Here is a 57,671-nt window from a genome sequence, read left to right as displayed (position 1 = left end):
CCGTGGGCGGCAAGTAATCAATGGCACGTCCATAAAATTTGGCCCCAAAATGGATCATACGGATTTTGAACCTGTTTATAGCTTGAAAGGCTCCATTCATCAAACTAAATTCCGCAAATATATGCGCCAGGCACTGGATTCCCTGAATGGTGTTATGGAGGAAACCCTGCCGCTTCAATTAATTGACCAATATCAATTGCCAACCATCCTCGACGCGTTGGAAGGTGTCCACTTCCCAAAAGACGCCGAACATGCCAAGCAGGCAAGAAGACGGTTCGTTTATGAAGAGTTATTGCATTTTCAATTGCGGATCCAGGCACTGCGCAAAACAACTAAAGAAAATGAAAAAGGCATTGCCATACAATATGACCTGCAAAAAGTGCGGGATTTTATTGCAACCATTCCTTTTGAATTAACAAATGCGCAAAAACGGGTAGTCAATGAAATCAGCAAAGACCTGAAACAACCGCATCGCATGAATCGCCTATTGCAAGGGGATGTTGGTTCAGGGAAAACAATTGTCGCAGCAATTGCGCTATATTCGGCTGTTACTGCGGGTTATCAAGGTGCCTTAATGGCGCCGACCGAAATCTTGGCGGAACAACATATGGAATCCTTAAAAAGCTGGTTTGATCCAATCGGTGTAAAAGTCGCATTGCTTTCAGGTTCCACCAAAACAAAAGAACGAAGAATACTGCTCGAAAAATTACATAATGGAGAAATCGATATATTAATCGGCACCCATGCTCTAATCCAACCGGATGTGATATTTAAAAATCTGGGGTTTGTGATTACAGATGAACAGCACCGTTTTGGAGTGGAGCAGCGCCGGATTTTAAGGGACAAAGGAATGAATCCGGATGTGCTGTTTATGACGGCAACGCCGATTCCCAGAACGCTTGCGATTACTGCATTTGGCGAAATGGACGTTTCCATCATTGATGAATTGCCTGCAGGGCGCAAACAGATTGAAACTCATTGGCTGAAAAAAGAACAGTTAAATGCAAGCATAACGAAAATGGAATCCGAGTTGCGGCAAGGCCGACAAGCGTATATTATTTGTCCGCTCATCGAGGAATCGGAAAAACTGGATGTTCAAAATGCCGTGGAAGTATACGAACAGCTAGCGACCATTTTTAATGGGCGCTATAAGGTAGGTTTAATGCATGGACGTCTTCACCCGGATGAAAAAGATGAAATCATGCGTGCATTTACGGAAGGCAAGGTAGATGTATTAGTTTCCACAACCGTCGTGGAAGTAGGGGTGAACGTTCCGAATGCATCCTTTATGGCCATTTATGATGCAGACCGCTTTGGATTGGCCCAGCTCCATCAATTGCGCGGCCGGGTAGGGCGAGGCGTCCATCAGTCGTATTGTGTGCTCCTGGCCGATCCGAAAACGGAAGAAGGCAAGGAACGCATGATGTCCATGACGCAAACAAACGATGGGTTTAAATTGGCTGAAAAAGACCTCGAACTGCGTGGACCCGGTGATTTCTTCGGAAAGAAACAAAGCGGCTTGCCTGATTTTAAAATGGCCGATTTAGTCCATGACTATCGAACGTTGGAAACAGCACGGCAAGATGCAGCAAGACTTATTTACGACGAGCAATTTTGGCAAGCAGAAGACTATCGCCATCTCCGCGAAATGCTGGAAGAGTCCGGCATCCTGACTGGGGAACGGATGGATTAGGAAAACTGGAATAGAGCCATAGAGCCATAGAGCCTGACCATTACGGCTATTCTCTGTTAAATAAAATATTTAACCTTAACCATAATAAATGGAGCGCAACAATTTGATGTTGCGTTCTTTTTTATGTAACTGTATACTGGTATTAGTACCAAGTGCTAAAATACATAAAAGTAGGTGGCGAGGGCTTTGAAGCGAACAAAAAAAGAACGGCAAAGACTGCTTATGGAAACAATCAAAGAAAACCCGTTCGTCACGGATGAACAATTAGCTTCACAATTTGGAGTGAGCGTTCAAACGATCCGGCTAGACCGTATGGAACTCTCAATACCGGAATTGCGGGAACGGATTAAGGACGTTGCTGAAAAAAATTACGAAAATGAAGTCAAATCTTTGCCTTTGGACGAAGTAATTGGTGAAATAATTGATATCGAACTAGATGAAAAAGCACTTTCTATTTTTGATGTAAAAGAAGAACATGTTTTTCAGCGAAACGGGATTGCGAGGGGACACCATCTATTTGCCCAAGCAAACTCGCTGGCTGTTGCTGTGATAAATGATGAATTGGCATTGACCGTAAAATCAAATGTTGTTTTTGTAAAGCCCGTTAAAGTTGGCGATCGTGTGATTACAAAAGCAATTGTACGAGGACAGGACCATGAAAAAAACCGTACATATATAGATGTTCTATCTACTGTAAATAATGAAACCGTATTTAAAGGCGAGTTTGAAATGTATCGTACGAAAGGGAAAGGTGACACCGAATGAAACTAGCAATAGATGCAATGGGCGGCGATAATGCACCAAAAGCAATCGTGGAAGGCGCATTGCTGGCATTGGAAGACTTCCCTAATATCGAGATTCAGTTATATGGAAAACAACAAGAACTGCAGCCTTTCCTTAAGGAACACCCTCGTCTGGAAGTGATTCATTGCGAGGAAGTGGTTGAGGCGGAGGATGACCCTGCCCGAGCGGTTCGACGCAAAAAGGATGCTTCTATGACGAAAATTTTGGAAGCGGTAACGGAAGGCCGTGCAGATGCTTGTCTTTCGGCAGGAAATACCGGAGCCTTCATGGCAGGTGGCTTGTTTAAAGTGGGACGGATCGAAGGAGTTGCTCGTCCAGCTTTAGCTACTACGTTGCCGACAATTGATGGCCAAGGGTTCTTGATGCTCGACTTAGGGGCAAATGCCGATGCAAAAGCAGAAAATCTGCTGCAATACGCCATCATGGGTTATATTTATGCAAAAAAAGTCAGAGGCATCGACAATCCTCGAGTAGGATTATTGAATATCGGTACAGAAGATAAAAAAGGGAATGAATTAACAAAGCAAGCATTCACTTTGTTGAAAGAGTCCGATATCAATTTCATCGGCAATGTGGAAGCGCGTGATCTAATGGACAACGTTGCCGATGTTGTCGTTACGGATGGTTTTACCGGCAATATGGTTTTAAAATCGATTGAAGGTACTGCCGGCGCAATGATGAATTTGCTGAAAGAAGCGTTTTTATCTTCCGCAAAAACAAAAGTGGGCGCATTGCTCATGAAAAGCGAACTGAAAAAACTAAAAGGCAAATTGGATTATTCCGAGTATGGTGGAGCGGCATTATTCGGGTTGAAAGCACCGGTTATCAAAGCGCATGGTTCCTCCAATGCCAGAGCCATTTATAGTGCAATTCGCCAAGCAAACATCATGGTTGAGCATGATGTAACGGATGTAATTGCCAAAACAATTTCGGCAAACCAACAATAGCAATAACAGGGATGTTGTTTGAAAAGGGGATTCTATATGACAAAAATAGCGTTTATCTTTCCAGGCCAAGGTTCACAAGTTGTAGGAATGGGTGAGGAGTTTGTTCAAAATAGCCCAGAAAGCAAGGCATATTACGAACAAGCCGACAAAGTACTGCAATTTGACTTATCGAGACTAATGTTAAACGGGCCTGCAGAAGAATTGACATTAACATATAATGCACAGCCAGCACTGCTGACAACTGGTGTTATGATTGCACAAAAACTGATGGCAGCGGGAATCAAGCCCGATTATACGGCTGGACATTCTTTGGGAGAATACAGTGCATTCGTTGTTTCGGGGGCAATTACTTTCGAGGATGCCGTCTTGACTGTCCATAAACGAGGCTTATTCATGAATGAAGCAGTTCCGGCTGGGGAGGGTGCGATGGCAGCCATTCTTGGATTGGATGCAGAGAGCTTGAAAGCGGTTTGTGACCAGGTAACAAGCCAAGGCGAAATCGTGCAACTTGCGAATTTAAACTGTCCTGGGCAAATTGTAATCTCCGGTACAAAACAAGGAGTTGAATTGGCTTCAGCTACAGCAAAAGAAGCTGGGGCAAAAAGAGCAATTCCTTTAGTGGTAAGCGGTCCTTTCCATTCGGAATTAATGCGCGGTGCATCTGTTCAATTAAAAGAAGTGATTGATGCAATCGAAGTAACAACACCTCATACGCCAATCATTAGCAATGTAGGGGCCGAAGCGTTGGAAGATGCTGCTTCTATTCGACAAGAAATGATTGAACAAGTATACAGCCCAGTATTATGGGAAAAAGACGTTCAAAAGCTTTTGGAACTTGGAGTTACAACCTTCATAGAATGTGGGCCGGGGAAAGTCCTTTCTGGATTAGTGAAAAAAGTAGATCGCTCGGTTAAAACTTACTGCGTGCATGATGAAGCATCACTTAACGAAGTAGTCGAAGCGCTTGGAGGAGAACTGAATGGGTAAATTGAATGGAAAAACGGCCGTTGTAACAGGCGCATCCCGCGGAATCGGGCGAGCAATTGCCCTGCAGCTTGCTGCAGAAGGTGCGAATGTAGTTGTAAACTATAGCGGCAGCGAACAAAAAGCTGCTGAAGTAGTAGAAGAAATTCAAAATCTTGGTGTACAGGCAGTTGCTGTACAAGCAAATATTTCGGAAGCTGAGTCTGTTCAGCAGTTGATGAATGCAGCGCTTGAGCAATTCGGTTCGATTGATATTTTAGTAAATAATGCAGGAATTACACGTGACAACCTTCTTATGCGCATGAAAGAAGAAGAGTGGGACGATGTAATGAACACCAATCTAAAAGGTGTGTTTTTATGCACTAAGGCAGTAACGCGCCAAATGATGAAGCAGCGTGCAGGCCGCATTATTAATATTTCCTCCATTGTCGGAGTAATGGGAAATGCAGGCCAGGCAAACTATGTTGCTGCAAAAGCGGGCGTCATCGGCTTAACAAAAACATCGGCGAAAGAGCTTGCTTCCCGCAATATATTGGTGAACGCCATTGCTCCTGGATTTATTACAACAGAAATGACGGATGCCTTAACGGAAGATTTGAAAAATGCGATGTTGGCCCAAATTCCGCTGGCGAAGCTCGGACAGCCGGAAGACATCGCAAAAGCGGTCGTGTTCCTTGCTTCGGATGATGCAAATTATATAACAGGCCAAACGATTCATATTGATGGCGGCATGTATATGTGATTGATTTCATTGCAAAAAAACTCTATTATATACAATGTTATGTTTTTTTGCTAACTTGTTTTCTTAAAGATCATTTGAGGGGAGGTGACCGATTTGGCTACAGTAATTGAACGTGTTACAAAAGTTGTCGTTGACCGTTTAGGCGTTGACGAAAGCGAAGTGAAAGCAGAAGCTTCATTCCGTGAAGATTTAGGTGCTGATTCATTGGACGTTGTGGAATTAGTAATGGAACTTGAAGATGAGTTTGATATGGAAATTTCAGACGAAGATGCTGAGAAAATCGCTACAGTAGGCGATGCAATCAGTTATATTGAAGGTAAAATTAGCTAATCGAACTTCAAAAAGTTAGCGCCATCCGTATAAACGCGAAAGGCGCATGATCAAGAGGCACAGTTGGGCAAATGGATAAATTGCACAACTATGTGCCTCTTTTCGTATTGCGAACATAGGAATGCCAAAGAAAAGTTGAATTTATCATGCTATACAAGGTAAACTATACGTTAGTTAGAATCTATTAGGAAGGCAGATTGTTCATGACAATTAGAAAAAAAGGGTTTCACTCAAAAATTGGGATATTGCCTGAAAGAGCAAGACAGCAATTTGAATTTTTGCAAGAAGAATTAAATATTTATTTTCGCAACAAAAGCTTGCTTTACCAAGCTTTTACACATTCATCTTATGTGAATGAGCATCGTCGAAAATTATTTACCGACAATGAAAGACTGGAGTTTTTGGGAGACGCCGTACTTGAACTTTCTGTATCTAAATACCTTTTCGAAAGATACCCGCATATGAGTGAGGGAGAACTGACGAAGCTGCGTGCTTCGATTGTGTGTGAACCATCGCTTGTTATTTTTGCCAACGAATTAAATTTCGGCAAATATGTTCTGTTGGGAAAAGGTGAGGAGCTTACGGGTGGCCGGGAACGTCCTGCGCTATTGGCGGATGTTTTTGAATCCTTTATTGGGGCTTTGTATTTAGATTTAGGTTTGGACGTCGTCGTGGAATTTCTGGAAAGAATCGTATTCCCAAAAGTAGAAGTCGGTGCTTTTTCGCATGTGATGGATTTTAAAAGTCAATTGCAAGAAATGGTTCAACAATCAAATAACGGCACGCTTCATTACGAGATTGTGGATGAAAAAGGGCCAGCGCATAATCGCACGTTCATTTCGCGCGTATTGCTAAATGAGCAAGAGTTGGGAATCGGGCGCGGAAAATCAAAGAAAGAGGCTGAGCAGCAAGCAGCGCAAAATGCGATGATCACGTTGAATCAGGCCAGCATTAAGGAGGACTAGCTAATATGTTCCTTAAACGACTTGAAGTAATTGGCTTTAAATCGTTTGCTGATCGTATTGGAATCGACTTTGTTCCGGGTGTAACAGCAGTAGTCGGCCCGAATGGCAGCGGTAAAAGTAATGTAACCGATGCCATCAGGTGGGTACTGGGGGAACAATCCGCAAAAAGTTTACGCGGTTCGAAGATGGAAGATGTTATTTTTGCTGGAAGTGAATCAAGAAAACCGCTTAATTTCGCAGAGGTAACACTTGTCTTAAACAATGAAGATGAAAAAGTACAAATGCCTTATAACGAAATTAGTGTCACAAGACGCGTATATCGCTCAGGCGATAGTGAATATTTGCTGAACAACCAGCAATGTCGCCTGAAAGATATTACGGACTTATTTATGGATTCGGGATTAGGAAAAGAAGCATTCTCGATTATTTCACAAGGCCGCGTAGATGAAATACTGAACAGTAGACCAGATGATCGAAGAACGATCTTTGAAGAAGCAGCCGGTGTACTAAAATATAAAATTCGCAAGAAAAAAGCAGAACATAAATTAGTTGAAACCGATGAGAACCTGCACCGGGTTCTTGATATTTTGCATGAATTGGACAGCCGTCTCGAACCATTGCAAATCCAGGCATCCACTGCCAAGGATTATATCCGGATGACAGACGAATTAAGAGAATCGGATATTGCCCTGACGGTGAATGATTTAATTGTCCATGCGAAAAATTTGCAGCAAATGGAACAACAGCGTGAACAATTAAAAACAGCGGAACAGCAGCATGCGTCAAACCTCGTGAACGTTGAAGGGCATGTTGGGGCCATCCGCGGAAAGCTGAAAGAAATTGATGAGGTTCTGGATAGCGCCCAAGAACAATTGGTAGAGGCAAGTTCCGAGGCAGAACGTTGGGAAGGGCGTAAAGCGCTTCTGAAAGAAAAACGTTCAAATGCCCATAAGCAACTGCAGCAATTGCAGCAATCGTTGCATGAGTTGCAGACTGAAGAACAGGAACTTTTGAGCAGTGAAAATGACAAAAAGTCGCAATTTACCGAAAAGCAAAAGGAAGTTCAAAAGCTAAAACAGGAAATTAAACAGCTTGATTTAACATTGAATTCTTCTGTTTCGGAAATCGAACAGGAAATTGAACATTCCAAAGATGTTTACATCGATTTATTAAATGAAGAAGCAACGGTTAAGAATGAATTAAAGCATATTGATCAACAACTTGCTCAGCAACTGGAAACGGCCGAGCGCATGAATGGCCGTTCTGCAGAAATGGCGAAGAGACTCGAGGAAGTCACGGAACTAAAACTGCAATTGGAAAAAAGCTTGAAAAAGGTTGAATTGCAGCTGAAGGAAAAGCTTGAACAATATGAAATTGTTCAACTACAGTTAAAAAACGCTACCTCTTCCTTTGAAGAAAAACAGCAGATGCTCTATCAAGCTTATCAACATCAGCAACAATTAAAGAGCCGTAGAGAAACATTGGCAGAGCTTGAAGCAGACTTTTCGGGCTTTTTCCAAGGCGTAAAAGAAGTTCTTTTGGCTCGTGAACGAGGAGAACTGTCCGGCATTGAAGGTGCTGTTGCTGAATTAATCCAAGTAGATGGACAGTACTCGAAAGCAATCGAGACAGCTTTGGGTGCAGCTTCCCAGCATATCGTGACAGACAATGAGCAGCACGCACAAAAAGCGATCGGCTGGCTTAAATCCAAACGGGCGGGCCGTGCAACATTCTTACCTAAAACCGTCATGAAGTCACGCAAACTATCGACTTCTCAAATAGCGCCTGCCCTGGATCATCCTGCTTTTGTCAGCCTTGCCTATGAACTTGTTGACTTTGATGAGTCAAATCAAACGATTGTTGAAAATTTGCTTGGAAACGTACTTGTTGCATCAAACTTGGAAGGCGCCAGCCAAATTGCCAGAAACTGCGGGTTTAGATACCGAGTTGTTACATTGGATGGGGATATCGTCAATGCAGGCGGGTCTTTGACTGGTGGTGCTTCCAAACAACAAAGTTCGTTATTCACACGTAAAGCCGAACTTGATCAGCTCACAAGCAATTTGGCGAAGATGGAAAACTCGATTGTGCAGGCTGAAAAATCCGTGGCGACTGAAAAAGAAGCACTTGCTTTATTGCGTGAACAGCTTGAAACGGTAAAGCTTGAAGGGGAAACACTTCGCCAGGAAGAAATTTCACAAAGAGCAAAGTTTCTTGAAGCAGAAATGGAAGAAAAAAGCCTGAAAGCAACAGTCAATGTCACTTTTTCAGAGCAATCTTCTGTAGTCTCAAGAAAAACAACGTTGCTTCAGCAAAAACAAGAAGCGTCGCAAAGGCTCGAGGAAATAAAATCGGAACTGGAAGAAATCAATCAAAAAGTGGAGCATCTAAGTGAACTGAAATTAAAAGGCGAAACAGAAAAGGATGCTTTAAGGGAATCTGCTGCCCAAAAACGATTGGAACTGGCCGTGATGGGGGAGCAGGTAAGCCAGCTTCAAGTTGCTGTAGCCGAGCTTGCTCTTAAGCGTTCGAAAGCAAAGCAAAATATAGAGTCAATCACTTTGGAAATCAATTGGCTTCAAAATGATGATGTAAACGCTCCTTCTGATGAAGAAATTGAAAAAACGGTTCTTGAATGGAACAGCAAAAAAAATTCGCTAACTGCAAAAATACAAGAAAACCGTACGTTGCGCGCCACGCATCAACAAAATTTGTCCCAGCTTGAAGAGCAATTGAAAGAGCTGCAAAGAGTGCATAAAGGATTCTTGGAGAGTTTGCAAGATATTGAAGTGAAGAAAAGCCGTGTTGAATATGAAATCGATCGGCTACAGACAATTCTCGATGAACAATATGAAATGGATTTCGAAGAAGCGCGTGAACATGTAATGGATCTGGAGGATGTTGATTCAGTACGCCGGAAAGTGAAATTGTTGAAGCAGTCGATTGAAGAATTGGGGCCAGTTAATTTAACGGCTATTGAAGAATATGATCGGGTACTTGAGCGCCATACGTTTTTAACTGAACAACGAAATGATCTGCTGGAAGCACAGGAAACATTGCATGAAGCCATTCGTGAAATGGATGAAGAAATGACCCTGCGCTTCAGGGAGTCATTCACGATGATTCAAACGCAGTTCCGACATGTATTCCGTGAGCTGTTTGGTGGCGGACAAGCCGATTTGGTATTGCTTGATCCTGAAAACCTGCTTGAAACAGGCATCGAAATTGTCGCTCAGCCTCCGGGCAAAAAGCTGCAAAGTTTAAGTCTCTTATCCGGTGGAGAAAGAGCATTAACAGCAATCGCTTTATTATTTGCCATTTTAAATTCCCGTCCCGTTCCGTTTGTGATCCTTGATGAAGTGGAAGCGGCACTCGATGAAGCGAACGTTCAACGCTATAGCGAATATTTAAAGAAATTAAAGGATGAAACGCAATTCATTGTCATTACACACCGCAAAGGAACAATGGAAGGTGCCGATGTTCTATACGGCATCACAATGCAAGAATCCGGTGTATCCAAACTCGTTTCCGTAAAACTGGAAAAAGAAGCGGTACTTACTTAGAAAAGCGGAGAACGCCCGATTAGCTCCGACAACAACTGGAGGGGTTGCCAAAAAGGGCGCGCTCTTTGCCCTTATTGGCAGCACCGAAGTTGTCGAGGAGCTGGCGTTCGTAGCTAGACAAGAGAAAAGCGCAAGCGCCCCGTTTAGCCCCGTCAAGCGCTGGAAGGCCCGAATCGAAAGCATCTTTCCAGCTTTCGACCGAGGGACTGAAGCGACTCGAGGGGCTGGGCGCTGGAGCTAGACAAGAGAAAAGCGGAGGCCTACAGGATGTAGGTTAGTCAGCCGTTGACACAGGACGTGTCGATTTTAGGCTGACTTCCTATTTACTGTTTAGCTCCGAAATTCGAGGAGCTGGGCGTCTTGCGTTGGTCGATAAATAATATACTTTCTGATTTGGAGACAAGGAGTGGAAGTGAATGAGCTTTTTTAAGCGACTGAAAGAAAAATTAATAGGAACTGAAGAGGAAAAAGTCGAGCAGCAGCAACTTGAAGCTCATGATACAGAAGAAAAGCTGGAAGAAGCTGAGCTTTTAGAAGAACAGGTTGACACGACTCCTTCAGTCGAAGAACAAAAACCGGAGATTCCCGAAGTAGAAGAGAAACCGGTTGAAGTGCAGGTTGATACAACTGAAGTTTCTTCGGAAGCTGAGGAAGAAACCCTTGCAGAACCTGTTGAAGAGACCGAAGAGGTTGAAGAGAAAAAACCATCCGCATGGTCCATTACGCAAAAGTTTAAAATGGGTCTGGCCAAGACACGAAATTCGTTTACTTCAAAAGTAAATGACTTGGTCGCGCGCTATCGCAAAGTAGATGAGGATTTCTTTGAAGAATTGGAAGAAATACTGCTTCAAGCGGACGTTGGCTTTGAAACGGTCATGGATTTGATGGACAAGCTGCGTTTTGAAGTACAGCGTAAAAACATCAAAGACACTGAAGGAATTCAAGCAATCATTTCCGAGAAACTGGTTGAAATCTATGAAGCCGGTGAAGAAGATATTGCCGAGTTGAACATGCAGCCAAAAGGCGAGCTAACGGTGATTTTATTCGTCGGTGTAAATGGTGTAGGAAAGACAACGACAATCGGTAAATTGGCGCATCGTTTAACCAAAGAAGGTAAATCTGTATTGCTTGCAGCGGGGGATACATTCCGTGCCGGAGCAATTGAACAGCTGCAAGTATGGGGTGACCGTGTTGGCTGTGACGTCATCAAGCAATCAGAAGGCTCTGACCCGGCTGCAGTGATTTACGATGCAATTGCTGCTGCAAAAAAACGGAATGCGGATGTGTTAATCTGTGATACAGCAGGGCGACTGCAAAATAAAGTCAACTTGATGAAAGAGCTTGAAAAAGTACATCGTGTTATTTCGCGTGAAATTCCAAATGCGCCACATGAAGTGCTGCTTGCATTGGATGCGACAACAGGGCAAAATGCTTTGATCCAAGCACAAACGTTTAAAGAAGCGACAAATGTGACGGGAATCGTGTTAACGAAATTGGACGGTACTGCAAAAGGCGGTATTGTATTGGCAATCCGCAATAAACTGCATATTCCCGTTAAATTCGTCGGCCTAGGCGAAAAAATGGATGATCTACAGCCATTTGATGCAGAACGTTATGTTTACGGCCTATTTGCGGAAGGATTGGAAAAAGAGCTGGATAAAATGGAAGACTAACGAAAAACTATTTCTGCAAGGGAAGCATCCTGCGCGGAATAGTTTTTTTATTGGAAACAGCAAGTGGCTTTTACGGTTAAACACCGTTGGGAGATGCTGCAGGAAAAACAGCCGATTAGAACGAGAAGGGATTTAAAGAGGGGGTTGATGCTAACGCAAGAGAAAGTGCTCGATTAGAAGTTATCTAAAGAGGCGTCGTAGCAACAAGAGAAAACCACTTCTAACCCCGTCTTTGGCATCAGCGGAAATTAACAGTAGTTTAATCATTTTTTGTCGGTATAACTATTTCTAAAAAAATAAAAAGAAAGCCTCCAATCACACCATTCAGATCGTTAAACTTGGGCAACTTCTCTTAGATTTTGCACAACAATCTACATCATCGCTAAAACTCCAACACCTCTTTTTACCTAATTTAATGGATAAATATAATTAGAGACTCGAAGTTTAGTATAATTAGCTATAGTCTTTACAAGAGCAAGAAGGAAGGGAAAAAGATGAAACGTCCAAATCTTTGGACCAAAAATTTTATTATTGTATGTGGCATGAATTTTTTTACCCACATCGTGTTTTATAGTTTACTTGCTACAGTCTCCTTATATGTCATTGAGCATTTTGGAAGAAGCCAAAGTGAGGCGGGCTTGGCTGTAGGAATCTACGTATTGTTGGCCGTTGTTGCCCGGCTTTTTGCGGGGAAAATTGTCGATGTGCTAGGAAGCAAGAGAATAATGATCATCTCAGCCATTTTCTTCTTTTTGGCGGTATTGGCACATCAATTGGCGACAACATTTACCCTGTTTATGATTATTAGAGCGATTCACGGATTTTCTTTTGGATTTTTAATGACAGCCGTAAACGCAATCATGGCCGAAGCAATTCCAAACGAGCGCCGCGGGGAGGGAACGGGCTATTATGCAACTGCCATGAATATTGCCATGGCTGCCGGTCCTTTTATCGGTTTGGTTATGCTGCGTGTAACCACGTTTGAAAATTTGATATGGATTTTGGCGATTGCGGCTTTTTGCAATATATTTGGTGTCTTCATCAACCTGCCGGCGACAGCAGACCAAAAGCTTCAGGAGAAAGTGAAATTTACATTTTCCCTAAGTGATATGTTTGAAAAAAGAGCGCTGCCGATAGCTATTTGCATGTTCGTATTGGGAATCGGATATTCAAGCTTATTAACTTATTTAGCTCCTTATACGGAAGAAATTGGTTTTGGGGAAGTTGCTACCTATTTCTTTGTCGTATATGCAGGGGCATTGATTGTTACACGGCCATTTACGGGACGTTTATTTGATCGTCTCGGAGAAAATATGTTGACGTATCCGATGTTGATTTTAATAGTCATCGGTTTTTTCGTTTTAAGCAAGGCAACAAGCGGATGGATGATATTGGTGGCCAGCGCTTTGATCGGGATTGGATTTGGTACGGTACAATCCAATTATCTGGCCATTGCCATTAAAGAAGCCATGCAAAATCGGAAAGCAACGGCTACTTCCACCTTTTTCATTTTACTGGACTTGGCCATTGGGATTGGACCATATTTATTCGGGATACTATTGGGCACTATGAGCTATCGTTCAATGTACAGCATCACGGTCGGTTGGTTTATTTTTGCAATCGCCGTTTACTTTGTGCTGCATGGCCGAAAAGCTAGCCGGCAAAAACAGCTTAATGAAGCCATATTAGGGGAAAGTGGACAAGGAAATTCCCTTGACAGTGGTACTTAAAATAGTTATGATACAGTAGACGAATTATGATTGGAGAGATACTTAATGCTAATTGAAAAAACAACACGCATGAACTTTCTCTTCGATTTTTATCAAGCATTATTAACGGACAAACAAAGAAGTTATATGGAACTTTATTATCTGGATGACCTTTCTCTAGGAGAAATTGCCGAAAGTTACAAAGTTTCACGTCAAGCTGTATACGATAACATTCGGCGTACAGAGGCGATGCTTGAGGAATATGAAGATAAATTACGCTTATTCGAAAAATTTGGCGCACGAAAAAAAATCCTTGAACAATTAGCAGATGCAGTAAAGGATGGAACTTCTACAATCGAGGAGCGCCTTGCATTACTTGAACAATTAAAGGAAACGGATTAGGAGGCTAAACATGGCATTTGAAGGGTTAGCAGAACGACTCCAAGGAACAATCCAAAAGATAAAAGGTAAAGGTTTAGTTACCGAACAAGACGTAAAAGCGATGATGCGGGAAGTTCGCCTTGCATTAATCGAAGCGGACGTTAACTTAAAGGTTGTTAAAGAGTTTGTCAAAAAAGTAAGTGAACGAGCGGTTGGAACGGAAGTAATGAAAAGCTTGACGCCTGGCCAACAAGTCATCAAAATCGTTCAAGATGAGTTAACAACGTTAATGGGCGGCGAACAAAGCCCTATTAAATTTAACACAAAGCCGCCTACAGTCATTATGATGGTCGGCTTGCAAGGTGCCGGTAAAACGACAACTACCGGTAAACTGGCGAATGTATTGCGAAAAAAACATAATCGCAAGCCCTTGCTTGTAGCGGCGGATGTCTATCGTCCAGCAGCCATTCAACAGCTTCAGACGCTTGGGAAGCAGCTTTCCATCCCGGTCTTCGCGCTTGGAAACGATGTGTCGCCTGTAGAAATCGCGCGGCAAGCGATTGAGCATGCAAAAGAAGAGCATCATGACGTAGTCATTATTGATACGGCTGGTCGTTTGCATATCGATGAAGCGCTCATGGATGAACTGAAAAATATCAAGGCGCTAAAAGAGCCGGATGAAGTATTTTTGGTCGTGGATGCAATGACAGGTCAAGATGCCGTCAATGTAGCGCAAAGCTTCAATGAAACAATCGGCATTACCGGCGTGGTGTTAACAAAATTGGATGGCGATACACGCGGTGGTGCGGCATTATCAATCCGTGCGGTTACTGAAAAGCCGATCAAATTTGTCGGTATGGGCGAAAAAATGGATGCTCTTGAGGCATTCCATCCAGAGCGTATGGCATCGCGTATTTTAGGGATGGGAGACGTTCTTTCATTAATTGAAAAAGCGCAAGCAAATGTCGATATGGAAAAAGCAAAAGAGCTGGAAGAAAAGTTCATGACTCAAAGCTTTACATTCGACGACTTTGTGGAGCAGCTTCAAGCAGTGAAGAAAATGGGCCCGCTTGATGAAATGCTGAAAATGTTGCCGGGTGCCAACAAAATTAAAGGCCTTGACAATGTGAAAGTGGATGAAAAACAAATGGGCCGCGTAGAAGCAATCATCTACTCGATGACGCCGGCCGAAAAAACACATCCGGAAATCATGAATGCAAGCCGCAAAAAGCGAATTGCGCAAGGGTCGGGAACATCTGTCCAGGAAGTAAACCGATTGCTGAAGCAATTTGAAGATATGAAAAAAATGATGAAACAAATGACGGGGATGGCCCAAGGTAAAGGAAAGAAAAAAATGAAAATGCCAGGTCTTGACTCATTGTTTAAATAAAATATTTCTGTTAAAATAATAGGTGTTAAGAAAAAACACTTTACAAACCATTCAAACATTGATAATATACTATCTTGTGTGAAACTTATTCGGAGGTGCAATAAAAAATGGCAGTTAAAATTCGTTTAAAACGTATGGGAGCTAAAAAATCTCCTTTCTATCGTATCGTAGTTGCTGATTCTCGTTCTCCACGTGATGGACGTCAAATCGAAACAGTTGGTACTTACAACCCACTAACTACACCAGCTACAGTAAACATTGACGAAGAGAAAGCTCTTAAATGGTTGTCTGATGGCGCTAAACCATCTGATACTGTACGTAACCTGTTCTCAGAACAAGGAATTATGGAAAAATTCCACAACTTAAAATTCAGTAAATAATTCTCGAGGTGACGTGTAATGCAGAAGCTGATTGAAACAATCGTAAAACCGCTGGTCGATTATCCGGAAGAAGTTCGCGTAGAAGCGGATGAGACTTCAAATCGCATTGTTTATAAACTTTTTGTTCATCCACAAGATCGAGGAAAAGTCATAGGCAAGCAAGGCCGAGTTGCAAAGGCAATTCGTACAATTGTTTATTCAGCTGCTGGCAGTCACCACAAGAAAAAGACATATGTCGATATATTAGACTGAGCAGCGGAGAACGTTCGTTCAAAGCTATTAAAAAGAAGGGACCTGAAAAGGCAATCCCTTCTTTTTTATTTATCTTTTTAGTATGATTGTACATAATAGAACTATTGTATATCGAGAGTTAGGTGGAATGCTAAATGGAATGGTTTAATGTAGGAAGAATCGTAAACACTCACGGAATTCGTGGGGAAGTCCGCGTGCTCTCTTCAACAGATTTTGAAGAGATTCGTTTTGCACCGGGCAATAAAATGGCTGTTTTTAAAAAAGAAGATAAAAAACCGACGTGGGTCAAAATTGAAAGCGTCCGTAAACATAAAAATTTCATTTTATTAACATTTGAAGGCTACAATAACATCAATTTAGTCGAACCTTTCAAGGAAGGTCTTTTAAAAATTACAAAAGACCAATTGGAAGAAGATGATTTGGAAGAGAACGAATATTACTATTTTGAAATTATCGGGTGTGACGTCTTTTCGGAAGAGGGAGAAGAAATCGGAAAAGTCTCCGACATTTTGGAAACCGGTGCAAACGATGTATGGGAAATCAAGGCACCAAACGGGAAAAAACACTATATTCCTTATATTGAGGATGTTGTAAAAGAAATCGATGTAGAAGAAAAGAAAATTATCATTCATGTAATGGAAGGTTTATTATAATGAAGATTCATGTATTAAGTCTATTTCCGGAAATGTTTACAGGAGTTTTTGGCTCCTCCATTTTGAAAAAAGCGCAAGAAAAAGAAGCCGTTTCGCTTGCTGTATCGGATATTCGCGATTTTAGCACCAACAAGCACAAACAAGTGGACGATTACCCATATGGTGGGGGAGCTGGAATGGTGCTCAAGCCGGAACCAATGTTTCAAGCAGTAGAAACGATTACGGAAGGCCGAAATCCAAGAATCATCCTCATGTGCCCACAAGGGGAGCGTTTTACCCAAAAGAAAGCAGAAGAGTTAGCGAAGGAAGAGGAATTGGTATTTTTATGCGGCCATTATGAAGGCTATGACGAACGGATCCGCACGCATCTTGTAACAGATGAAATATCGATTGGCGACTTTGTGTTAACAGGCGGGGAATTGCCTGCCATGACGGTCATTGATGCAGTAGTTCGGTTATTGCCGGGCGTATTGGGACAGCAAGATTCGCATATTCATGATTCCTTTTCTACTGGGCTATTGGAACATCCGCATTTTACGCGCCCAGCTGATTTTAGAGGGATGAAAGTGCCTGATGTTTTATTATCCGGAAATCATGCGAACATTGATAAATGGCGTGATCAAGAGTCCCTCAAACGAACATTTGAAAGACGGCCGGATCTTTTGGAAGAGATGGAGCTTACAAAAGAACAGCAAGCTTTTATTGAAAGCTTAAAGGAAAAATAAATTTTCAGTTCTTTATAGTTTATTTCTTATAATTCTTGCAAACAACACTGCATTTGTGGTATTATTCATTTTGTGCTTCTATGGAAGTACTGAATTACGGTGTTCCGCTGTGGCCGAACAGAGGACTGCAAGAGCATCTGTCTAAGGAGAGAAAATTTATGTCAAACATTATCGCAGAAATTACAAAAGGTCAACTTCGTTCTGATCTACCAACTTTCCGTCCAGGTGACACTGTTCGCGTGCACGTGAAAATCGTAGAGGGTACTCGTGAGCGTGTCCAACTTTTCGAAGGTGTTGTAATTAAACGTCGTGGTGGCGGAATCAGCGAAACTTTCACAGTTCGCAAAATTTCTTACGGTGTTGGTGTGGAACGTACATTCCCTGTACACACTCCAAAAATCGCGCAATTAGAAGTTGTCCGTCGCGGTAAAGTACGTCGTGCTAAACTTTACTACCTACGTAACCTACGTGGTAAAGCAGCTCGTATTAAAGAAATTCGCTAATAACGTTATGAGAGGGGGCTTGTTTACAAGCTCCTTTTCTTTTTCAATAGATAAGCGTTTTAAATTCGCATAAATTGAGTTTCTGAACTTGTCATACATAAACCATTTCAACTACAATGATGTTAGATTGGGGGATTATCTTCGTGGAGAATACAAAAAAAGAAAAGAATGAGCTTTGGGAATGGATCAAAGCATTAGTTATCGCGTTTGCAATCGCAGTCATTATTCGTTATTTTTTATTTACACCGATTGTGGTGGATGGTGATTCCATGATGCCAACATTGGAAGACGGAGATCGAATGATTGTCAATAAAATTGGCTATAAAATAGGTGAGCCTGATCGATTTGATATTGTTGTTTTCCATGCACCGGAAGGAAAGGATTACATTAAACGTGTCATCGGTCTTCCAGGGGACACCATCGAATATAAAGATGATCAACTTTACATTAACGGTAAAGCATACGAAGAACCATATTTAGATGAGTATAAATCCCAAATTACTGAGGGAACACTAACACAAGACTTCACATTGCAAGATGTCGAGCCTACTTTGGAAGAAATACCTGAAGGCTATGTGTTCGTAATGGGAGATAATCGACGCTACAGTAAAGATAGTCGCCATATTGGCGTTGTAAACGAAAAAGAAATTATCGGCAATACGAGTATTGTATTTTGGCCGCTAAGTGAAATGCAGATTGTAGAATAAACTTTTCATGAAAAGGAGGTTCTTTGTAATCTCCTTTTCTTTTTGACAAATAAGCGGGGCTAAATGGGGCGCTTGCGCTTTCCAATACAAAAGGAGGAATACAACATGACAATCCAATGGTTTCCCGGCCATATGGCGAAAGCTAGGCGGGAAGTACAAGAAAAACTGAAACTTGTGGATATTGTTTTTGAATTAATTGATGCACGATTGCCAATGTCGTCAAGAAATCCGATGATGGACCAAGTAATCAATCAAAAACCGCGTCTTCTCATTTTAAATAAAGCGGATATGGCGGATGATTCGGAAACCCGAAAATGGATCGAGTATTTTGCCCAGCGCGGACACATGGCCGTTGCCATCAATTCATTGGAAGGCAAAGGGCTGCAAAAGGTGACAAAAGCCGCACAGGAAATCCTGAAAGAAAAATGGGAACGCATGAAATCAAGAGGAATGAAACCACGGGCAATCCGTGCCATGATCATTGGAATTCCGAACGTAGGAAAATCAACTTTGATTAACCGCCTGGCCAAAAAAAATATTGCAAAAACCGGTAACATGCCTGGAATCACAAAGGCACAGCAATGGATTAAAGTGGGAAAAGACATTGAACTTTTGGACACACCCGGGATTTTATGGCCAAAATTCGAAGACCAGGAAGTAGGGTTAAAGCTGGCGTTAACAGGTGCCATTAAAGATACAATAATCAATATGGAAGACTTGGCTGTCTATGGACTGAAGTTTCTTTCCATCCACTATCCGAACCGGCTGGAGGAGCGTTACGGAATTACGTCGGTTGATGAAGAATTGGTAAACACATTTGACCATATTGGTAAGCGAAGAAAAGTGTTTGGACCGGGTGGGGAAATCGATTATGACCAAGTCGCACTCATTGTGGTACGGGATATTCGCAACCAACACTTCGGCACAATCACCTTCGATAGCGTGGACGAAGAATTAGAAAAAGAAGCATTGGCAGAACAGTAAGAGAAAAGGTAGAAAAAATCATGGTGATTTTTCTGCCTTTTTATTTTGTCCAAGTAATACGCTAAAAATTGAAGGTGCTCATGGACTGGGGAAGTGGAAAGCGGTGTGAATGAGTCCGTGAGGGAGATGCTCGTGGACTGGGAAAGTGGAAAACAGCATGAATAAGTCTGGGAGAGAGGTGCTCGAGGACCGAACAGTGGTTAACAATGAAAAGGAGTCCACGAGCCAATCACTCAAGGACTCCAAATCAGAGAAGTTCATTCAAATTTACGCCGGCATTTCTGTTGGCGTTGGTGCTGCATAACCATTTTTGTATTGTTCATCGATGGCGTTGCGAATTTCTTTTAAAGACTTCCCATCTTCCGCCATCTGAACCGACTGAATAGCAATTTCCAGGCAAACTAAACAACGAGTGCCATGGTCATCCCATACAATGGAGCCATCCTCCCGTGTTTCTGCGATAAAGCAATTTAAATTACTGCGGTGACCTGCCGACTCCCCACAACCGCAGTAGCAAGGCATCCATTCCAAGATATCAGTAGCTTGTCCTGCAACCTCGTAAACGAGTCGGATATCTTCATGCTGCGAATCCAAAAAGCTTGGCAGAATTTCCGCAGACGCAGTTTCTTCTTGAAGGTCTCCTGCAACATGATTCTGAGCGTCATGCCCAGCATGTTCTTGCGCCTCGGGCTTTTCTTGTGTTGCGGCATTTCCGCAGGCAGATAAAATAAAAATCATACATACAAAAAGAGGGAAAACTTTCTTCATTATGATTCCTCCATTCTATTCGTAAACATTATAGACTTTAGTTGAATGGGTAAACAATGGCTTATATGATAAATTAATAGAATAAATCTTTTTTCAAGACAGGGAATGCCGATATAAATAGAGAGAAAATATAGGGAAGTGTCATACATATGGGTAAAACAATAAAAGAGATACTAGCTGCTCTACATGCAGCCAAAGCATATGAAAGCTGGATGGATGAAATAAAGAACGATGAACGTGCAGGCGTGCAGAAGGCGTGGAAGCAATGGAACAATCGTATGGAAAAAGAAAAGAAGAAACTAGATGAACACAAAGAAAAAGTAGAATTTGATGAGAGTTTCCTATCTTCAAGTGAACAGTTTTTGGCAGGCATAGATGAAGCGGGAAGGGGTCCATTGGCTGGTCCGGTTGTAACGGCAGCAGTAATTTTGCCGAGAGATTGCAAACCTTTTATTGGCATTAATGATTCGAAGCAATTAACTAAGAAAGCTAGGGAAGAATTTGCCGCCATTATTAAGAAACATGCTCTAAGTTATGCAATTCATTTTCAAAGTGCGGAAATGATTGATGCATTAAACATTTATGAAGCGACAAAACAATCAATGAAACAAAGTATTGAAAACTTGGATATTCGTCCGGACTTTTGCATTGTGGACGCCATGGTATTGCCGATGGATATTCCGCAAAAATCCATCATTAAAGGAGATGCAAAAAGCCTTAGCATTGCAGCTGCCTCCATATTAGCGAAAAATGCACGGGATGACTATATGGAGAAGCTTCATGCCGAGCACCCTATGTATGGGTTTGACCAAAACGCTGGGTACGGCACGAAGCAACATTTGGAAGCATTGAAACAGCACGGCTATATTCACGAACACCGGAAAAGTTTTGAACCGATCAAATCAATGATTGAATCAAAGGAGCAAATCTTGATATGACGTTTACATCTTTTAATCCGATTCAAGGACCACAAGCTGCTGTTCAGCAAAATCAACCGCTTTCTTTAAAACAGGGGCAGGTGCTGCATGGAACAATCAAAAAACTCTACCCCGATCAAATGGCGGAGATCCAGGTTGGCTCGTCCAAGCTTTTTGCTAAACTGGAAACGCCTTTAAAAGCGGGAGACACGTATTTTTTTCAGGTTACGAGCATGAACCCGCAAACAGAGCTGAAAGTCGTCACAGGGCCAATGCAGAGGTCCTTAGCAACGACTCAACAACTAACGCAGCTGCTGGATAACCTGAATTTGCCGAAAACACCGGAAATGCAGCAAATCGTTGCTCAGTTTGTCAAAAATCAACTTCCATTGCTGAAAGAAAATCTACTATCAGCTGAAGGTTGGCTAAAAAGCCTAACGGAATCGGCTACAAAGCAAGAAGCGTTGCAGGCGATTCAAAAAATGGCTGAAATGAAAATGCCTTTTTCAAACGAAGTTTTTAAAGGGTTTCTTTATGGTTCCAAAATAAATGGAATGTCGAGTGCCATGACGAATCTTGCAAATGTGTTGGCACAGGATGTGAACATCGAACCTACTGTCAAGTCCAATATCCTTCAACAATTGCAATTGATTTCAAAACCATTGGCCGAAGAAACTGGTGGATCCATTTTATCAAACGCTGCCAAAATCCTGTCCAATCCAACTGAAGCGCCCCAGCAAAAAATGCAAATGCTGCAATTGTTGAAAGAAACAGGTATTTTACCTAAACATGCGACAATCGAAAGCTGGCAAAACGAAAGTTTCCAGCAGCAAAAAAATATGCCAGCCACATCTTTGCAGGCTCAACAAAATGCCGCCGAGGAAGCCTGGAAAACCCAAAGTTCAGAGCAACAAAGGTACATTGAGACAGGCAAGCAAACAGCAGGTGGAATGGTTCAAGAAATAATGGCAGCAAAACCATCCGATGCACAACAAAAAATCAATCAGCTTCGAACATGGGTCGCAAGCCAGGAGTCTTTTTCCGTTGAACAAAAATCGAGTTTGGAGCAACTCATCAATCGATTTGAAGCGTTGCCGAAAAACCCCGCTACAATGGAATTATTTGCAAAACAATTGCATGGCCAACTTGTAAAAGCATTTTCGGATGCGCCAAGCCAACAAACGGCAAATCTTGCATTCTCGCAATCCAATCATGAACAGTTATTGTCACTATTAAAACCGGAAGCCGGCAACAATTCATCCGCGTTAGTCAATTTAGCGAAATTAACGGCAGAATCCAATATCCCAGAGGTTCACGCGATCAGTGCTAGAGCAGAGCAGCAAGTTTTGTCGGCAATAGATGGCAAAACGATGGAACAGGCTTTAAAAACCATTTTAAAGGGATTGGGTCTGAGTTACGAGGCAACATTAAACAACAAAACAACGGATATAGGTGAATTGGCCCATTCTTTAAAACCGCAACTGTTATCGCTTTTGCAAGATTCCCAAACCTCAGCAGTTCTAAGGGATGCTGCCGAAAATGTGGTGGCGCGTTTAAATGGTATGCAATTCAATTCCGGAGAAAATGGGCCTCAGCATCAACTTGTCATGCAAATTCCTTTGCAATTTTTGGGAAAGCAAACGGAAGCGACAGTGCAATGGAACGGTCGCATGAAGGACAATGGCAAAATTGATTCGAATTATGCAAGAATCCTCTTCTATTTGAATATGGAAGCTCTTAAGGAAACGATGGTCGATATGCAAGTCCAAAATCGCATTGTCACAATCACTTTATATAATGATCAACCTGAGCTGGAATTGCTGACCGAACCATTAAGGGAGCCATTGAAACAAGGTTTATCCGAAAAAAGCTACCAACTTTCCGGATTATTCGTGAAGCCATTTGAAACAACCACACACCAACAGCCGATCAGTCATTTAAAAGAAAATAAATTCGAATCGAAAAATGGGGTAGATTTCCGAATATGAATGAAAAGAAATATGTCCGAAAAGAAGCGATAGCCTTAACGTATAATCCTGAACTCAATAACAGTCCAACTGTCGTGGCTAAGGGAAAAGGAAAAATTGCAGAGAATATCATTGAAAAAGCTGCTAATAGCGATGTTCCAATCTATGAAGATAAAAATCTTGTCGAGTTATTGGGAAATCTGGATTTGAATGAATCAATCCCGGAAGAATTATATGAAGCAGTGGCGGAAGTATTTGCATTTATATACCGGTTAGACAGAAGCTACAATCAAACGAAAAGATAAATTAGTAGATATTAGATTTGCGAAAAAGAGAAAATATTGTAATAAGATAACTTTTTCAATACAGGAAATACAATGATAGACTTTGTCAGAAAATTTGTTTAGAATGGGTTATGTCAACAAAATAATTTCCATAAGGCTGATTGGAGGATAAAACATGAATATCCATGAGTATCAAGGGAAAGAAATCCTTAGACAATATGGAGTGGCTGTACCAGACGGAAAGGTAGCATTCTCGCCAGATGAAGCAGTAAAAGTCGCAAAAGAATTGGGTTCAAACGTTATTGTGGTAAAAGCCCAAATTCATGCTGGTGGACGCGGGAAAGCCGGGGGCGTAAAAATCGCCAAAAACTTGGATGAAGTTCGAGCGTATGCGAAAGAACTGCTGGGCAAAATTTTGGTAACACACCAAACCGGCCCCGAAGGCAAAGAAGTAAAACGCCTATATATTGAAGAAGGCTCCGACATAAAAAAAGAGTATTATTTGAGTTTCATTGTCGACCGGGCAACTTCACGGGTAACTTTGATGGGTTCCGAAGAAGGCGGAATGGATATCGAAGAAGTTGCGGAACGCACTCCGGAAAAGATCTTCAAAGAAGTGATTGACCCACTTACAGGATTGCTCCCGTTCCAAGCACGCCGTATGGCATTCAATATGAATATTCCGACAAAACTTGTAAATAAAGCAGCGAAATTAATGCTTGGCTTATATGAGGCGTTTGTCGAAAAAGACGCTTCTATTTTGGAAATTAATCCACTTGTTGTAACAGGCAATGATGAAGTAGTTGCACTGGATGCGAAATTCAACTTTGACTCAAATGGATTATATCGACATAAAGATATTGTAGAATTAAGAGATTATGACGAAGAAGATGCAAAAGAAATTGAAGCTTCCAAATACGATCTTAGCTATATTTCACTGGACGGCAACATTGGTTGTATGGTCAATGGGGCAGGACTTGCCATGGCCACAATGGATACAATTAGCTACTATGGCGGCAGACCGGCCAACTTCCTTGATGTTGGAGGCGGCGCAACAGCCGAGAAAGTAACCGAGGCATTTAAAATTATTTTATCGGACACAAATGTAAAAGGAATTTTCGTCAACATCTTTGGCGGCATCATGAAATGCGACGTAATTGCAGAGGGTGTTATTGCGGCCGCGAAAGAAGTAGGTTTGGAAGTGCCTTTGGTTGTTCGACTTGAAGGAACAAACGTGGAACTAGGGAAAGAATTGTTAAATGCATCCGGTTTAAATATCGTGGCGGCTGACTCGATGGCAGATGGCGCTGAAAAAATTGTTGAATTAGTAGGTTAAGGAGGCAAAGGACATGAGTGTATATATTAATGCAGATACTAAAGTAATTGTGCAAGGTATTACAGGAGAAACAGCACTATTCCATACAAAGCAAATGCTGGAATACGGTACGAAAATCGTGGCAGGTGTAACCCCTGGCAAAGGTGGACAAGTGATTGAAGGAGTTCCCGTGTTCAATACTGTGCAAGAAGCAGTAGATGCAACTGGTGCGAATGTTTCTGTAATCTATGTTCCTGCCCCTTTTGCGGCAGATGCCATCATGGAAGGCGTCGAAGCCGATCTTGATATGACAATTTGCATTACCGAACATATTCCGGTGTTGGATATGATCGAAGTGAAACGCTATATGGAAGGCAAGAAAACTCGATTGGTTGGACCAAACTGCCCGGGCGTAATTACTGCAGATGAGTGTAAAATCGGCATTATGCCAGGCTACATCCATACTAAAGGGCATGTAGGGGTTGTCTCTCGTTCCGGAACATTAACATATGAAGCCGTGCACCAGTTAACCCAAGCGGGCATTGGCCAAACAACGGCGGTCGGTATCGGGGGAGACCCGGTGAACGGCACAAACTTTATCGACGTATTGGAAGAGTTCAACAACGATCCTGAAACATATGCGGTCGTGATGATCGGGGAAATCGGCGGTACGGCGGAAGAAGAAGCTGCGGAATGGATCAAGGCAAACATGACAAAACCAGTCGTCGGATTTATCGGCGGACAAACGGCTCCTCCAGGAAAACGTATGGGACATGCCGGTGCAATCATTTCAGGCGGTAAAGGAACGGCCAGCGAAAAAATCAAGGCGATGAATGAGGCGGGAATCGAAGTGGCTCCTACGCCGTCAGTAATCGGCGAAACATTAATTAAGGTGTTAAAAGAAAAAGGTCTATACGAACAATGTAAAACGCATTAAAATAGAAGGTGCAGCGTGTGGAGGCGCTGCACCTTTTCTTATAGCTCCAGCGTTTAGTGGAGTTAATCAGGGCGCTTGGCTTTCAAAAAATGCGGTCACTTTTTATACATGAAGCGTGGAGCTTTGTGCGAAGAAAAATTTCTTCATAATAAGGAGTGATACTATGAACGATTTGCAAGAACTCCTCTCTTTCCATTACGTTTATCCACTTCCCTTAAACAAATTCCGCAACTTGATGAAATCTATCGAATCGACACACAATTTGGCAAGAATTTCATCTTTTAGATTAGCTAAAATATTATCCATTTCGACAAATGCTGCAGACCAAATTTTAATTAATTATAAAATCGTGTTACAAAATAATCTATTGGAAGCATATAATTCTGCTAATATAAAAGTTATTCCATATAATAGTGAATTTTACCCTAACAGTTTGAACGATTTGATGGATCCCCCGACAGTCCTTTATGCAAAGGGGGACGTTACTCTCTTGCAGCACCCGATGAAAATTGCCATTATTGGTTCCAGAAAAGCGACCAATTATTCGGCCTTAGCCATGGAGTATATTGTACCGCCACTTGTTGAACAGAATATCGTTATAGTAAGTGGACTGGCAAAAGGAGCGGACAGCCTTGCCCACCATGCAACTTTGAAATTTGGAGGGAAAACAATCGCTGTTTTGGGACATGGATTTTCGCATATTTATCCAAAAGAAAATAAACTGCTTGCTTGCCAAATTCAAGAAAATCATTTACTTTTAACAGAATATCCTCCCTATGTTGGGGTCCAAAAATGGCATTTTCCGATGAGAAATCGTATTATAAGCGGTATTAGCAATGCCATTGTAGTGACTGAGGCAAATCTGAAAAGTGGTACACTAATAACAACCGAGCACGCTTTGGAACATGGGAAAGATATTTTTATTGTGCCTGGCCCGATTCACTCCGAACAGTCAAAAGGAACCAACAGCCTGCTTCGGGAGGGGGCAATCCCTATATGGGACGGGCATCAAATTCTCGAGGAATTGAAATTCTTTTAACTTCACTCAGCTTGGTACTATGCCGAAATTTGCATGAAGTTAAAGCCCCTAATGGTTTCCGCAGTTTCTTCGAGGAAAGCATGTTGAATCAATTTTTCCTACATTATAATGAGGCATAATTAATTGGTAAATATTAAAAAAAAGTTGCATTCTCATAAAAACTGTTATACATTTTGCAACAGGTATAATTTTTAGGTATTGCGTTATACGCATTCAAGATAAACAATTTACCTCTACAAGGGGGAAGTATATAGATGGCAGATTATTTAGTGATCGTAGAATCGCCTGCAAAAGCGAAAACAATTGAGAGATATTTGGGTAAAAAATATAAAGTAAAAGCTTCCATTGGCCATGTTAGGGATTTGCCGAAAAGCCAAACGGGAATCGATACTGAGAACAATTATGAACCAAAGTACATTACGATCCGAGGCAAAGGACCGGTATTGCAAGATTTAAAATCGGCAGCAAAAAAAGCGAAAAAAATCTATCTCGCAGCCGATCCCGATCGTGAAGGGGAAGCGATTGCCTGGCACTTGGCGCAAGCTTTAAATGTCGATACAACCTCCGATTGCCGCGTAGTATTCAATGAAATTACAAAAGATGCAATCTTGGAATCATTTAAACATCCGCGTCCCATCAACATGGATTTGGTAGATGCGCAACAAGCACGCCGCATTTTGGATAGACTCGTAGGCTATAACATTAGCCCGATCCTTTGGAAAAAAGTAAAAAAAGGATTATCGGCTGGCCGTGTACAATCCATAGCCCTTCGATTTATCATTGATCGTGAAGAGGAAATCAAAAACTTCGTGCCTGAAGAATATTGGTCGATTGAGGCAAATTTCGAAAAAGGCAAAAAGCAGTTTGATGCGTTTTATTTTGGAAATGGAAAAGAAAAAGTAAAATTATCAAATGAAGAACAAGTGAAAGCGGTTTTAAACGCGATTAAAGGAAACGAGTTTCAAGTTGCCAATGTAGTGAAAAAGGAACGCAAAAGAAATGCAGCACCTGCTTTTACAACATCTTCTCTGCAACAAGAAGCAGCCAGAAAACTAAATTTCCGTGCGAAGAAAACGATGATGCTGGCTCAACAGTTATATGAAGGAATTGATATCGGCAAAAAAGAAGGGACAGTGGGGTTAATTACGTATATGCGTACAGACTCTACCCGAATTTCAGAAAGTGCCAAAGCCGAAGCAATCAGTTATATTGATGGGAAATACGGTAAAGACTATATTGTTTCCGAGCCAAAGCAAACGAAAAAATCAGCCAATGCCCAAGATGCCCATGAGGCAATCCGTCCGACAAGTGCCATGAGAACGCCGGATGAACTAAAAGCGGTACTGAGTCGTGATCAGCTTAGACTCTATCGCCTGATTTGGGAAAGATTCATCGCAAGCCAAATGGCACCTGCAATTTTGGATACAGTTACGGTCGACCTCGTCAATGGAGAAGTCCAATTCCGTGCAAACGGTTCGCATGTGAAGTTTCCTGGTTTTATGAAGCTTTATATTGAAGGAACAGATGACCAAACGGAAGAAACAACAAAACTTCTTCCTGAGATGGAAGTGGGCGATACAGTTACTTCGCTTGAAATTGAACCAAAACAGCATTTTACACAGCCGCCTCCACGATTTACGGAAGCGCGTCTTGTAAAAGAGTTGGAAGAGCGCGGCATTGGACGGCCTTCAACCTATGCACCGACATTGGATGTAATCCAAAGACGTGGATACGTACAACTTGATTCAAAACGGTTTGTCCCTACAGAACTTGGTGAAATCGTTCACCAGCTTGTACTTGAATTCTTCCCGGAAATTATTAATATTGAATTTACTGCTAAAATGGAAGAAGACTTGGATAAGATAGAAGAAGGACAAACAAATTGGGTTAAAATTATCGATGATTTTTATAAAGACTTTGAAAAGCATGTCAAACATGCCGATGAAGCAATGGAAAAAATCGAGATTAAAGATGAACCGGCGGGAGAAGATTGCGAGAATTGCGGGTCTCCGATGGTTTATAAACTGGGACGATACGGAAAATTCATGGCATGCTCAAACTTCCCGGAATGCCGCAACACGAAAGCAATCATGAAACCGATCGGCGTGAAATGTCCAAATTGCGATACCGGAGAAATTGTCGAAAGAAAAAGCAAAACGAAACGATTATTCTACGGATGCAATACGTATCCGGAATGTGATTTCGTTTCATGGGATAAGCCAATTAGTAGACCTTGTCCGAAATGTAATAGTCTAATGGTGGAGAAGAAGATTAAAAAAGGTATCCAAATTCAATGCACAAAATGTGACTATGAAGAGGCGCCTACACAATAGCAGTAGAAAGATGGTAGTAAAATGACAGAAAAAATCGTAAATGTAATTGGTGCAGGGCTTGCGGGCAGTGAAGCGGCATGGCAAATCGCCAAGCGTGGTGTAAAGGTTCGTTTATATGAAATGCGGCCGATTAAACAAACACCAGCCCATCATACAGATAAATTTGCGGAACTTGTTTGTTCCAACTCGCTTCGTGCAAACGGCTTAACAAATGCCGTTGGGGTTATTAAAGAAGAAATGCGCATGCTGGATTCCGTCATCCTAAAGGCGGCAGACAATGCATCCGTACCGGCTGGTGGAGCGCTTGCGGTAGACCGTCATGAATTTGCGGGATATGTGACGGAGGCGGTAAAAAACCATCCGTTGGTTGAAATCATCAATGAGGAAGTAACGGAGATTCCAGAGGGAATTACGGTGGTAGCAACAGGTCCTCTAACGTCTCCTGCATTGGCAGAGAAAATCAAAGCCCTGACTGGCCAAGATTACTTATACTTCTATGATGCGGCTGCTCCAATACTTGAAAAAGACAGCATTAACATGGACAAAGTATATTTAAAGTCCCGCTATGATAAAGGGGAAGCAGCTTACTTAAATTGCCCGATGACGAAAGAAGAATTTGACGCCTTCCGTGAAGCGCTTCTTACGGCTGAATGTGCGCCATTAAAAGAATTCGAGAAGGAAAAGTATTTTGAAGGCTGCATGCCGATCGAGGTAATGGCTTCCCGCGGAGAGAAAACCATGTTGTTTGGACCGATGAAGCCGGTAGGACTGGAAGATCCGAAAACAGGAAAGCGTCCGTATGCTGTCGTTCAATTGCGTCAAGATGATGCAGCGGGTACTTTATATAACATCGTTGGATTCCAGACGCATTTAAAATGGGGAGAGCAAAAGAGAGTCTTTGCCATGATTCCAGGTCTTGAAAATCTTGAAATAGTAAGGTATGGCGTCATGCACCGCAATACTTTCATCAACTCGCCAACTGTATTAAAGAAAACATATCAACTTCGTGCCAATGAAAATATTTTCTTTGCCGGTCAAATGACAGGTGTAGAAGGATACGTTGAATCGGCGGGTAGCGGGTTAATCGCAGGAATCAATGCTGCAAGAATGGCGCTTGGCCAAGAATTGGTTGAATTCCCGTTTGAAACAGCATTGGGAAGTATGGCGCGCTATATTACGGAAGCCGATGCAAAGAATTTCCAACCAATGAATGTGAATTTCGGGATTTTCCCTGACTTGGGACAACGTATAAAGTCCAAAGCAGAGCGCGCTGAGAAACACGCAAACCGAGCATTATCAACAATTCAAAATTTTGTGACTTCTCAAACAATATAATTTGCAAAATGCCTTCATAAGTTGTTATAATTTATGAGGCATTTTAATTTTGTATACAAGAAAAGCGGAGAACGCCCGTTTGCTCCGATCGGACAATAGAAAGCGGAAAACACCTTTTTTGTCCGATAATAATGTAAAAACTAAACCGATTTATTAAAATTTGGCAATTTTCACAAAATGTTTAGAATTAAAAGATACGAAATACTTGATATCCGTCCGTGATAGGTATAGTGTCTTAATGGATGTTTTCAAAATATAAAGTGAATTAGGTGTGTTGCAATGCAAAAAACGTTTGCAGAGTTGGACAGTTTTCTCAAGTATATTCAAATAGAAAAAAACTTCTCGGTACACACGGTTCGCGAATATGAATATGACTTGAAAGAATTTTTAGCCTTTCTAAACTCAGAAGGTATTTCAAAATTGGAAGAAGTCGAATATCTCCATGCGCGAATTTATGTGACAAAACTTTATGAGGAAAAAAAAGCGAGAACCTCCATCTCTCGAAAGATCTCTTCAATTCGCTCTTTTTTTAAATATTTAAATCGCGAATTTAACCTTGATGATTCCTCATTCCAATCACTTTACCACCCAAAGAAAGAAAAACGATTACCGAATTTTTTCTATGAGGAAGAACTTACGCATCTATTTGAAAACAATGTCGGAAATGATCCTAAATCGATACGAAACATGGCTTTGCTGGAACTGCTTTATGCAACAGGTATTCGCGTAAGTGAATGTACTTCAATTGAAATGGCAGATATTGATTTTCATTACTCCATTATTCGGGTAATGGGGAAAGGGAGAAAAGAAAGAATTATTCCCTTTGGCCAATATGCGCATGAAGCATTGACTAGATATATTGAAGAAGTGCGGCCCAAGTTAATGAAAAACAAACAGCATCATAAACTTTTCGTCAATATGCGCGGGGGTGAACTTACGGCACGCGGTGTTCGTTATATACTGGAAGAGATGATTAAAAATGCATCCATGCATACAAAAATATACCCTCATATGCTAAGGCATTCTTTTGCAACGCACTTACTAAATCAAGGAGCTGATTTAAGAACGGTTCAAGAGTTGCTCGGGCATGCTAGTTTGTCATCAACTCAGGTATACACGCATGTAACTAAGGAACATCTTCGAAATACGTATATGAATACCCATCCACGAGCTTAATGTTAGGAGGAATGAAAATGGAGCAACTCCATGCGACCACTATATTTGCAATTCATCATAATGGAAAATGTGCAATGGCTGGCGATGGCCAAGTCACACTGGGAAATGCAGTTGTGATGAAACATACGGCCAGAAAGGTCAGACGTCTATTCAATGGGAAAGTGCTGGCAGGTTTTGCAGGTTCAGTTGCAGACGCCTTTACATTATTTGAAATGTTTGAATCGAAACTCAATGAATTTGACGGAAATTTGCAACGGGCTGCTGTCGAGGTAGCAAAGCAATGGAGAGGCGATAAAATGTTGCGTCAGCTGGAAGCGCTTCTTCTTGTAATGGATCGATCCACACTTTTATTAATTTCGGGTACAGGGGAAGTAATTGAACCGGATGATGGCATTTTGGCAATTGGTTCCGGCGGCAACTATGCATTATCAGCAGGAAGAGCCCTGAAACAATATTCGGGACATAACCTTTCCGCCAGTGAAATTGCCAAAGCAGCGCTAACGATTGCTGCTGAAATTTGTGTTTATACAAACCATAATATAATCGTGGAGGCGCTTGAAGAATGACACAACAAAATTTAACGCCAAGACAAATTACAGAACAGTTAAATCGTCACATTGTTGGGCAGAATAATGCTAAACGTGCAGTAGCCATTGCACTTCGAAATAGATATCGCAGATCCCTTCTAAGCGAAGAAATGCAAAATGAAATCATTCCAAAAAATATTTTGATGATCGGACCGACGGGTGTTGGTAAAACCGAAATTGCCCGAAGAATTGCGAAATTAACAAATGCTCCATTTATTAAAGTGGAAGCAACCAAGTTTACGGAAGTAGGCTATGTTGGACGGGATGTAGAATCCATGGTTCGAGACCTGGTTGAAAGTGCCCGTAGACTTGTAAAAGACGAAATGATGGAAGCGGTTAAAGATATCGCCGAGCAAAATGCCAATGAAAAATTGGTAAAATTGCTTGTTCCATCAAAAACAAAGCAAAAGATGGCACAAAATCCTTTGGAGATGCTTTTCGGGCAAAAAAATGATAATCAAGCAGAAGAGTCAAATCAAGATGATTCCGAAATGCGTTCAAAACGTTCCCAAGTGAAAGAGGACTTGAATGCAGGCAACTTAGAAGAAGAATGGGTGACAGTTGAAGTTACGGAACAAAACACGCCCTTCCTTGAAATGATGCCTGGCATGGGAATGGATATGGGTTCTTCCGGTATGCAGGATATGCTTTCGAGCCTGATGCCGAAGAAAACAAAGAAACGAAAAATGAAAGTAAAAGATGCGCGGCGTGTTTTAATTGTCGAAGAAGCGAATAAACTAATTGATACGGACGAATTAGCTGCCGAAGCAATCCGTCGTGCCGAACAATCCGGAATTATCTTCATCGATGAAATCGACAAAATTGCGAGCCGCAGTTCTTCTTCGGCTGATGTTTCACGAGAAGGCGTGCAACGCGATATCCTGCCAATCGTCGAAGGCTCCACGGTAACGACGAAGTATGGACCGGTTAAAACGGATTTTATGCTCTTTATTGCAGCCGGAGCTTTCCATATATCGAAACCAAGCGATTTAATTCCCGAGCTTCAAGGTCGTTTCCCGATTCGCGTCGAGTTGGATAAATTAACAAAAGAAGATTTTATACGAATCTTGAAAGAACCCGATCAATCGCTCATTTTGCAATACAAAGCATTATTGGAAACTGAAGGTGTATCGATTGAATTTACCGACGAAGCAATTGAAAGAATTGCCGAAATCGCTACGGAAGTAAACCAAGAAACAGATAATATTGGTGCGCGAAGACTTCACACTATTTTGGAAAGACTATTAGAAGAGCTTTCCTATGAAGCATCTGAAATCGCACCGGCACATATCGAAATTACGACGGCATATGTGGACAAAAAACTTGAAAAAATTTCAAAAAACAAAGATTTGTCACAATTTATATTATAATCAAGCAAAATTAGTTTCAATAAATTGTAGGAACCTTTAGAATATTAAGTGAATTAACATATGGACCCCTTAGGAGGATATTTATAAATGACTTTATTAGATAGAACACGCAAGATTAACTCCATGCTGCAAGCATCAGCCGGAAAGCCGGTTAACTTTAAAGAGATGGCCGACACACTTGGCGATATTATTGAAAGCAACGTATTCATCGTAAGCCGTAAAGGAAAATTATTAGGTATTTCCGTACATCAAACAATTGAAAATGCACGTATGAAAAAAATGTTTGAAGAACGCCAATTCCCGGAAGATTATGCACAGCATTTATTCGATATTAGTGAAACATCTCCAAATCTGGATATCAACAGCGAACATACGATTTTCCCGATTGAAAACCGTGAACTATTCGAAAATGGCTTAACGACAATTGTGCCGATTATCGGTGGCGGAGAACGTTTGGGAACATTGATTTTAGGACGTCTTTCCGACAAGTTTGAGGATGATGACTTAATCTTGGCTGAATATGGCGCGACGGTAGTAGGAATGGAAATCCTGCGCGAAAAGGCTGAGGAAATTGAAGAAGAAGCGCGAAGCAAAGCGGTTGTACAAATGGCGATTAATTCGTTATCTTATTCCGAATTGGAAGCAATTGAGCATATCTTTGAAGAACTGGATGGCAATGAAGGCTTGCTGGTTGCATCAAAAATTGCAGACCGCGTAGGAATTACCCGTTCTGTAATTGTAAATGCATTGCGTAAACTCGAATCCGCCGGTGTTATTGAATCAAGATCTTTAGGTATGAAAGGAACATACATTAAAGTATTGAACGATAAGTTCTTAAATGCATTGGCTGAAATTAAAATGAAGTAAATAAATTAATAAACAAGAATGGTTCTGTCAGTGTTGGCAGAACCATTTTTTTTTTTGGATAACATAGTTTTCTTTTAAAGATAACAAACTGTGATGCCGGCTTTGTGTGAAAGTCCAAACGACAAAAATTTATTCTTGCAGCTTCCTAATGATAATGAAAATATTGGTATTCCCAAGACGCTCGGTGTAGTATTTTTGATGGGTGGATTCGACTTATTTCGCATTGCGTTTGTAACAAACAGTCCATATTATGGTTGGTCCGAAAGGAAGAAAATTAATGCAAAATAGTGAGGAAGAGGATATTATCACTGTCGAAATAGTATAAATTAGTACGAATTGTGACTTGAAAATTCCCTTGATGTCACAAAATTAGTTCCTTAAGCCTATTAAAAAAGCATAAATGCCAATAGACACCAATAGCCCCTATAACTTAAAATTAAGTTATTGATTTGAAATATACTGTAATATAATTAAAATATTTGAGGTGAAAGCTTTGAATTTATTCGGAGGGACAATTAGCAGCCTGGAAAACGGCCTCAATTATGCTTCTTTAAAAAATAAAACGATCGCACAAAACATCGCAAATGTGGATACACCCAACTACAAGGCGAAAAATGTCAGTTTTGAAAAGATGCTGTCAGATGCGAAAAAATCGGCAATTTCCGCTAATCGCACCGACAATCGCCATTTTGAGTTTGACATCAAACAATCAACGCCGGGTGTTTACAGCTACGAAAACTTTAATTACCGGAGCAATGGAAACGGTGTAGATATGGATGCAGAACAAGCGAGCCTGGCCCAAAACACAATCTACTATAATGCGCTGATCGAACGGGTCTCCAGCAAGTTCAACACCTTGAATAATGTTATAAAGGGAGGTAGATAACTATGTTTATCTTTTCAAGCATGAATACGACTGCTTCCGCATTGACTGCCCAACGTTTGCGAATGGATGTTATTTCGTCCAATATAGCCAACGTTGATACAACGCGGGCTAAACAAGCGAATGGACAATGGGAACCCTATCGCCGTAAATCTGTCACGTTGACGGAAGATACTGGGCAATTTTCAAGTTTCCTGAACTCTGCAATGGGGAAAACAGAGAATGCCGGAAATGGCGTGAAAGTCACAAGGATTAATGAAGATAACCGAACGCCGTTCAAATTGGTATTCGATCCAACACATCCTGATGCAAACGAAGAGGGATATGTCCAGATGCCGAATGTCGATCTTTTGACGGAAATGGTGGATTTGGTTTCTGCCACTCGATCATACGAAGCGAATATAACCGTTTTTAATGCAAACAAATCCATGCTCACGAAGGCACTGGAAATCGGAAAATAACAATCATAGAAAGGGTGGGCTAGATTGGCAATCAATCCTGTATCGTTAAACCTTGCGAATGCCCAAGCTATAAATGACACGAATAAGATAGCTGCTGCTCCGACGCCATTTGAAGCACAACAGTCATTTGCGAATACATTGAAAGAGGCGATCGCTTCCGTTAACCATCAACAAATTCAATCAGATGCAATGACGCAAAAACTGATTAACGGCGAAGATGTTGAATTGCATGAAGTGATGATTTCAGCTCAAAAAGCGAGTGTAACGCTAAATGCAACAATGGAAGTGCGCAACAAAGCAATTGAAGCTTATCAAGAAATTATGCGAATGACGATTTAACTTCATTAAATAGCTTTATATTTGCACCAAACAAATAGATTCGAGTGCAGATATACAAGGAGACCAAATCACAGGTGCCAACACTCCCATTCTCAATAGGTGTGTGTTTAAAAAATCGGGGGATAGCTAATGAATGAACGTTTTACAAAAGTTAAATCGGACTCGACTCATTTTTGGAGGAGTCGTACAAAAAATCAAAAAGCTGCAATGATTGGTACGTTGGTAGGTGTCATCGCACTTGCAGCAATCCTTACATACTTTTCTACAAGAACGAAAATGGTACCGCTCTTTACAGAGCTAACTGCCGCGGAAACAGGAGAAATTGCGGAAGTATTGACTGCGCAAGGGGTGCCATATGAAATAGGGCCGGGCGGAACAAACATACTGGTGCCGGAAAAACAAGTCGATTCGTTGACAGTTTCTTTGGCTGCCCAAGGCTATCCTGAATCGGGAGAAATCAATAATTCCTTCTTCACATCCAATGCAGGCTTCGGGATGACGGATAATGAATTCAATGTGATTAAATTGGCTGCCACACAAACAGAATTAGCTAATTTAATTAAAACAATCGATGGTGTTAAAGATGCCAATGTCATGATTACGATGCCGGAACAGGGCGTTTTCGTGAACGATGCGGATCAGAGCGCAAGTGCATCCATTGTATTGGATACAGAACCTGGACATCAATTTACAGATGAGCAAGTGACAACATTATATAACCTGGTTTCAAAAAGTATCCCCAATTTAAGTACGGATAATATTGTTATTACAAATCAATATTCTGAGTACTTCGACCTGGAATCAGCTTCCTCCGGTTCCAACTCCATTGACTCTGTCGAAGGCCAGATACAGGTGAAAAAAACGATTGAGCGTGATTTGCAAAGACAAGTGCAAAAAATGCTCGGTACTTTAATGGGCAATGATAAAGTGGTTGTTTCCGTGACAACAGATATTGATTTCCAGCAAGAAAATCGTGAAGAAAAACTTGTTGAACCTGTTGATGAAGAGAACATGGAAGGCATTGAAATAAGCGCCCAACGGATTACAGAGACGTATTCGGGAGTAGATGCTGCATCCGGAACTCCGGAAGCGGGAGCGGGAACGGATAATTTCGTTGATTACAACGCGGTAACAAGCGGCGACGGAGACTATGAACGAGTTGAAGAAACAATCAACAATGACGTGAATCGAATCACGAAAGAAGTTCAGGAAAGCCCATATAAAATTCGTGACATCGGCATCCAGGTTATGGTTGAACCACCTGTTGCAGATGACGTTGCTTCACTGTCGAATGACGTTAGAACGGATATTGAAGAAATGCTTTCCGCGATTGTTCGTACAAGCATTGATAAAGAAGCTGCCGGTGAGTTGACGGATGAGCAGATTGGCCAGAAAGTGGTCGTTTCCGTTCAACCATTCTTGGGCAATGATGCAAGCGCAATCCAGGAAACGCCAACAATTCCTTGGTGGGTCTGGGTGATCGGCGGAATTTTGGTTGCAGTCATTTTATTGCTCGTAATCTTTATTGTTCGATCAAGAAGACAAACAGAAGAAGAAGAGGAATTCACGATCCTGGAAGAACAAGAACAGCTCATGGTGAATGACATAAATGAAGAAAAAGAAACGGAAGGCACCGTGCGCCGTAAACAGCTTGAAAAAATGGCGAAAGAAAAGCCGGAAGACTTTGCAAAGCTATTGCGCAGTTGGATAACAGAAGATTAATGGTGGTGTTCGAACATGTCCAAAAAAGAAAAGGAATTAACAGGCAAACAAAAAGCGGCCTTATTGTTAATTTCACTGGGACCAGAAGTCTCTGCTTCTGTGTATAAACATTTGAATGAAGAAGAAATTGAACGGTTAACGCTGGAAATCTCCAGTGTAAAAAAAGTGGAGCCCACTATAAAAGAAGATATCATTGAGGAATTCCACAATATTGCACTAGCCCAGGATTATATCTCCCAAGGTGGGATTGGCTATGCAAAAACAGTATTGGAAAAAGCGCTTGGGGCGGAGCAGGCGCAAGCCATTATTAACCGCCTAACGTCTTCTTTGCAAGTTCGCCCGTTCGATTTTGCACGAAAAGCAGATCCTGGACAAATCTTTAACTTTATTCAAAATGAGCATCCACAGACCATTGCGTTGATCTTGTCTTATTTAGACCCGGGACAAGCCGGTGTTATTCTGTCTTCCTTGCCTCAGGAAGTGCAAGCGGATATTGCAAAGCGGATTGCCATGATGGATTCGACATCTCCGGAAGTGATCAGTGAAATCGAGTCCGTGCTGGAAAGAAAGCTTTCGTCTACGGTAACGCAAGACTATACGGAAACTGGCGGTGTGGATGCCGTTGTCGATGTATTAAATGGTGTTGACCGGCAAACGGAAAAAACCATTCTTGATGCTTTGGAAATTCAAGATCCGGAACTTGCGGAAGAAATCAAAAAGAGAATGTTTGTATTTGAAGATATTGTTACGCTGGATAACCGTTCAATTCAAAGAGTGATCCGCGATTGCGAAAACGAAGATCTATTATTGTCGATGAAAGTAAGCAGTGAAGAAGTAAAAGAAATTATTTTCCGCAATATGTCTCAACGAATGGCTGATACATTCAAAGAGGAAATGGAAATCATGGGACCGGTTCGGCTTCGTGATGTAGAAGAAGCACAATCAAGAATTGTCGGAGTGATTCGTCGCTTAGAGGATGCTGGAGAAATTATCATCGCTCGTGGTGGAGGAGATGACGTTATTGTCTAGAATTATCCGATCTGCTCAATTCCAACAAGAAGACAAACAGGTCGAAATTCAGCTTCGCAATCTTTTTACGGAAGATTTTAATGGGGAAGATATCGAGAAACACCAACCTAACGCTTCTCTAATTCAAATCCAGGAAGAGCGCGAACGGCTTTTATCGGATGCAAAACTAGAGGTTGAGGCACAACAACAGCAATTTGAAGCCTACCGCAATGCACAGCTTGAAGAGCTTGAACAGCTTAAAAAAGCGTGGGAAGAAGAAAAGCTTTTATTGGAACAGAATGCTTACGAACAGGGATTTCAGCAAGGGTATGAAGAAGGAATGACAAAAGCGCATGCCGATATGCAGGAGTCCCTTGCACTTGCCAATAGAGTAATTGAAGACTCAAAAGTAATGGCGAACCAATATCGAGAAGAACAAGAATATGTGATTTTGGAGCTTGCCATCGCTGCTGCTGAACGAATTATTAATACAACGCTAGAAAAAGAAGATGAAGTGTTCCTATCCATCGTGAAAAAAGGATTAAAAGAAGCAAGGGAAATGAAGGAAATCAAAATCTATGTTTCGCCGGTTTACCATGCACTGCTTACACAGCATCGCAGCGAGCTGGTAGAAATTTTCCCGACTGATGTGCCGTTGTTTATTTTCGTTGATGATGAATTAATGGATACGCAATGTTATATCGAAACGAATCATGGTCGAATCGTATTGTCTGTGGATCAGCAGCTAAGCGAACTTCGCTTAAAGCTCAATGAAATTCTGGATACCAGGGAGTGACGCAGGATGAAAGCGGCTCAGTTAATCGATAAAATCCCAAAACTTGATACATTGAAGAAATTTGGCAAGGTAAACCGGGTAGTAGGTTTGATGATTGAGTCGCAGGGTCCTGAAAGCTCAATTGGGGATGTATGTAAAATACATGTCAATTCACCGAAAAACGGACATCAAATCATCCTGGCAGAAGTCGTTGGATTTAATAATGAGTATGTCGTTTTGATGCCGTACACTTCGATTCGTGAGATTTCAATCGGCTGTCTTGTTGAAGGCACCGGGAAACCGCTTGAAGTAAAGGTGGGACCGGAACTAATTGGAAAAGTACTCGATTCAATGGGCAACCCTTTTGATGGCTCATCCCTTCCAAAAGGGCTGGTAACGGTTCAGACGGAGCAAGATCCGCCCAACCCACTGGAACGGCCGCCAATTCAAGACCAGCTCGAAGTCGGCGTTAAAGCAATCGATGGCATGCTAACAGTTGGAAATGGACAGCGTGTGGGGATATTTGCGGGTTCGGGTGTTGGGAAAAGTACCTTGCTAGGGATGATTGCCAGAAATACGAAGGCGGATTTAAACGTCATCGCGCTAATTGGTGAACGTGGCCGGGAAGTGCTCGAGTTTATCGAGCGGGATTTAGGCGAAGAGGGGTTAAAACGCTCCATAGTCGTTGCGGCAACAGGCGACCAACCTGCACTTATGCGCATCAAAGGAGCATTTACGGCAACCGCCATCGCCGAATATTTCCGTGACCGCGGGTTGAATGTGATGCTCATGATGGATTCCGTCACGCGAGTTGCCATGGCGCAGCGCGAAATCGGTTTGGCAACCGGAGAACCCCCTGCACAAAAAGGGTATACGCCATCCGTATTCTCCATTTTACCGAAGCTGCTGGAACGTACGGGAACAAACCAGCATGGCTCCATTACGGCATTTTATACAGTACTGGTTGATGGGGATGATATGAACGAACCGATTGCCGATACGGTGCGGGGAATTCTTGATGGACATATTGTGCTCGATCGGACTTTGGCGAACAAAGGGCAGTACCCTGCTATTAATGTTCTAAAAAGTGTCAGTCGACTAATGAACCATATTTCAAGGCCGGAACATGTGCAAGCTGCCGAAAGACTTAGAGAACTTTATTATACATATGCAAAATCCGAGGATTTAATCAACATAGGCGCCTATAAACGCGGATCCTCGAAAGAAATTGATGAAGCAATCCACTATGAACCACTCATAACGAAATTTTTGAAACAAGGATATAAAGATAAGGTTTCTTTGGAAGATACGGAAGCGGAAATCATAGCATTATCAAATGGCGGTGGAAACTAATGGTTCAATATACATATCGTTTCGATAATATATTATCGGTACGGGAACAAGAAAAACAGCAAACGGAAGCTGCATACAAAGAGGCTGTTCGATCTTTTGAAGAAATCGCAACCACTTTGTATGAACTTTTAAAGAAGAAAGAAGATTTAATTACATATCAAAATGATCGATTGGCAGTCGGTGCAACAATAGATGAAATTCATCATTTTAGCACTTTTATCACCACTCTGGAAAGGACAATCGCAGAGGTTCAGCAAAAAGTTGTACAAGCCCGTACAAAAATGAACTATCATGAACAAAAATTATTAGAAAAAAACTTGGAAATACGTAAGTTTGAGAAAATGCGCGAAAAAGATCTTGCTATTTTCAAAGCGGAGCAGGATAAAGTTGAAATGCTCTATTTGGACGAACTATCATCCCTTATGTATTACAAAAAAGAATTTAGGTGATTTCATGGCAAAAGCTAAAGCAAAAAAAGAAACAACGAATATTCATGAAGAAAAGTCACCAGGATTATTTCAAAAATTGTTCTTTTGGTTTATCATCCCTCTGTTATTTATATTAGCGATTCTTTTGGCCATTGCGACATTTACGAATTTCAATGTTTTTGAAAAGGCAGCTGAACTAACGAATTTAAAAAGCGGTGAAGAATCACCGTTGGGAGATGCGACAACGAATTTCAGCGAAAAAGTTGTCGCTTTTGAGGCGGAAGTTAAAGAAAAAGAAGCAGAGATAGAAAAGTTGCAGGCAGAAGTAGAGGCGCAAAAAGCAGAAAATCAAGAAAGCCTCACGAAGCAAGAAGAATTGCAATACGAAATTGAAAAATTGCAAAACGAACAAACGGAAGCCAAAAAGGAATTTGATGATATCTTAAAGTCTTTTGAGGAAATGTCCGCTAAATCAGCAGCGCCCATTCTAGTCGAAATGAGCGAGGAACAAGCGGTGAAAATTCTGGCGAATATGGGTCCTGAAACATTATCGGGCATTTTGGAAAAAATGGACCCCCAAGATGCGGCTCGCTATACAGAACTTTTATCGCAGTAAAACGAAAGAGCCTTAAAAGGAGGTGAAATAATGAACGTAGGAATAATGCAGCTTTCATGTATGGTCAAAACAAACACTAAATCGGTTGCTACAAATGGCGCAACAGAGAAGAATAAAAGTTTTGGAGATTTGTTTAAAAACGCCATTTCTACTAAAGAATCTAATTTAGCTGAAACTGAAGCAATTGCAATGGAATCAGTTGACTTGGAGAAATTGCAAGATTTGTTAGGCTCTCAATCAATGGAAGACTTTTTAAACACATTGGGTATCCCTCATGATGAAGGGTTGTTCATGATTGGTGATGAGCAGGCGATAGCAGTAGATGAAATGATGAACCTTGAAAACTTGATGGCTGTACTGAATATTGAGCCAGATGAATTAGAGCAAACTTTGCATCAGCTAGGTGTTGAATCGGGTGAAAACACTGATATATGGGAATTAATGGAGGGCGTTTTGCAACAAGGACCGGAAATGCTTCAGCAAATATTAGCAGCATTGCAAGGTGAACAAAAAGCAATAACTCAACCAAGTGAATTAAAAATAACCCCTAAACAAGCTGAACAGCTCATGCAATTTTTAAAATTGGCACAAGTGGCCGGCAAAAATTCAGATCTATTGCAAAATCAAGCAACAACAGTAGAACAGCTTGACCAATTTTTAAAAGGAATGCAACTAACGCCAAAAGAGGGGTTGCCGGAACTTCCGAGAACATTAAAACAGCTAAATGAAATGTTGAAAATTAACGTTAAGGAAGTAGATCAACATCCCCAAAAGACCGAAACAACCTTGACGGGCAAGCTTCCTTTGCAGAATTTTGAACAGGTCATCCAGCAGGTAGTGAAGACTGTGGAAACAAGCGAATCCACACAAAGCCTGGATGATGTTGCAATGCCAAGCACAATGCCGAACACGAATATAACTGCAAGAACCATCACGGTTACACTACCGGCAGAAAAGGGGGCACAATCCGAGGCGCTTGCAAGAGAGATTCAAAATTTGCTTAATCGCAGTCAAATATCAACTGCTCCTGGAATGACAAAGCTATTATTGAAGCTGTACCCTGAAAATTTGGGATCGATTCGTATTGAAATAATGCAGCAAGATGGTGTTCTAACGGCTAGATTCCTAACATCAACAGCTTTAGGAAAAGAATTGTTGGATAATCAATTGCATCAGCTTAAGTCGGCGTTTGCACAGGCGAATATCCAAATGGATCGCATTGATATTGCACAAAGTTTGCAGGAAACGGACCGCAACCAGCGCGATCAACAGTCTTTTGGCCAGCAGTTTAAACAACAATCAGGACAAAAGGAAAAAGATCATCATTCAAAAGATGAGGAAGAAACAACATCCTTTGTTGATTATTTAATAAATGAGGAAGTGTAGAAAATGGCTACAACGGGAATTACCAATGATTATTTCTTGGCTTCAACACAAAAGCCGAAAATCAGCGAAAACGGCAATAACTCAAGCCTTGGCAAAGATGCATTTTTAAAAATCTTGATTACGCAATTACAAAACCAAGATCCAACGCAGCCAATGGATGATAAAGAATTCATTTCCCAAATGGCGCAATTTTCTTCCTTGGAGCAAATGCAAAATATGACAACAGCGATGGAAAAGCTGCTCACATCCCAGACGCAAACTCAGCTGATGTCCTATACAACATTTGTCGGCAAAGAAGTAAAATGGACAGAGTTGACGGAGAAACTGGATAACAATGGACAACCCATTATTGCCAAAGGAACAGGCGCTATTGACGAATTAAAATTTGTTGACGGGGAACCGGTATTTGTCCTGAAAGATGGCAAGGAAATCAAACCAGCTAACATTACTTCGATTTTAAATAATGGCTCCGCTGTTTCAGCAAGTGCCAAATCGGAAAATCCTTTTGCTGCGGCAAGCCAATTAATTGGCCAAACCGTTCAATATGACTCGAATGGCGAAATGCTGCAAGCAATCATTGAAGCTGTATCAACGAATAATTCAGCGATTGAGTATATCCTCAATGATGCGAACAAGACGCGTTTGAAAGAAGGACAATTTGAAGCAATGAGTAAATAAAAGGTGGTGTTGAAATGAATCGAATCGACATTTCGCACTTACCATTACGGCCAACGATACATAAGAAAAATGCAACGATCGCCCAAGTTCAAGGAAACCAGTCTTTTGTAAATCATTTGCAGAAAGCAACAAAGAATGGAACGCTTAAAATCAGTAAACATGCAAATGAAAGAATGATTGAAAGAAATATCCATATTTCAGAACAAGAATGGAAGCAAATGTCGCAAAAAGTATATGAAGCACGGGCAAAGGGAGTAAAACAGCCCCTCGTCTTGATGAATCAAGCAGCCTTAATTGTAAGTGCAAAAAATGAAACGGTAATCACAGCAATGGAACGATCGGAAACCAAAAATCAAATCTTTACAAACATCGATGGAACCATCGTACTTTAAAGGCAGGACCAAGAGACTTTTGGATGCCTCTTGTCGCTGACTGACAGACGCGGCAAACGAAGACAAACTAAAAAATAAACGAAAAACGAGAGGAGAACGAACAAATGTTACGTTCAATGTATTCAGGAATTTCAGGGTTAAAAAACTTTCAAACTAAATTAGATGTGATTGGGAACAATATTTCAAATGTTAATACTTACGGGTTTAAAAAAGGGCGCGTTGTATTTAAAGACCTAATTTCCCAGATGAATGCTGGGGCTACAGCTCCATCTGAAACTCGTGGTGGTGTTAACGCGAAACAAGTGGGTTTAGGTTCACAATTAGCGGCAATTGATACAGTGACAACAGGCGGGTCGTTACAAACAACAGGAAGAGTGTTGGACTTGGCGGTTTCTGGTGATGGGTATTTCCGTGTAGCAACAGGAGCGGGAGAAGGAACTGCTTCAGGTGATATTTCTTATACTAGAGCAGGTAATTTCTATCTAGATAGCGCTGGTTATATTGTAACATCTGATGGTATGTATTTACTTAATACTGATGGAGATGCAATTCAGGTTGATCCTACATCACAAAGTATGTCAATTGGCCAAGATGGAACAGTAAATATTGTTAGTTCAACTGGAGAATTGAGTTCTGCTGGAAAAATAAGTTTAGCAAAATTCCCTAACAGCGAAGGGCTAGAAAAAGTTGGCTCTAATTATTTTACACAGTCACCGGCTTCAGGGTTTCCTGATGGTGCTGATAGTATTGATGAAGCAGATTATAACCCACAAGCAGAAGGAAAAGGCTCCATCCAATCCGGCTTCCTGGAAATGTCCAACGTTGACCTTTCCGAGGAGTTCACTGAGATGATCGTTGCCCAACGGGGATTCCAAGCGAACTCTCGTATTATTACAACGTCTGATGAAATTTTACAAGAATTGGTTAACTTAAAACGATAATCAATTAGTAGGTTACTAGATTCCTTGAAAAGGAGGGTCGGGCCGGCACTCGTAAGCGTCCCGGCCCCATTTCAATGATTGAACTGACAAGGTTAAATGGAAAGACATTTTCGTTGAATGCTTTATACATAGAAACGGTTGAGTCCTTTCCCGACACAACCATTACGTTAACGAATGGCCGGAAGTTTATTGTGAAAGAATCTCAGGAACAGGTCCGGTTAAAAGTTGACAAATTTTATCGAAGCATCCAAGTTTTATCCAACCCGCATTTACGAGGTGAAGACAATGAAAAATAATAAATTATTAACTGTCATGCTCATTATTTTATTGACGATTACATTAATCGGGGTTGTCGTTTTTGTTTTGTTGACACAATTCAATAAACAATCGGCCGAAGTGGAACCTTCCATCGACGAGATCGTCGAGGCTTCCGTGGATGTACCGCAAATTACTACAAATCTGGCAGATAACAGCATTGCGATGATTTCCTTGAAAATCCAAACAGACAGCAAAAAAGCTGCTGAAGAATTAACAAAACGGGATTTCCAAACAAAAAATATTGTCATTACGCTGCTTTCTGAAATGACGAAAGAAGATTTGAAAGGGAAAGATGGAAAATTGTCTTTTGAATCGACTTTAAAATCCCAATTAAATGAGCTGATGCAAGAGGGGAAAGTACAGCAAGTATATATAACCTCCTATATCATACAGTGAAATTTAAAGAAACATCTTGAAATGGAGGTGGGCAAATGGCTGGAGATGTTCTATCCCAATCCGAAATTGATGCGCTACTTTCTGCAATCTCTACCGGAGAAATGTCAGCAGATGACATAAAAAAAGAAGAAGAAACCAAGAAAGTCAAAATCTATGATTTCAAACGGGCGCTTCGTTTTTCGAAAGACCAAATTCGAAGTTTAACCCGTATCCATGAAAACTTTGCCAGATTGCTAACTACATTTTTCTCGGCAAAGTTAAGAACCTATGTACAAATCAGTGTGGCATCCGTCGACCAAATTCCTTTTGAAGAATTTGTCCGTTCCATTCCCAATATGACATTAATAAATGTATTTGAAGTACCGCCTTTAGATGGTAATATTTTAATGGAGATTAATCCAAATATTGCTTACTCCATGTTGGACCGATTAATGGGAGGCAGTGGATCGAGTTACAGTAACGTGGCGAACTTGACTGAAATCGAACAGAAAATCATGAAAAACATGTTTGAACGTTCTTTCGATAATCTACGGGAAGCTTGGGAGACAATCGCCGAAATTGATCCGATTTTAGTAGAATTGGAAGTGAATCCTCAATTCTTGCAGATGATTTCACCAAATGAAACGGTCATCGTTATTTCATTGAACACGGTTATAGGCGAAACTACCGGTATGATTAACATTTGTATTCCTCATGTGGTATTGGAACCAATTATCCAGAACTTATCGGTTTCCTATTGGATGCAATCGAATACGAAGGAAGCCACACCTGAGCAAGCAACCATGCTTGAAAAACGAGTAAAGCAAGCCGAGCTCCCTCTCGTTGCAGAACTCGGAACAACGAACATCACGATTGAAGATTTCCTTTATATGAATATTGGAGACGTGATTCAATTAGATCAAAATATCGAAGAACCACTTACTTTAAGAGTTGGTTCAATACCGAAATTCACTGTGCAGCCTGGAAAACGGAATAAAAAAATGGCCGTCCAAATTATTGCACCATTAGAAGGAGGAGACGAAGATGAATGATGGTATGCTCTCCCAAGAAGAAATTGAAGCATTGTTAAGAGGAGAATCATTAGACGATCAACCAAAAGACCTAACATCTGAATCTTCAACGAACGAACCATTACGAGTAGAAGACTACTTGGATTCTATGGAACAAGATGCATTGGGTGAAGTTGGAAATATTTCTTTTGGTAGCTCAGCTACTGCTTTATCGACATTACTGGGGCAAAAAGTAGATATTACAACACCGGTTGTTTCCATTTTGGACCGCGATCAATTGGAACAAGAATTTCCCCATCCATATGTAGCAATCCAAGTGGAGTATACACAAGGCTTATCGGGAGCAAACTTGCTCGTCATTAAACAATCCGATGCAGCCATTATTGCAGACTTGATGCTAGGTGGAGACGGATTGAATCCCAGTCCGGATTTAAGCGAAATTCAACTAAGTGCAGTGCAGGAAGCGATGAATCAAATGATGGGATCGGCTGCAACATCCATGTCCACAATCTTTAATAAAAAAGTGGACATTTCACCGCCAACCATCGATCTGATGAATCTATCACAAAATGAAGGAACAGAACGCATTCCGGAAGACAATTTATTAGTGAAAGTTTCATTCCGTTTAAAGATTGGAACATTAATAGATTCGAATCTAATGCAGCTATTTCCGCTGCAATTTGGCAAGAAAATCGTAAAAATTTTATTGGGCGAAGAAGAAGGGCCAGCTCCGGCAACGCCAGAGCCGCCGGTACAACAACCAGCTGCGCAACAACCGCCAACTCACGAACCGGCACCGCAACCTGTCCCACAGCAGCCAGTACAGCCGCAGCAGCCGATGTACGAACGGCCGCCGGTCTATCAACAACAAGCGGCAACTGCTTATCAAGAGCCGCCGACAAACTATGCAGCACCACCATATCGTGCTCCGCAGCAACCTGTAAATGTACAACAAGCGCAATTTGCTTCTTTTGGGAATTCCCCAATATCGCAGGATGAAGCCCGCAACTTGAACATGTTGCTTGATATTCCTTTGCAAGTCACGGTTGAACTGGGACGTACAAAGCACTCGGTCAAGGAAATTTTGCAGCTGACTTCCGGTTCGATTATTGAACTGGACAAGCTTGCCGGAGAACCAGTCGATATTTTAGTGAATAGCCGCCTTATTGCAAAAGGGGAAGTTGTCGTTATTGATGAAAACTTTGGTGTCCGCATTACCGACATCATGAGCCAGGCAGAACGTTTAAACAATTTGAAATAGGATTTTATGGAGGGATTTTTTATGTCTAAAAGGATATTAATAGTTGACGATGCCGCTTTCATGCGCATGATGATCAAGGATATTTTAACGAAAAATGGTTTTGAAGTAGTAGGAGAAGCGGCGGACGGAGCCCAAGCTGTTGAAAAATATAATGAATTAAATCCTGACTTAGTAACAATGGATATTACGATGCCGGAGATGGATGGAATCGCTGCATTAAAAGCAATCAAGTCAACAAATCCGAATGCAACGGTTATTATGTGTTCTGCCATGGGCCAACAAGCAATGGTCATTGATGCCATCCAAGCAGGTGCTAAAGACTTTATCGTAAAACCATTCCAAGCAGATCGAGTAATCGAAGCAATACAAAAAGCTTTAGGTTGATCGAATGAATGGGAAACATCTTAAGAAATGGCATCTAGTTTTTGCATTCTTGATTGCATTCATATTTTTTGCCCCAAGTTTCGCTGACGCTGCAAATGGCAGCCAATCGGTAACGGAATGCTGGCAAAATCCTGATGCTGAAGGCTGTGAGGATACTACCCCGGCAGTGGAGGAAGAAAACGCCTCTTCGACGGTTGGATTAGGAATATGGGATTATTTGAAGATGTTATTGACACTTGTCTTTGTTTTGGCGCTTTTAATCTTTGTACTTAAGTTTCTCAGTAAAAAGAGTGCTAGTTATCAACAAAACAGCGTCATTCGAAATATCGGCGGAATCTCTGTTGGATCCCAGAAATCCATTCAGCTGCTTCATATTGGCGACAAGCTATATATAGTGGGTGTAGGGGAAGATGTGCAGTTAATAAAAGAAATCAACGATCCAACGGAAGTCCAGGATTTGCTGGATACTTATCAAGAAAAGCAAACCATGGCTACATCACCCTATATTATGGAGTTGCTTAATAAATTGAAAAGCCCGAATAAAGAAGAAAGCAATGATACAGAGAAATCGGCCAATTTCGGCGACATGTTCAAGAAACGTTTAACGGATATCCAAAAAACTCGTCAGCATGAGTTGGAAAAATGGAAGGAAAAGGAGAAGGATAAATAATGGAAGATTTTATCTCATTCTTTTCCGATAGCGATCCGGCAAACGTTTCCACATCTGTAAAGCTTCTTCTTGTTCTAACGGTCTTATCGTTGGCGCCGAGCATCTTGATCTTGATGACTTCTTTTGCTCGAATCGTTATTGTTCTTTCATTTACAAGAACAGCTTTGGCGACAAATACCTCTCCGCCGAACCAAGTAATTATCGGTCTGGCTCTATTTCTGACATTTTTCATCATGGCGCCTACATTCCAGCAAGTGAATCAAGAAGCGCTGCAGCCATTGTTCAATGAAGAAATCGAGCTGGAAGAGGCGTATGATCGAGCCACGATTCCATTTAAAGAATTTATGGCAGAACATACAAGGCAAAAAGATCTGGAACTATTCCTGGACTACAATCAGGCGGAAAGACCGGCTTCTATAGAGGAAATTCCACTTTCCATGCTAGTACCTGCCTTTGCGCTAAGTGAAATAAAAACCGCATTTCAAATCGGATTTATGATTTTTATTCCATTCTTGGTGATTGATATGGTCGTGGCAAGTGTCCTGATGTCTATGGGGATGATGATGCTGCCGCCGGTCATGATTTCACTGCCATTTAAAATTTTATTGTTTGTGTTGGTAGATGGCTGGTACTTGGTAATTAAATCTTTACTTCAAAGTTTTTAGGGGATGATAGAAATGACGCAGGAAATGGTCATTGCAATTGCAGAAAGAGCGATATGGATTGTCCTCATTGTTTCGGGACCATTGCTATTAATTGCGCTTGTTGTGGGTTTGTTAGTAAGTATTTTCCAAGCAACAACATCCATTCAAGAGCAAACGTTGGCCTTTGTACCAAAGATTGTTGCCGTGTTGGTGGCAATTATCTTTTTTGGGCCTTTTATGATCTCACAAATGACTTCATACTTTGCTGATATTCTTAACAATCTGACCCGGTACATAGGGTGATTGAATGACGGAAATCATCCCGGAACTTTCAGTGTTGTTGTTAATTATTGTCAGGGTTTCTGCTTTTTTTGTATCAGCTCCTTTTTTTTCATATCGGACAATACCCCCGCAAGTCAGAATCGCGTTGGCTGTGATTTTATCGTTGACGATGTATTATACATTGAATGCTGAAGCGATTTCGATTGACGGAAATTACATATTGCTCGTTTTAAAGGAAGCAATCATAGGGCTAACCATCGGCCTTGTTGCCTACATTATCATGACTGCCGTCCAAATCGCAGGCGGTTTTATTGATTTTGAAATGGGCTTTTCCATGGCCAATATCATTGATCCGCAAACAGGTGTGCAAACTCCCTTGATGGGTCAGTTTTTTAATTTTTTAATCCTTTTTGTACTGCTTTCCATTAATGGCCATCATCTTATGTTGGATGGCATTTTCTATAGCTATCATTTTTTGCCGATTGATCAAGTGTTTCCGAATTACGGGAATGAAGAGATCCCCGAGTTCATGATTAAGCTGTTTGGCTCGGTTTTTGCGATTGCCTTTCAAATGTCGGCCCCCATTGTGGCGACTTTATTTTTAGTTACGATGGCACTGGGGATTACCGGGAAAACTGTACCGCAATTAAACATTTTTGTGGTGGGTTTTCCCATCAAAATTATAATCGGCTTTCTTGTTTTAATCATTTCCATGGGTGTGATGATCGAAGTGATGGAAAAAGTAATCGAAATGATGATTCTTTCAATGAGGGATTTCATGCGGCTGCTGGGTGGTGCTTAATAGATGAAGATGCTACTTACTTTGGACATTCAATTTTTCGCAGGGGAAAAAACAGAAAAAGCAACACCTAAGAAAAGGCAAGATGCCAGAAAAAAAGGGCAGGTTGTCAAAAGCCAGGATGTCACGGCAGCGATTGTTTTGTTGTTGCTGTTTCTATTTCTTTACGTTACAGGTCCGATGATGATTGAAGGGTTCTTTGGCTTCCTGCGGCAAGCGTTCGAAAAGAACATGTTAATCGAAACATTGACAGTCGAAACGGTTATGCAGATGTATACAGATACCATGAAGGAAATGGCGAAAATACTTTTGCCTTTTATGCTAATCGCCGTCGTGGCGGGTGTTGGGGCAAATTTTATGCAATTTGGCTTCTTGTTTACAACGGAAACGCTGAAACTCGATTTAAAAAAGATGGATCCCATAAAAGGGATAAAGAAAATCATATCTGTTCGGGCCATTGTCAACTTAATCAAATCTTTGTTGAAAATAACTTTTATCGGTGCCGTAACGACCATTATCCTTTGGGTGAATTTGGAGGAAGTATTATCTTTATCTTTCCAAAGCGCCTGGGATATATTAACGACGGTTGCAAAGTTGACCGGTATGATGGGGATCGGTGCTTCCCTAACATTAATCATCATTTCATTGTTTGATTATTTTTATGAAAAATTTGAATATGAAAAGCAACTGAAAATGTCCAAACAAGATATAAAAGATGAATATAAAAATTCCGAAGGGGATCCGCAGATTAAGTCCAAAATCAAGCAGCGCCAAAGAGAAATGGCAATGCGGAGAATGATGCAGGAAATCCCCGACGCCGATGTGGTCATCACCAATCCGACGCACTATGCCATTGCACTAAAATATGATGATGGAAAAATGGAGGCGCCGATGGTTGTAGCAAAAGGGACGGACTATGTGGCGCAAAAAATCAAGCTGATTGCAAAAGAGCATGATGTGGTGATGGTCGAAAACCGTCCCTTAGCAAGGGCCATGTATGACCAAGTGGAGATTGGGCATCAGGTTCCTGAGGAATTTTTCAAGGCAATTGCAGAAATACTCGCTTACGTATATCGTATTAAACGTAAAATCTAAACCATAGTAGGAGGGGCAAACATGAATATTCGAGACTTAGGTGTGTTGGCCGCGGTCATCATGATCGTAGCAATGCTTATTATCCCTCTACCGACATGGTTATTAAGCTTTTTAATTATCATTAATATTACATTGTCTCTCATCGTACTGTTGGTGGCTATGAATATGAAAGAAGCATTGGACTTTGCCATCTTTCCCTCGGTCATCTTGTTATTAACTTTATTCCGATTGGGTTTAAGTATTTCGACGACTCGTGCCATCCTGGCAAATGGAGATGCAGGGGATGTTGTAGAAACGTTCGGTGAATTCGTAACGGGCGGCAACATCTTGGTCGGATTAGTTATTTTCATGTTATTGGTAATCATTAATTTTATCGTTATTACAAAAGGGTCCGAAAGGGTAGCGGAAGTTGCGGCGCGTTTTACATTGGATGCCATGCCTGGAAAGCAAATGAGTATTGACGCCGATTTAAACGCCGGAATGATTTCCGAAAAGGAAGCAAGAGAACGACGTGAAAAAGTGGCGAGGGAATCCGACTTTTATGGAGCGATGGACGGGGCAACAAAGTTCGTCAAGGGAGATGCCATTGCTTCCATTATCATGGTTTTCATCAACTTGCTCTTCGGTATTATTATCGGGATGCTTCAGCTTGGCTACTCAATGGCTGACGCGGCAAAACATTTCTCGACATTAACGGTCGGGGATGGTTTAGTTGCACAAATCCCGGCGCTATTAGTATCGACGGCTACCGGAATCGTGGTAACACGGGCAGCTTCTGAAGGCAACCTAGGAGAAGATATTGCCAATCAATTATTTGCTCAATCCAAACTTCTTTACATTGCTGGCGGTACCATCTTCTTGTTGGGTATTTTTACGCCGCTGCCTGAATGGATCACAATCCCAATTGCAGCAGTATTAATCGGTGGAGCTTATATGATCGATAATAGGAAAAAGAAACCGGAAGATCCGGAAGAAATGCTTGAAATGGAAGAAGAAGTGGCAGCAGATACGATGAAAAGTCCTGAAAATGTGGTCAATCTTCTGAATATCGATCCCATTGAATTCGAATTTGGCTATGGGTTAATTCCGTTGGTGGATACTGCACAAGGCGGTGACTTATTGGACCGCGTTGTCATGATTAGACGCCAGCTGGCACTCGAGCTTGGGATTGTCATTCCGGTTGTCCGAATTCGCGACAATATTCAACTCCAGCCAAATGAGTACCGAATCAAGATTAAGGGAAATGAAATGGCCAGAGGCGAACTTCTGCTGGATCATTATTTATCAATGAGTCCTGGTGATGATGATTCGATTGAAGGTATCGACACAATCGAGCCTTCATTCGGCTTGCCTGCAAAATGGATAACGGAGAAAGTGAAAGAAGATGCCGAGATGCTCGGCTATACAGTGGTAGACCCGCCAAGTGTCGTGTCCACCCATTTAACAGAGATTATTCGTGCAAATGCGCATGAATTGCTGGGGCGTCAGGAAACAAAACAATTAATCGATCACTTGCGCGAGAATTATTCGATATTAGTAGACGAATTAACACCAACGCCTTTATCGATAGGCGAAATTCAAAAAGTATTGGCCAAATTATTAAAAGAAAATGTTTCGATTCGCAACTTGCCGATTATTTTCGAAACATTGGCTGATTATGCGAAATTGACGAGCGATCCGGATGTTTTGACCGAATATGTCCGCCAAAGCTTGGCGAGACAGATTACGTCGCAATATGCAGCGGGCGGAACCAGCTTGAAAGTCATCACAATTCCTGGGAAATTGGAAAAGCTGATTGCAGATAGCATCCAGCAAACAGACCACGGCAATTACTTGGCAATGAATCCTCAAGATTCGCAAAATGTGCTGGAGTCGATTGCAAGAGAAGTGGAGAGGGTTTCTTTCATGGAACAATCCCCTATTATTTTATGTTCACCGGGAATCCGAATGTATTTAAGGCAATTAACAGAGCGCTATTTTGCACAAATCCCGATTTTGTCCTATAACGAGCTGGATGCAAATGTAGAAATTCAAAGTGTTGGAGTGGTGAATGTAGAATGAGAATGAAGAAATATACAGCACCTTCAATTGCAGAAGCAATGAAATTAGTTCGCGCGGAATTAGGTGAGGATGCGGTCATTATTAATTCAAAAGTGGTCGTCACAAAAAAATTGTTCGGCTTGATCAAACATAAAAATTTTGAAGTACTGGCAGGCATCGACCAAGTGGAAACAAAACAACCTACCTTCTCATTGCCGGATATCCAGCCGGCTTCAAACGTGTTTGCAACAGCTCATGAAGATGAAAAAGAAAATAAGGATGCACAGCTAACAAACGAGTTAAAAAGTGAGTTAGCAGACTTGAAGTCCATGATTAAACAAATGCAAAAACAAACAACTCAATCCGATATCCCCGAGGAATTTTTGCCTTTTATGGACTTCTTGAATGACCAGGAGCTTAGCGAGGAGCTCATCACGGCAATCGGTGATGAGCTTTTTGTGCATCAAAATCAAAAAAAAGAGAATTTAACGAATATCGAAATGAATGAAATTGCAAAAAGTATATTGCGAAAGTCATTGGCGGATTTGCCGATGGGCGGACTCTCTTATGAAAAGAAATATATAAATGTACTGGGTCCGACCGGGGTAGGAAAAACGACAACCATTGCCAAAATGGCTGCGCGCGCTGTATTGGAAAAAAAGAAAAAAATCGGTTTTATCACGACGGATACTTACCGCATTGCCGCCATTGAACAATTGAAAACTTATGCAAACCTACTGCAGGCGCCAATTGAAATTGTTTATAATTCGAAAGATTATCAAAACGCCATCGAGAAGTTCTCGGACCTCGATTTAGTGTTTATCGATACAGCCGGCCGCAATTATAAAGAGGCAAAGTATGTTGAAGATTTAAAGAAAATCATCAACTTTGATCAGGAAGTTGAATCCTATCTGGTATTGGCTCTGACAGCAAAAGAATCGGATATGGAAACAATTATTCAACAATTTAGTGAATTGCCGATCGATAAATTTATTTTTACAAAGATTGATGAAACAAATTCTATTGGCACTATGTATAATTTAATGATTAAATATAATAAAGGACTTGCTTACTATACGAATGGTCAAGAAGTACCAGAGGATATTGAAGAGGCCAATTTGGAAGCAGTGCTCCAATTGTTCTTTCAAGGAGAATTTAAATGAGAGACCAAGCTGAAAACCTACGAATGAAAATGCTGGAGAGTCAAGGTGCTTTGGGAAGATCAATCGCAGTGGTCAGTGGTAAAGGCGGGGTGGGCAAAAGCAATTTTTCTACAAACTTTGCCATCAATCTAGCCAAACTAGGGAAAAAAGTTGTCTTGCTCGATATGGATATTGGGATGGGAAATGTCAATATTCTTATAGGTAAAACGGCCGACTATAATTTGCGGGATTATTTGTATGGAGAATGCTCGCTGGAAGAAGTCATGTATGATGGCCCTCTCAACATTACATACATTTCAGGGGGATCCGGTATGTCCTCTGTAATGGAATGGTCAAAAGGAATGTTTGGGTCCCTTCTGCAAGCATTTGAGCAATTGCAGAAATCACATGATTATATTGTTTTTGATATGGGCGCCGGGGCAACGAATTGGTCATTGGACTTGCTTTCTGCCGTCGATGAAATCATCGGCATTACGACAGAAGAACCGACCGCGTTGACCGATGCGTATTCCATGATGAAATATATCCATATGAAAGATCCCAATAAAACAATTTATCTAGTATGCAATCGCTCCTATTCAAAAGAGGAAGGGCAAGAAACCTTATATCGTTTGGAAAGCACCATCCGAAAGTTTTTGAATAAGGAGGTCATTGTACTCGGTTCATTGCCTGAAGATGCTGTAGTTCGTAAAGCAGTTCGTGAACAAGTGCCTTTTTCGATTTCATATCCGGATAGCAATATCTCGAAAACATTAAAAGGAATGGTTCAACAATTTGTGGACCGCAATTTTACTGAAGTTCACGGGCAAAAAAGGCAAAGCACGTTTTTATCGAAATTGCGCAATATGTTTTCGAAGGGGCGTGGTTAGGTGGAAGTTTTAAAAAAAAGCAAACTTTTGGTTGTAGACGACTCGGCTTTTATGAGAAAGCTCATTAGCGATTTTTTTGCAGGAAACGCTAATATCGAAGTGATTGGTACGGCCCGCAACGGAAAAGATGCCATAAAAAAAATACAAAGCCTGCAACCGGACGTTGTTACGATGGACGTTGAAATGCCTATCTTAAATGGGCTGGATGCGTTAAAAGAAATTATGGAGCTTTGTCCTGTGCCTGTGGTTATGTTATCTACTACTACCCTTGAAGGGGCTGAAAATGCTTTAAAAGCCATGGAATATGGGGCCGTTGATTTTGTGGCAAAACCTGGCGGGAACATTTCGCTGGATTTGCACAAGATCGAAAAAGAATTGGTACATAAAGTGGAGCATGCAGCTCATGTCTCTGTGAAAAAATTAAGAAAAACATCCAAAGAACATACATTAAGCGAATCATTGACTATAAGTTCAAATGATTTTCAAAAAGCCCAAACGAAAAACGTCTCTGCACCTACGACTAGCAGGGGGGCTTTTACTGAAGAGGAGAAAAAGTTAAACAGGCAATGGAGCCAGACAACTAAAAAGGTGGTCCTAATAGGCACTTCTACAGGAGGTCCCCGTGCCCTTCAAGAAGTGATTACGAAGCTGCCTTGTTCTATAAAAGCACCTATTTTAATTGTTCAACATATGCCTGCCGGGTTTACGAAATCGCTGGCAGATCGTCTAAATCAATTAAGTGCAATCACCGTAAAAGAAGCGGAAAACGGTGATATTTTGCAAAATGGAACAGCTTATATCGCACCCGGCGGAAGTCACCTGAAACTTAAAAAGACAGGCACGAACTTCGAGGTATTGCTGGACCGGATAGAGCCGCCGCGTGGAGGGCATCGTCCGAGTGTAGATGTACTATTTGAAAATACGAGCCAATTTCCTGAATTCGATAAAGTGGCGGTCATTATGACGGGCATGGGATCTGATGGCTCAAAAGGGCTTATCCAATTGAAGAAAAACGGAAACGTAATGGCAATCGCAGAATCCATGAAAACGAGCATCGTATACGGAATGCCAAAAGCAGCCGTCGAAACAGAGCTAGTTGATGAAATAGTAGATGTTGAAGATATTGCGAAGGCGATTATGAATTACTTGCCATAAAAGGAGTTGTTCTGAGTGGAACTAAATCAGTATTTAGAGATGTTCATTGAAGAAAGTAAAGAACATTTACAATCATGTAGCGACAATTTGCTGGAACTCGAAAAAAATCCCGATGATCTAACAATAGTCAATGAAATTTTCCGTTCTGCCCATACGTTAAAAGGAATGTCCGCAACAATGGGATATGAGGATTTAGCGGATTTGACCCACAAAATGGAAAATGTGCTTGATGCTATTCGCAATGAAAAAATTCATGTAAACGCAGAGATTTTGGATGTCGTTTTTGAATCTGTCGACCATTTGGAAGAAATGGTCATGAATAT

The 57,671-nt window shown here is 41.3% G+C and carries 60 protein-coding genes (2 of these 60 running past the window's edge); 59 read left to right on the top strand and 1 reads right to left on the bottom strand.

What is annotated here, in order from left to right:
• The 19 genes from recG to ylqF all read left to right on the top strand — a co-directional run.
• A protein-coding gene (gene recG / locus D1B33_RS02200) for an ATP-dependent DNA helicase RecG (RefSeq protein ID WP_118875194.1) crosses the window boundary here: on the top strand, positions 1-1,693 show its 3' portion. 353 nt of this gene lie to the left of the window's left edge; the window shows 1,693 of its 2,046 coding nt (coding positions 354-2,046); its start codon lies off the left edge, out of view; the stop codon is at positions 1,691-1,693.
• A 186-nt stretch (positions 1,694-1,879) separates the two neighbouring features.
• Positions 1,880-2,458 (top strand): transcription factor FapR, encoded by a 579-nt coding sequence (gene fapR / locus D1B33_RS02195; RefSeq protein WP_118874696.1) that lies wholly within the window; start codon positions 1,880-1,882, stop codon positions 2,456-2,458.
• Positions 2,455-3,444, top strand: a complete 990-nt coding sequence (plsX, locus tag D1B33_RS02190; RefSeq protein ID WP_118874695.1) for a phosphate acyltransferase PlsX — start codon at positions 2,455-2,457, stop codon at positions 3,442-3,444. Before fapR ends, plsX begins: the two co-directional genes overlap by 4 nt.
• A 36-nt stretch (positions 3,445-3,480) precedes the next feature.
• Entirely contained in the window at positions 3,481-4,431 is a 951-nt protein-coding gene (fabD, locus tag D1B33_RS02185) for an ACP S-malonyltransferase (protein WP_118874694.1), read from the top strand.
• A complete protein-coding gene (fabG, locus tag D1B33_RS02180) occupies positions 4,424-5,170 on the top strand; it encodes a 3-oxoacyl-[acyl-carrier-protein] reductase (RefSeq protein WP_118874693.1) in 747 nt (248 codons plus the stop codon). Before fabD ends, fabG begins: the two co-directional genes overlap by 8 nt.
• 93 nt (positions 5,171-5,263) lie before the next feature.
• Entirely contained in the window at positions 5,264-5,500 is a 237-nt protein-coding gene (gene acpP / locus D1B33_RS02175; RefSeq protein WP_118874692.1) for an acyl carrier protein, read from the top strand.
• A 203-nt stretch (positions 5,501-5,703) separates the two neighbouring features.
• Entirely contained in the window at positions 5,704-6,465 is a 762-nt protein-coding gene (gene rnc, locus D1B33_RS02170; RefSeq protein WP_118874691.1) for a ribonuclease III, read from the top strand.
• 5 nt (positions 6,466-6,470) lie between these two features.
• Positions 6,471-10,028: a chromosome segregation protein SMC gene (gene smc / locus D1B33_RS02165; protein ID WP_118874690.1), complete on the top strand. Its 3,558-nt coding sequence runs from the start codon at positions 6,471-6,473 to the stop codon at positions 10,026-10,028.
• 416 nt (positions 10,029-10,444) lie between these two features.
• Positions 10,445-11,701 (top strand): signal recognition particle-docking protein FtsY, encoded by a 1,257-nt coding sequence (gene ftsY, locus D1B33_RS02160; protein ID WP_118874689.1) that lies wholly within the window; start codon positions 10,445-10,447, stop codon positions 11,699-11,701.
• A 494-nt stretch (positions 11,702-12,195) separates the two neighbouring features.
• Positions 12,196-13,431 carry an MFS transporter gene (locus tag D1B33_RS02155; RefSeq protein ID WP_118874688.1) on the top strand — a complete coding sequence of 412 codons (1,236 nt, stop codon included), beginning with the start codon at positions 12,196-12,198 and terminating at the stop codon, positions 13,429-13,431.
• A 45-nt stretch (positions 13,432-13,476) separates the two neighbouring features.
• The gene (locus D1B33_RS02150; RefSeq protein WP_118874687.1) at positions 13,477-13,812 is read left to right on the top strand and encodes a putative DNA-binding protein; all 336 of its coding nucleotides are present in this window, start codon (positions 13,477-13,479) and stop codon (positions 13,810-13,812) included.
• A 10-nt stretch (positions 13,813-13,822) separates the two neighbouring features.
• Positions 13,823-15,181, top strand: a complete 1,359-nt coding sequence (gene ffh, locus D1B33_RS02145) for a signal recognition particle protein (protein ID WP_118874686.1) — start codon at positions 13,823-13,825, stop codon at positions 15,179-15,181.
• Between the two features lie 107 nt (positions 15,182-15,288).
• Positions 15,289-15,561 (top strand): 30S ribosomal protein S16, encoded by a 273-nt coding sequence (gene rpsP, locus D1B33_RS02140; protein WP_118874685.1) that lies wholly within the window; start codon positions 15,289-15,291, stop codon positions 15,559-15,561.
• An 18-nt stretch (positions 15,562-15,579) separates the two neighbouring features.
• Entirely contained in the window at positions 15,580-15,813 is a 234-nt protein-coding gene (locus D1B33_RS02135; RefSeq protein ID WP_118874684.1) for a KH domain-containing protein, read from the top strand.
• Between the two features lie 134 nt (positions 15,814-15,947).
• Positions 15,948-16,466 carry a ribosome maturation factor RimM gene (rimM, locus tag D1B33_RS02130; RefSeq protein ID WP_118874683.1) on the top strand — a complete coding sequence of 173 codons (519 nt, stop codon included), beginning with the start codon at positions 15,948-15,950 and terminating at the stop codon, positions 16,464-16,466.
• Complete coding sequence (gene trmD / locus D1B33_RS02125; protein WP_118874682.1) at positions 16,466-17,191, top strand: tRNA (guanosine(37)-N1)-methyltransferase TrmD; 726 nt, start codon at positions 16,466-16,468, stop codon at positions 17,189-17,191. Before rimM ends, trmD begins: the two co-directional genes overlap by 1 nt.
• 158 nt (positions 17,192-17,349) lie before the next feature.
• A complete protein-coding gene (gene rplS, locus D1B33_RS02120; RefSeq protein ID WP_118874681.1) occupies positions 17,350-17,694 on the top strand; it encodes a 50S ribosomal protein L19 in 345 nt (114 codons plus the stop codon).
• A 143-nt stretch (positions 17,695-17,837) separates the two neighbouring features.
• Positions 17,838-18,401, top strand: a complete 564-nt coding sequence (gene lepB, locus D1B33_RS02115) for a signal peptidase I (protein ID WP_118874680.1) — start codon at positions 17,838-17,840, stop codon at positions 18,399-18,401.
• A gap of 105 nt (positions 18,402-18,506) precedes the next feature.
• Positions 18,507-19,385, top strand: coding sequence for a ribosome biogenesis GTPase YlqF (gene ylqF, locus D1B33_RS02110; RefSeq protein WP_118874679.1), 879 nt, complete (start codon positions 18,507-18,509; stop codon positions 19,383-19,385).
• A 267-nt stretch (positions 19,386-19,652) separates the two neighbouring features.
• Here ylqF and D1B33_RS02105 read toward each other — a convergent pair whose 3' ends face one another.
• Entirely contained in the window at positions 19,653-20,153 is a 501-nt protein-coding gene (locus D1B33_RS02105; protein ID WP_118874678.1) for a PCYCGC motif-containing (lipo)protein, read from the bottom strand.
• 149 nt (positions 20,154-20,302) lie between these two features.
• On the opposite strand from D1B33_RS02105, the gene D1B33_RS02100 reads away from it, so the two are divergent.
• The 40 genes from D1B33_RS02100 to D1B33_RS01900 form a co-directional block, all read left to right on the top strand.
• Positions 20,303-21,091, top strand: coding sequence for a ribonuclease HII (locus D1B33_RS02100; RefSeq protein WP_118874677.1), 789 nt, complete (start codon positions 20,303-20,305; stop codon positions 21,089-21,091).
• Positions 21,088-23,058, top strand: coding sequence for a hypothetical protein (locus tag D1B33_RS02095; protein WP_118874676.1), 1,971 nt, complete (start codon positions 21,088-21,090; stop codon positions 23,056-23,058). Before D1B33_RS02100 ends, D1B33_RS02095 begins: the two co-directional genes overlap by 4 nt.
• Positions 23,055-23,342 (top strand): EscU/YscU/HrcU family type III secretion system export apparatus switch protein, encoded by a 288-nt coding sequence (locus tag D1B33_RS02090; protein WP_118874675.1) that lies wholly within the window; start codon positions 23,055-23,057, stop codon positions 23,340-23,342. The genes D1B33_RS02095 and D1B33_RS02090 overlap by 4 nt, the downstream gene beginning before the upstream one ends.
• Before the next feature lie 154 nt (positions 23,343-23,496).
• Positions 23,497-24,657: an ADP-forming succinate--CoA ligase subunit beta gene (sucC, locus tag D1B33_RS02085; protein WP_118874674.1), complete on the top strand. Its 1,161-nt coding sequence runs from the start codon at positions 23,497-23,499 to the stop codon at positions 24,655-24,657.
• A gap of 13 nt (positions 24,658-24,670) precedes the next feature.
• Positions 24,671-25,573, top strand: coding sequence for a succinate--CoA ligase subunit alpha (sucD, locus tag D1B33_RS02080; RefSeq protein WP_118874673.1), 903 nt, complete (start codon positions 24,671-24,673; stop codon positions 25,571-25,573).
• 163 nt (positions 25,574-25,736) lie between these two features.
• Positions 25,737-26,612, top strand: coding sequence for a DNA-processing protein DprA (gene dprA, locus D1B33_RS02075; protein ID WP_118874672.1), 876 nt, complete (start codon positions 25,737-25,739; stop codon positions 26,610-26,612).
• Between the two features lie 254 nt (positions 26,613-26,866).
• Positions 26,867-28,945 carry a type I DNA topoisomerase gene (topA, locus tag D1B33_RS02070; protein ID WP_118874671.1) on the top strand — a complete coding sequence of 693 codons (2,079 nt, stop codon included), beginning with the start codon at positions 26,867-26,869 and terminating at the stop codon, positions 28,943-28,945.
• Positions 28,946-28,966: 21 nt separating this feature from the next.
• Positions 28,967-30,280, top strand: a complete 1,314-nt coding sequence (gene trmFO / locus D1B33_RS02065; RefSeq protein ID WP_118874670.1) for an FADH(2)-oxidizing methylenetetrahydrofolate--tRNA-(uracil(54)-C(5))-methyltransferase TrmFO — start codon at positions 28,967-28,969, stop codon at positions 30,278-30,280.
• A gap of 279 nt (positions 30,281-30,559) precedes the next feature.
• Positions 30,560-31,456 (top strand): tyrosine recombinase XerC, encoded by an 897-nt coding sequence (gene xerC, locus D1B33_RS02060; RefSeq protein WP_118874669.1) that lies wholly within the window; start codon positions 30,560-30,562, stop codon positions 31,454-31,456.
• A 17-nt stretch (positions 31,457-31,473) separates the two neighbouring features.
• Complete coding sequence (gene hslV / locus D1B33_RS02055; protein ID WP_118874668.1) at positions 31,474-32,022, top strand: ATP-dependent protease subunit HslV; 549 nt, start codon at positions 31,474-31,476, stop codon at positions 32,020-32,022.
• A complete protein-coding gene (gene hslU, locus D1B33_RS02050) occupies positions 32,019-33,413 on the top strand; it encodes an ATP-dependent protease ATPase subunit HslU (protein ID WP_118874667.1) in 1,395 nt (464 codons plus the stop codon). The genes hslV and hslU overlap by 4 nt, the downstream gene beginning before the upstream one ends.
• 87 nt (positions 33,414-33,500) lie before the next feature.
• Positions 33,501-34,280 (top strand): GTP-sensing pleiotropic transcriptional regulator CodY, encoded by a 780-nt coding sequence (codY, locus tag D1B33_RS02045; protein WP_118874666.1) that lies wholly within the window; start codon positions 33,501-33,503, stop codon positions 34,278-34,280.
• 493 nt (positions 34,281-34,773) lie between these two features.
• Positions 34,774-35,166 carry a flagellar basal body rod protein FlgB gene (gene flgB, locus D1B33_RS02035; RefSeq protein ID WP_118874664.1) on the top strand — a complete coding sequence of 131 codons (393 nt, stop codon included), beginning with the start codon at positions 34,774-34,776 and terminating at the stop codon, positions 35,164-35,166.
• 2 nt (positions 35,167-35,168) lie between these two features.
• Positions 35,169-35,624 carry a flagellar basal body rod protein FlgC gene (gene flgC, locus D1B33_RS02030; RefSeq protein ID WP_118874663.1) on the top strand — a complete coding sequence of 152 codons (456 nt, stop codon included), beginning with the start codon at positions 35,169-35,171 and terminating at the stop codon, positions 35,622-35,624.
• A gap of 69 nt (positions 35,625-35,693) precedes the next feature.
• The gene (gene fliE, locus D1B33_RS02025) at positions 35,694-35,963 is read left to right on the top strand and encodes a flagellar hook-basal body complex protein FliE (protein WP_472926577.1); all 270 of its coding nucleotides are present in this window, start codon (positions 35,694-35,696) and stop codon (positions 35,961-35,963) included.
• Positions 35,964-36,092: 129 nt separating this feature from the next.
• Positions 36,093-37,685 (top strand): flagellar basal-body MS-ring/collar protein FliF, encoded by a 1,593-nt coding sequence (fliF, locus tag D1B33_RS02020; RefSeq protein ID WP_118874661.1) that lies wholly within the window; start codon positions 36,093-36,095, stop codon positions 37,683-37,685.
• Positions 37,686-37,700: 15 nt separating this feature from the next.
• Entirely contained in the window at positions 37,701-38,714 is a 1,014-nt protein-coding gene (fliG, locus tag D1B33_RS02015) for a flagellar motor switch protein FliG (protein ID WP_118874660.1), read from the top strand.
• A complete protein-coding gene (gene fliH / locus D1B33_RS02010) occupies positions 38,698-39,489 on the top strand; it encodes a flagellar assembly protein FliH (RefSeq protein WP_325049390.1) in 792 nt (263 codons plus the stop codon). The genes fliG and fliH overlap by 17 nt, the downstream gene beginning before the upstream one ends.
• Before the next feature lie 6 nt (positions 39,490-39,495).
• On the top strand, positions 39,496-40,821 hold the full coding sequence (gene fliI, locus D1B33_RS02005) for a flagellar protein export ATPase FliI (RefSeq protein WP_118874658.1): 1,326 nt from the start codon (positions 39,496-39,498) through the stop codon (positions 40,819-40,821).
• Positions 40,821-41,270 carry a flagellar export protein FliJ gene (fliJ, locus tag D1B33_RS02000; protein ID WP_118874657.1) on the top strand — a complete coding sequence of 150 codons (450 nt, stop codon included), beginning with the start codon at positions 40,821-40,823 and terminating at the stop codon, positions 41,268-41,270. Before fliI ends, fliJ begins: the two co-directional genes overlap by 1 nt.
• Before the next feature lie 4 nt (positions 41,271-41,274).
• The gene (locus D1B33_RS01995; RefSeq protein WP_118874656.1) at positions 41,275-41,865 is read left to right on the top strand and encodes a MotE family protein; all 591 of its coding nucleotides are present in this window, start codon (positions 41,275-41,277) and stop codon (positions 41,863-41,865) included.
• Positions 41,866-41,895: 30 nt separating this feature from the next.
• The gene (locus D1B33_RS01990) at positions 41,896-43,251 is read left to right on the top strand and encodes a flagellar hook-length control protein FliK (RefSeq protein ID WP_118874655.1); all 1,356 of its coding nucleotides are present in this window, start codon (positions 41,896-41,898) and stop codon (positions 43,249-43,251) included.
• A 3-nt stretch (positions 43,252-43,254) separates the two neighbouring features.
• On the top strand, positions 43,255-43,929 hold the full coding sequence (gene flgD, locus D1B33_RS01985; protein WP_118874654.1) for a flagellar hook assembly protein FlgD: 675 nt from the start codon (positions 43,255-43,257) through the stop codon (positions 43,927-43,929).
• A 14-nt stretch (positions 43,930-43,943) separates the two neighbouring features.
• Entirely contained in the window at positions 43,944-44,321 is a 378-nt protein-coding gene (locus D1B33_RS01980; protein WP_118874653.1) for a TIGR02530 family flagellar biosynthesis protein, read from the top strand.
• Between the two features lie 104 nt (positions 44,322-44,425).
• On the top strand, positions 44,426-45,262 hold the full coding sequence (flgG, locus tag D1B33_RS01975) for a flagellar basal body rod protein FlgG (RefSeq protein ID WP_118874652.1): 837 nt from the start codon (positions 44,426-44,428) through the stop codon (positions 45,260-45,262).
• 74 nt (positions 45,263-45,336) lie between these two features.
• The gene (locus D1B33_RS01970; protein WP_118874651.1) at positions 45,337-45,558 is read left to right on the top strand and encodes a flagellar FlbD family protein; all 222 of its coding nucleotides are present in this window, start codon (positions 45,337-45,339) and stop codon (positions 45,556-45,558) included.
• Entirely contained in the window at positions 45,548-45,976 is a 429-nt protein-coding gene (fliL, locus tag D1B33_RS01965) for a flagellar basal body-associated protein FliL (RefSeq protein WP_118874650.1), read from the top strand. Before D1B33_RS01970 ends, fliL begins: the two co-directional genes overlap by 11 nt.
• Before the next feature lie 35 nt (positions 45,977-46,011).
• The gene (gene fliM, locus D1B33_RS01960; protein WP_118874649.1) at positions 46,012-47,007 is read left to right on the top strand and encodes a flagellar motor switch protein FliM; all 996 of its coding nucleotides are present in this window, start codon (positions 46,012-46,014) and stop codon (positions 47,005-47,007) included.
• Positions 47,000-48,247, top strand: a complete 1,248-nt coding sequence (gene fliY, locus D1B33_RS01955; RefSeq protein ID WP_118874648.1) for a flagellar motor switch phosphatase FliY — start codon at positions 47,000-47,002, stop codon at positions 48,245-48,247. The genes fliM and fliY overlap by 8 nt, the downstream gene beginning before the upstream one ends.
• Positions 48,248-48,268: 21 nt before the next feature.
• Positions 48,269-48,631: a response regulator gene (locus D1B33_RS01950; protein ID WP_118874647.1), complete on the top strand. Its 363-nt coding sequence runs from the start codon at positions 48,269-48,271 to the stop codon at positions 48,629-48,631.
• A 4-nt stretch (positions 48,632-48,635) separates the two neighbouring features.
• The gene (locus tag D1B33_RS01945) at positions 48,636-49,301 is read left to right on the top strand and encodes a flagellar biosynthetic protein FliO (protein WP_118874646.1); all 666 of its coding nucleotides are present in this window, start codon (positions 48,636-48,638) and stop codon (positions 49,299-49,301) included.
• Positions 49,301-49,966, top strand: coding sequence for a flagellar type III secretion system pore protein FliP (gene fliP / locus D1B33_RS01940; RefSeq protein WP_118874645.1), 666 nt, complete (start codon positions 49,301-49,303; stop codon positions 49,964-49,966). Before D1B33_RS01945 ends, fliP begins: the two co-directional genes overlap by 1 nt.
• A 12-nt stretch (positions 49,967-49,978) precedes the next feature.
• On the top strand, positions 49,979-50,248 hold the full coding sequence (fliQ, locus tag D1B33_RS01935; RefSeq protein ID WP_118874644.1) for a flagellar biosynthesis protein FliQ: 270 nt from the start codon (positions 49,979-49,981) through the stop codon (positions 50,246-50,248).
• A gap of 4 nt (positions 50,249-50,252) precedes the next feature.
• Positions 50,253-51,029: a flagellar biosynthetic protein FliR gene (gene fliR, locus D1B33_RS01930; protein WP_118874643.1), complete on the top strand. Its 777-nt coding sequence runs from the start codon at positions 50,253-50,255 to the stop codon at positions 51,027-51,029.
• A 3-nt stretch (positions 51,030-51,032) separates the two neighbouring features.
• Positions 51,033-52,121 carry a flagellar biosynthesis protein FlhB gene (gene flhB / locus D1B33_RS01925; RefSeq protein ID WP_118874642.1) on the top strand — a complete coding sequence of 363 codons (1,089 nt, stop codon included), beginning with the start codon at positions 51,033-51,035 and terminating at the stop codon, positions 52,119-52,121.
• A gap of 21 nt (positions 52,122-52,142) precedes the next feature.
• Positions 52,143-54,182, top strand: coding sequence for a flagellar biosynthesis protein FlhA (gene flhA, locus D1B33_RS01920; protein ID WP_118874641.1), 2,040 nt, complete (start codon positions 52,143-52,145; stop codon positions 54,180-54,182).
• Positions 54,179-55,324, top strand: coding sequence for a flagellar biosynthesis GTPase FlhF (flhF, locus tag D1B33_RS01915; protein WP_118874640.1), 1,146 nt, complete (start codon positions 54,179-54,181; stop codon positions 55,322-55,324). The genes flhA and flhF overlap by 4 nt, the downstream gene beginning before the upstream one ends.
• On the top strand, positions 55,321-56,193 hold the full coding sequence (locus D1B33_RS01910; RefSeq protein ID WP_118874639.1) for a MinD/ParA family protein: 873 nt from the start codon (positions 55,321-55,323) through the stop codon (positions 56,191-56,193). Before flhF ends, D1B33_RS01910 begins: the two co-directional genes overlap by 4 nt.
• Complete coding sequence (locus D1B33_RS01905) at positions 56,194-57,348, top strand: protein-glutamate methylesterase/protein-glutamine glutaminase (RefSeq protein WP_118874638.1); 1,155 nt, start codon at positions 56,194-56,196, stop codon at positions 57,346-57,348. It abuts the gene before it with no gap.
• Positions 57,349-57,363: 15 nt separating this feature from the next.
• Positions 57,364-57,671, top strand: partial view of a chemotaxis protein CheA gene (locus D1B33_RS01900; RefSeq protein ID WP_118874637.1) — the start only. 1,774 nt of this gene lie beyond the right edge of the window; the window shows 308 of its 2,082 coding nt (coding positions 1-308); it begins with the start codon at positions 57,364-57,366; its stop codon lies off the right edge, out of view.

The organism is Ureibacillus yapensis (assembly GCF_003515775.1).
Lineage (GTDB): Bacteria > Bacillota > Bacilli > Bacillales_A > Planococcaceae > Ureibacillus > Ureibacillus yapensis.
The sequence above is the reverse complement of the archived record's forward strand: the minus strand, read 5'-3'. Positions and strand labels throughout refer to the sequence as shown.

Coding starts and splice junctions, on each gene's coding strand:
- plsX (WP_118874695.1), top strand. CDS start 2,455: ATGAAACTAGCAATAGATGCAATGGGCGGCGATAATGCACCAAAAGCA.
- fabD (WP_118874694.1), top strand. CDS start 3,481: ATGACAAAAATAGCGTTTATCTTTCCAGGCCAAGGTTCACAAGTTGTA.
- fabG (WP_118874693.1), top strand. CDS start 4,424: ATGGGTAAATTGAATGGAAAAACGGCCGTTGTAACAGGCGCATCCCGC.
- rnc (WP_118874691.1), top strand. CDS start 5,704: ATGACAATTAGAAAAAAAGGGTTTCACTCAAAAATTGGGATATTGCCT.
- smc (WP_118874690.1), top strand. CDS start 6,471: ATGTTCCTTAAACGACTTGAAGTAATTGGCTTTAAATCGTTTGCTGAT.
- ftsY (WP_118874689.1), top strand. CDS start 10,445: ATGAGCTTTTTTAAGCGACTGAAAGAAAAATTAATAGGAACTGAAGAG.
- D1B33_RS02155 (WP_118874688.1), top strand. CDS start 12,196: ATGAAACGTCCAAATCTTTGGACCAAAAATTTTATTATTGTATGTGGC.
- D1B33_RS02150 (WP_118874687.1), top strand. CDS start 13,477: ATGCTAATTGAAAAAACAACACGCATGAACTTTCTCTTCGATTTTTAT.
- ffh (WP_118874686.1), top strand. CDS start 13,823: ATGGCATTTGAAGGGTTAGCAGAACGACTCCAAGGAACAATCCAAAAG.
- rpsP (WP_118874685.1), top strand. CDS start 15,289: ATGGCAGTTAAAATTCGTTTAAAACGTATGGGAGCTAAAAAATCTCCT.
- D1B33_RS02135 (WP_118874684.1), top strand. CDS start 15,580: ATGCAGAAGCTGATTGAAACAATCGTAAAACCGCTGGTCGATTATCCG.
- rimM (WP_118874683.1), top strand. CDS start 15,948: ATGGAATGGTTTAATGTAGGAAGAATCGTAAACACTCACGGAATTCGT.
- trmD (WP_118874682.1), top strand. CDS start 16,466: ATGAAGATTCATGTATTAAGTCTATTTCCGGAAATGTTTACAGGAGTT.
- rplS (WP_118874681.1), top strand. CDS start 17,350: ATGTCAAACATTATCGCAGAAATTACAAAAGGTCAACTTCGTTCTGAT.
- ylqF (WP_118874679.1), top strand. CDS start 18,507: ATGACAATCCAATGGTTTCCCGGCCATATGGCGAAAGCTAGGCGGGAA.
- D1B33_RS02105 (WP_118874678.1), bottom strand. CDS start 20,153: ATGAAGAAAGTTTTCCCTCTTTTTGTATGTATGATTTTTATTTTATCT.
- D1B33_RS02100 (WP_118874677.1), top strand. CDS start 20,303: ATGGGTAAAACAATAAAAGAGATACTAGCTGCTCTACATGCAGCCAAA.
- D1B33_RS02095 (WP_118874676.1), top strand. CDS start 21,088: ATGACGTTTACATCTTTTAATCCGATTCAAGGACCACAAGCTGCTGTT.
- D1B33_RS02090 (WP_118874675.1), top strand. CDS start 23,055: ATGAATGAAAAGAAATATGTCCGAAAAGAAGCGATAGCCTTAACGTAT.
- sucC (WP_118874674.1), top strand. CDS start 23,497: ATGAATATCCATGAGTATCAAGGGAAAGAAATCCTTAGACAATATGGA.
- sucD (WP_118874673.1), top strand. CDS start 24,671: ATGAGTGTATATATTAATGCAGATACTAAAGTAATTGTGCAAGGTATT.
- dprA (WP_118874672.1), top strand. CDS start 25,737: ATGAACGATTTGCAAGAACTCCTCTCTTTCCATTACGTTTATCCACTT.
- topA (WP_118874671.1), top strand. CDS start 26,867: ATGGCAGATTATTTAGTGATCGTAGAATCGCCTGCAAAAGCGAAAACA.
- trmFO (WP_118874670.1), top strand. CDS start 28,967: ATGACAGAAAAAATCGTAAATGTAATTGGTGCAGGGCTTGCGGGCAGT.
- xerC (WP_118874669.1), top strand. CDS start 30,560: ATGCAAAAAACGTTTGCAGAGTTGGACAGTTTTCTCAAGTATATTCAA.
- hslV (WP_118874668.1), top strand. CDS start 31,474: ATGGAGCAACTCCATGCGACCACTATATTTGCAATTCATCATAATGGA.
- hslU (WP_118874667.1), top strand. CDS start 32,019: ATGACACAACAAAATTTAACGCCAAGACAAATTACAGAACAGTTAAAT.
- codY (WP_118874666.1), top strand. CDS start 33,501: ATGACTTTATTAGATAGAACACGCAAGATTAACTCCATGCTGCAAGCA.
- flgC (WP_118874663.1), top strand. CDS start 35,169: ATGTTTATCTTTTCAAGCATGAATACGACTGCTTCCGCATTGACTGCC.
- fliF (WP_118874661.1), top strand. CDS start 36,093: ATGAATGAACGTTTTACAAAAGTTAAATCGGACTCGACTCATTTTTGG.
- fliG (WP_118874660.1), top strand. CDS start 37,701: ATGTCCAAAAAAGAAAAGGAATTAACAGGCAAACAAAAAGCGGCCTTA.
- fliH (WP_325049390.1), top strand. CDS start 38,698: ATGACGTTATTGTCTAGAATTATCCGATCTGCTCAATTCCAACAAGAA.
- fliI (WP_118874658.1), top strand. CDS start 39,496: ATGAAAGCGGCTCAGTTAATCGATAAAATCCCAAAACTTGATACATTG.
- fliJ (WP_118874657.1), top strand. CDS start 40,821: ATGGTTCAATATACATATCGTTTCGATAATATATTATCGGTACGGGAA.
- D1B33_RS01995 (WP_118874656.1), top strand. CDS start 41,275: ATGGCAAAAGCTAAAGCAAAAAAAGAAACAACGAATATTCATGAAGAA.
- D1B33_RS01990 (WP_118874655.1), top strand. CDS start 41,896: ATGAACGTAGGAATAATGCAGCTTTCATGTATGGTCAAAACAAACACT.
- flgD (WP_118874654.1), top strand. CDS start 43,255: ATGGCTACAACGGGAATTACCAATGATTATTTCTTGGCTTCAACACAA.
- D1B33_RS01980 (WP_118874653.1), top strand. CDS start 43,944: ATGAATCGAATCGACATTTCGCACTTACCATTACGGCCAACGATACAT.
- flgG (WP_118874652.1), top strand. CDS start 44,426: ATGTTACGTTCAATGTATTCAGGAATTTCAGGGTTAAAAAACTTTCAA.
- D1B33_RS01970 (WP_118874651.1), top strand. CDS start 45,337: ATGATTGAACTGACAAGGTTAAATGGAAAGACATTTTCGTTGAATGCT.
- fliL (WP_118874650.1), top strand. CDS start 45,548: ATGAAAAATAATAAATTATTAACTGTCATGCTCATTATTTTATTGACG.
- fliM (WP_118874649.1), top strand. CDS start 46,012: ATGGCTGGAGATGTTCTATCCCAATCCGAAATTGATGCGCTACTTTCT.
- fliY (WP_118874648.1), top strand. CDS start 47,000: ATGAATGATGGTATGCTCTCCCAAGAAGAAATTGAAGCATTGTTAAGA.
- D1B33_RS01950 (WP_118874647.1), top strand. CDS start 48,269: ATGTCTAAAAGGATATTAATAGTTGACGATGCCGCTTTCATGCGCATG.
- D1B33_RS01945 (WP_118874646.1), top strand. CDS start 48,636: ATGAATGGGAAACATCTTAAGAAATGGCATCTAGTTTTTGCATTCTTG.
- fliP (WP_118874645.1), top strand. CDS start 49,301: ATGGAAGATTTTATCTCATTCTTTTCCGATAGCGATCCGGCAAACGTT.
- fliQ (WP_118874644.1), top strand. CDS start 49,979: ATGACGCAGGAAATGGTCATTGCAATTGCAGAAAGAGCGATATGGATT.
- fliR (WP_118874643.1), top strand. CDS start 50,253: ATGACGGAAATCATCCCGGAACTTTCAGTGTTGTTGTTAATTATTGTC.
- flhB (WP_118874642.1), top strand. CDS start 51,033: ATGAAGATGCTACTTACTTTGGACATTCAATTTTTCGCAGGGGAAAAA.
- flhA (WP_118874641.1), top strand. CDS start 52,143: ATGAATATTCGAGACTTAGGTGTGTTGGCCGCGGTCATCATGATCGTA.
- flhF (WP_118874640.1), top strand. CDS start 54,179: ATGAGAATGAAGAAATATACAGCACCTTCAATTGCAGAAGCAATGAAA.
- D1B33_RS01910 (WP_118874639.1), top strand. CDS start 55,321: ATGAGAGACCAAGCTGAAAACCTACGAATGAAAATGCTGGAGAGTCAA.